The organism is Terrabacter sp. AAH1, from assembly GCF_054456855.1.
In genome coordinates, this window is record NZ_JBTJJV010000010.1 from 1 (window position 1) to 55,153 (window position 55,153).

Here is a 55,153-nt window from a genome sequence, read left to right on the forward strand (position 1 = left end):
GGTCCACCGACTCCAGCTCCTGCGTCGACCACCCCTCCCACGCCCCCTGCGGCTTCGAGGCGGGCCGCGACTCAGGCGCTACCCGCCATGCCCTGCCACGCCTACGCGATAGCGGCGCGCCTGGCGCGCCTGACCCACATGCCCCGGTCGCCGTAGCCGGTGTCGGCGCGCCCCGTCGGGAAGCCGCGGTCTGCTGGGACGAACCAGACGGCATACGCCCCGGGAACAGCTGCCGGAACCCGGCCTCGGCCACGCCACCCGCCGCACGCTGACGCTCCTCGAGGTCAGCCAGCCGGCTCCTCAGGAGCTCGAGCGTCGACGGTTCCGATGCCATGAGTCGAACATATGTGCTACCACCGACAGCGCTCCGCCGGCGAACGCAGCGCACGGACGCCGAATCCGTTCCGACCCGTGGCCGACCTACACTCGCGATCGTGTCGTGGTCACTCTGGTTCACCCTCGTCGCCGCCAGCGCGCTGATCTCGTTCACCCCGGGCGCCGGAGCCGTCAACACCATGGCCAACTCCCTCGGGTCGGGCTGGACCCGCTCGATCTGGGGCATCCTCGGGCAGCAGGTGGCACTGCTCGCCCACATCGCGATCGTCGCCGCGGGTGTCGGGGTGCTGGTGGCGGGCTCGTCCGTGCTCTTCAACGTCATCCGTTACGCCGGCGCCGCGTACCTCGTCTTCCTCGGCGTGCGGCAGTTCCGCTCACGCGCTGCTGCTGCCAGGGTCGGCGAGCTGCAGCACGAGCCCGCCTGGTCGATGTTCCGCCGCGGGCTGCTCGTCAACCTCACCAACCCGAAGGCCGTCGTCTTCTTCCTCGCCTTCACGCCGCAGTTCATCCGCCCCGAGCAGCCGTTGCTGATGCAGTACGCCGTGCTTGCCGCGACGGTGGTCGCCGTCGACGTGGTCGTCATGTGGTTCTTCTTCGCCGCGGCCGCGCGTGGCCTGGGCCGGCTGACCGAGCGCGAGTCGGGGCAGCGCACCCTCAACCGGGTCTTCGGCGGACTCTTCGTGGGTGTGGGAGTGCTCCTCGCGGCCGTCCACTAGCCCGCGGCGCACCGGCAGCCATGCCGATGGCGCCACCTGATCGGGCGGCGCCATCGACGAATCAGCCTGCCAGTCAGACCATCTCAGGCACGTCGAGGTGCGCGATGGCGAGCGAGAACTCGCCTACCTCCATGATGCGCAGCCCCGTCTCGGCCGCGAGGTCGGCGCGCATCCCCATGGCTGCGTTCCGGTTCGCCATCATCGCCTCCGTCGAGTCGTATGTCGCTGTCACGCAGGCCCGCCCGGAGGCACGGTCGACGAACATGCTGGCGCTGCAGAAGCCCTCCAGCTGCTCGACGCGGGGCATGATCCCCATCCGGAACGCATCCATGACGCGGTCGATCGAGCCGGGGTCGGCCTCGGTCCACGTGATGCGGGCGCAGCAACCGTCGGCGGCCCGGTGGTCGCGGTGCAGGTAGGCGATCTCCCACTCGTCGACGCTCGCCTCACCTCCGAGCATCTCCGCAGCCTGGGTGCGCAGCGGCTCGACCATGCTGGCCGTGGCCCGCATCGCATCCTCGTCACGCCAGGCGGTCGTCACGATGCAGCGGCCGCTCGTGCGGTCGGCCACCATGGACAGGCCGATGCACCCGTCCATCTCCCTGACCCGCGGCATCACCACGTCCTGCACGTGCGCGATTCCGGTCTCGATCATGCCGGGACGGCCCATGACCGTCGTGGAACGTGCGTGCACGGCCCACCTCCCTCGGTCGAGGCAGCGCCCGGACGGCGCCGCCGTCACCGTCCAGACTCCTCTCCCGGGCCCGCCCCGACAATGCCCTGCCGCTCCCGAGGGCGTATGCCGTCGGGCCGGCACCGCGGGGCCGCGCGGCCACGTCGTGGCTCAGTCGGCCGTGGCCGCGGCACGGGCTGCCGCGGGCAGCGCGCCGATGACGTGGTCGACCGCCTCGTCGTCGTGCGACGCGGACACGAACCACGACTCGAAGGCGCTCGGCGGCAGGTGCACGCCCTGGCTCAGCATCGAGTGGAAGAAGCGGCGGAAGGCCGCGGTGTCCTGGTCCTTGGCCTCGTCGTAGCCCATGACGGCGCCGTCGCGGAAGAAGACGGAGAACATCGAGCCCGCCCACTGGATGGTGTGGGGCACCGAGGCCGCCGTGAGCTCGCTCGCGACGGCGTCCGCGATGGCGTGCGCCACGGTGTCGAGCCGCTCGTAGACGGCGGGGGTGCAGCCCTGCAGGGTGGCGAGACCGGCCGCGGACGCGACGGGGTTACCGGACAGCGTGCCGGCCTGGTAGACAGGCCCCTGCGGAGCGAGCAGGGCCATGACATCTGCCCGCCCGCCGAACGCTGCAGTCGGGAACCCGCCACCCATCACCTTGCCGAACGTGAACAGGTCGGGGGCCCCGGCGGCATACGGCCCCTCGAGCCCGTAGAAACCCGAGGCGCTGCAACGGAACCCGGTCATCACCTCGTCGGAGACGAGCAGTGCGCCGTGCGCCTTGGTGATGCGCAACAGGCCCTCGGTGAAGCCGGGTGCGGGTGGCACGACCCCCATGTTTCCGGGGGCCGCCTCGGTGATGACGGCCGCGATCTCGTGGCCACGCTCCGCGAAGGCGGCCTCGACCGCGCCGAGGTCGTTGTAGGGCAGCACGATCGTCTCGCCGGCGCTGGAGCGCGGCACCCCGGCCGAGTCGGGAAGGGCGAAGGTCGCGACACCCGAGCCGGCCGAGGCGAGCAGCGCGTCGACGTGCCCGTGGTAGCAGCCCGCGAACTTCACGATGACGTCGCGACCGGTGAAGCCGCGCGCGAGGCGGATCGCCGACATCGTCGCCTCGGTGCCCGAGTTGACGAGGCGCACCTGGTCGACGGGCTCGACCCTCGCGACGATCTCCTCGGCGAGGCGGACCTCGTTCTCGGACGGCGTGCCGAACGAGAAGCCGCGTGCAGCAGCGCTGTTCACTGCAGCGAGGACGTCAGGGTGCGCGTGCCCGAGGATCATCGGACCCCAGGAGCAGATGAGGTCGACGTAGCGCTTGCCGTCGGCGTCGGTGAGCCACGGACCCGACCCGCTCGCCATGAAGCGCGGCGTGCCGCCGACGGCGCGGAAGGCACGGACCGGGGAGTTGACGCCGCCCGGGATCACCTCGCTCGCCCGCGCGAGGAGCGCGGCGGACGCCGGGGCGTCGGGGCTGGTCTGGACGGGGGCGGGCTGCGAGCTCATGGGTCCCATCCTCTCAACCCCCGGCGTACGCGTACGCCCTGGGCCCGTCGGGCCGTCAGCTCAGCGGCCGCTGACTCCCTCGGGGTCGAGGTGGTCGCGCACGATCGCCATCGCGTCGCCGATGGCGCTGAACTGCGCCGGCGTCATGATGTCGACGAGGTTGTCGCGCACGCTCTGCACGTGCACGCGCGCGATCTCGCGGACAGCCGTGAGTCCTCCCGTCGTCAGCACGAGCTCGACACCGCGGCGGTCGTCGGCGCACTGCTCGCGCGTCACCCAGCCCCGGTCCTCGAGGCGCTTCGCGGTGTGGGTCAGCCGGCTGCGCGACTGCACCACCATCGCGGCGAGCTCGGACATCCGCAGCCGGTGGTTCTGGCTCTCGGAGAGCATCGAGATGATCTCGTACTCGCTCAGCTGGAGCCCGGCGTCGCCCAGCGCGTCGTCGAGCGCGCGCTCGAGCAGACGGGTGCCGCGCAGGATGGCCCGCCACGACGCCTGCTCGGCGTCACTGAGCCACTGCACCCCGTCATCCCCCGTAATTGCCATGTCAACCTCCTGCGACGTACCAGATGGTAGTGGTCTCAGGCGATCCAGTCCGGCACGTCGAGGGCGAAGTACGTGAGGATGACCTGTGCGCCGGCCCGGCGGATCGACGTCAGCGACTCGACGGCGGTGGCGCGCAGGTCGATCCAGCCGTTGGCGGCAGCGGCCTGGATCATCGAGAACTCGCCCGACACCTGGTAGGCGGCGACCGGCACCGACGACCGCTCGGCGGCCGCCGCGACGACGTCGAGGTAGGACATCGCCGGCTTGACCATCACCAGATCGGCGCCCTCGGCGATGTCGAGGTCGATCTCGCGCAGCGACTCGACGATGTTGGCGGGGTCCTGCTGGTAGGTGCGGCGGTCGCCCTGCAGGCTCGACTGGACGGCCTCGCGGAACGGCCCGAAGAACGCAGACGCGTACTTCGCCGCGTAGGCGAGGATCACCGTGTCCATGAGGCCCTCCGCGTCGAGCGCCTCGCGGATGACGGCGACCTGGCCGTCCATCATCCCGCTCGGCGCGACGACGTGGGCGCCGGCGCGAGCCTGGGCGACGGCCATCCGGGCGTAGAGCTCGTTGGTGGCGTCGTTGTCGACCCGGCCCTGCTCGTCGAGCACCCCGCAGTGGCCGTGGTCGGTGAACTCGTCGAGGCACGTGTCGGCCATGACGATGAGGTCGTCGCCGACCGCGTCACGCACCGCGCGGAGCGCGACGTTGAGGATGCCGTCGGGGTCGATGGCGCCCGAGCCGGTGGCGTCCTTCTCCAGCGGCACGCCGAAGAGCATGATGCCGCCGAGGCCCTTCGCCACGCACTGGCGCGCGACGTCGACGACGCTCTCGAGCGTGTGCTGCTGGACGCCGGGCATGCTCTCGATCGGCCGGGGCTCGGTCAGGCCCTCCCCCACGAAAACGGGGAGCACGAGGTCGCGCGGGTGCAGCCGGGTCTCGGCGACGAGGGACCGCAGGACCGCGTTCTGGCGGAGCCGACGAGGACGCTCGATCACGGCGGGCCCGTCAGCGGGCGCGACGGCGCGAGGCCGGACGCTTGTCGCTGGGGCGCTGGACCGGCTGCCCCGCCTCGGCGGCCGCGACGGCGAGCCCGACTCCGTGCCCGGCCAGCGCGTCGACGAGGCTGACCGCCGACGCCTCGGGTGCGAGCACGTCGACCCGGAGACCGTGCTCCTGCGCCGTCTTTGCCGTGGCCGGACCGATGCAGGCGACCACCGTTGCGGCGTGGGGCTTTCCGGCGATGCCGACGAGGTTGCGCACCGTCGAGCTCGACGTGAAGACCACTGCGTCGTAGTCGCCGCCCTTGATCGCGTCTCGGATCGAGGCCGCAGGCGGGGCCGCGCGCACGGTGCGGTAGGCGGTGACGTCGTCGACCTCCCAGCCCATCTCGCGCAGACCCGCGACGAGCGTCTCGGTGGCGATGTCGGCGCGCGGCAGCAGCACGCGGTTGATCGGGTCGAGCACCTCGTCGAACTCGGGCCATACCTCGAGCAGGCCTGCGGCAGAGTGCTCCCCGCTCGGCACGAGATCGGGGTTGATGCCCCACTCGCGCAGCGCGTCGGCGGTGACACCACCGACGGCAGCCACCTTCAGACCGGCGAAGGCGCGCGCGTCGAGACCGAGCTCCTCGAAGCGCTCACGCACCGCTCGCACGGCGTTGACCGAGGTGAAGCCGATCCACTCGTAGCGACCGGTGACGAGGCCCTTGACGGCCTTCTCCATCTGCTGCGGGGTGCGCGGCGGCTCGACCGAGATGGTCGGGACGACGTCGGCGGTGGCCCCGTAGGCCGCGAGGCGCTCGACCATCGGGCCGGCCTGGGCCTGGGTGCGCGGCACGAGCACCTTCCACCCGAACAGCGGCTTGTTCTCGAACCACGCGAACTCGTCGCGCAGGCCGACGTTCGGCGACACGACGGCGAGCGAGACCTCGAGGGGCTCCTTGCCGGCGAACACGGAGTCGGCTTCGCCCAGCGTCGTCGCGACGGACGACTGGCGCACGGTGGTGCCGTTGGCCGAGAGCGCGACGAGAGCCTCCGCCGGTCGGCCGGCGGCGAGGAGCGCCGCGAGGGCGGTCCGGATCCCGTCGGTGCCGCCGAGCAGCACGAGCGTGTCGTCGTCGGCGGTGTAGGCCGACCAGTCGACGCTCGAGCGGTCGACGCCGACGACGTGGACGGCGCCGGTCGACTTCGAGGTCAGCGGCACACCGGCATACGTCGGGCCGGCCGTGAGCGCGGAGACGCCGGGCACGACGTCGAAGGTGATGCCGGCCTTGCGGCAGGCACGCACCTCCTCGACGAGGCCGTTGAAGGTCGCGGGGTCGCCGTCCATGAGGCGCACGACGAGCCCGTTGGGGCCCACCGACTTCGCGGCCTTGACGACGAGCTTGGCGCGCACGGCGTGGGTCAGCTCCTGACCCTGCTCGCCGTGTCCGGCGTCGACGATCTCGACGTCGGGCCGGGCGTGCTGGAGCACGACGTCGTCGCGGGCGATCCGGTCGGTGACGACGACGTCGGCAGCGGCGAGCAGGTCGCGGCCGCGCAGCGTCATCAGACCGGGGTCACCGGGTCCGGACCCGACGAAGGCGACGCGAGCAGGGGTCGTCGCGTGGGTGGGAGTCGAGACCGTCTGCTCTGACGGCTGGCGGGAAGGAGTCACGAAACTTGCTCCGGTTGGTGTGGGGCGTGGTCTGGTGCGGGTCCAGCTGACGGTGAGACCTGGAGGTCGGCGGCGCCGTCCTCCAGAAGGACGTGGGCGAGTCGGGCGCCGAGGGCCTCGGGCTCCTCGTACGGGCCGACGAGCGAGCGGCGCAGCTCGACGGATCCGTCCTCGCTGCCGGCGAAGGCGCGGAGCGACAGCTCCAGGCCGTCCTCGCCCTCGACGACCTCGGCGAGCGCACCCACCGGCGCGGTGCAGCCGGCCTCGAGGGTCGCGAGGAGCGACCGCTCGGCGAGGACGCAGGCGCGGGTGTCGGCGTCGTCGAGCACGGAGACCGCTGCGACGACGTCGGCCCGGTCGGACCGGCACTCGACGGCCAGGGCGCCCTGACCGGGCGCGGGAAGCACCTGGATCGGGTCGATGACCTCGGTCGCCTCGGTGAGGCGGTCGAGCCTGGAGAGGCCCGCGCGGGCGAGGACGACGGCGTCGAGCTTGCCCGACGTGACGAAACCGATTCTCGTGTCGACGTTTCCGCGAATGGGGCGGATGTCGAGGCCGAGACCGAGAGCCGCCAGCTGCGCGGTGCGCCGGGGGGACCCGGTGCCGACCACGGAGCCGGGAGGCAGCTCGCCCAGCGTGAGCCCGTCACGCGCCACGAGCACGTCGCGGCTGTCCTCGCGCACCGGCACTGCGGCGATGACGAGCCCCGGCTCGGGCGTCGTGGGGAGGTCCTTGAGCGAGTGCACGGCGACGTCGATGCGTCCGTCGAGCAGCGCGTGGCGGATCGCGGCAGCGAAGACGCCGGTGCCGCCGATGGCCGTGAGCAGCTCGCCCGAGACGTCGCCCTCGGTCGTGATCTCGACGATCTCGACGTCGTGGCCCGCGTCGCGCAGCCGGTCGGCCACCCAGGCGGACTGGGTGGTGGCGAGGGCGGAGCGGCGGGTGCCGAGACGCAGTGCGGTCATGACTGCCCTCGCTTCGGCGGGGTCGACACGTTGGCGACGTCCTTGGGCTCGAGGTCGAAGAGCTCGCGCAGCGCGGCGGCGTAGTCGTCGCCGCTGCCCTCCATCGCGAACTCCTTGACGCGCTTGGTCGGCGTGTGGAGGAGCTTCTCGACGATGCGGTGCACTGCGAGACCGACCTCCGCCCGGGTGGTCTCGTCGAGACCGGGCAGGCGCTGGTCGAGGCGGTCCATCTCGGTGGCGACGAGGTCGGCCGCCCGGGCCCGGAGCGCGGCCACCGTGGGCGCCACGGACTTCTCCATGCGGCGGGTGAGGTAGTCGGCGACCTCGCCGGTGACGAGGTCGCGCACGCGCACCACCTGCGTGGTGTCGGCGCGGCCCTCGAGGAGCAGCCCCAGAGCCTGCAGGTCGATGAGGGTCACGCCGGGCACGGGCCGTTGCCAGGTGTCTGCCGGCTCGACGTCGCGCGGCAGGGCCAGGTCGACGACGACCTGGGGCCGTGCGTCGCGCCGGGCAGCACCGTCGGCCAGCAGGTCAGCCGTGATCACGTGGCCCACCGCGCCGGTGCAGGTGATGACGAGGTCGCTCTCGGCGACGACGTCGCTGAGGTCGCTCCACGCGCGTGGCGTACCCGACGTGGCCTCGGCGAGACGCTCCGCGCGCTCGGGGGTGCGGTTGACGATGGTGAGCGACCGCACGCCCGCCCGGGACGTCGTTGCCGCCGCGAGCCCGCTCATGCCGCCGGCACCGATGACCGCGGCGGACACGCCCTCGAGCGGGCCGAGCACCTCGGCGGCCTCCTCGAGCGCGATCTGCACGAGCGAGACGCTGTGCTGGTCGATGTCGGTGTCGGTGTGGGCGCGCTTGCCCACCCGGAGCGCGCGCTGGAAGAGCGCGTTGAGGGTCTCTCCCACCTGGCCGCGCTCCTGGGCGCCGGCGAGCGCGTCGCGCATCTGGCCGAGCACCTGCGCCTCACCCACGGCCATCGAGTCGAGGCCGCAGGCGACGGTGAACGCGTGGGCGACGGCGGCGTCGTCGTAACGGACGTAGAGGTGGTCGGCGAGTGCCTCGGCGCGCGCGGCGAGGGCGTCGGCCGGGTCGCCCGGAGGCAGCTCGACGGGGTCGCGCACCCCCTCGGGCTCCTCGATGCCGGCGGCGAGGGCGAGGGCCTCTCCGATGGCGGCGACGGCGGGGTGGAAGGCGGGCACCGAGGCGTAGACCTCGAGCCGGTTGCACGTGGAGAGCACGACGGCCTCGGTGGCGGTGGCCGAACCGAGCACGGACGACGCGATGGCAGCGGCGCGGTCGGGACGCTCGGAGAGCGCCTCGAGCACCGACAGCGGCGCGGTGTGGTGGGACAGTCCGATGACGAGCAGGCTCACGGGGCGACCACCGCCGACCGGAGGTCGCCCGCCGCCAGCGACTTGCGCTGGGCGTGGAAGGCGAGGATCTGCAGCTCGGTGGACAGGTCGACGCGGCGCACGTCGACGCCCTCGGGCACCGAGAGCACGGCGGGGGCGAAGTTGAGGATCGAGCTGATGCCGGCGCCGACGAGCGCGTCGCAGACGGCCTGCGCGGCAGGCGCCGGCGTCGCGATGACACCGATGGCGATGGGGTCGACCTGGTGGTGGTCGACGATCTCGCGCAGCGGCCGGATGCGCACCCCGACGACGCGCTCGTCCACGAGCGCCGGGTCGTCGTCGTAGAGGCCGACGATGCGGAATCCCTTGGTGACGAAGCCGGAGTAGGAGGCGAGTGCGTGCCCGAGGTTGCCCATGCCGACGATCGCGACGGGCCAGTCCTCGGTGAGTCCGAGCGCCCGCGAGATCTCGAGGGCCAGCGTCTCGACGTCGTAGCCGACACCGCGCACCCCGTAGGAGCCGAGGTGGCTGAGGTCCTTGCGCAGCTGCGCGGAGCGCACTCCGACCTCGGCTGCGAGCTCTTCGGACGAGACGGACAGGACGCCGTCCTCAGCGAGGCGCGAGAGCGTCCGAAGGTACTCGGGAAGCCGCGCGACGGTCGCGTCGGGGATCTCTCGACGCAGTGCAGGGTCGGCGGACACTCTTGCTCACCGGCTCCTCTCAGCGAGGCGTTCGGGTCGGGACCGAGCCGAACGCGGAGCACGTGGGGACCTGTTCAGGCTAGACGTTTGTGAAGCCATGCACAAAGTTGACTTTCGGGGACTTACCACGGCATGGGACGCGCCCTCGAGGCAGGTCGCCGTCCGCGGGCCCGGCCGCCAGGCCGGCTCAGCGGAGGGCAGCGCGCAGGCGGGCCTCGTCGACCCGCCAGAACTCGTGACGTCGCCCGTCGACGAAGGTCACCGGGATCTGCTCGGCGTAGCGGCGCAGCAGGTCGGGGTCGTCGTCGATCGACTGCTCCGACCAGGCCACGCCGAGCTCGGAGGTGACGCGAGCCACGACCTCACGGGCCTCCTCGCACAGGTGACAGCCGGGGCGTCCGAGCAGGACCACCCGTGGCGCACCCCCGGCATCGGGCTGCTGGATCGTCATGCGCCCACTCTAGGCGCGCAATCTAGGCGCGCGCGGCGCGGACGGCCGTGCCGTCGACACCTGCTGGGACTGGTGGGGCGAACGCGTACCGGTGAGTAGGTCATGCGCCACAAATGCCGATCGATCTCCCAGATGGGGCCCGCTTCCGCCAGACTGTCTCCAATGCGCTCGAACAGGACGTCGGCCCGCCGACCTGCCCCTGTAACCGCGCCGCGGACGCTCCCGGCGATGGTGTCGGTGACGCCTGCCCTCACGCCCGCCCTCTCCCCTGCGCTCACGTCTGGCCTCACGCCGACGCTGCCCTCCTGGCGTTCCGCGCTCGACGCGCTGTGGGCCTCCCTCGCCAACGAGAGCGCCGCGCACGTCGACGTCGGGCCGACGCCCTCCGGATCGCTCGGTCCCCGACGCCCGCACCCCGAGCGCGACGCGGCCGAGCAGGCCCGGATCGCCGCACTCGTCGAGCTGGCCCAGGGCGGCGACAAGGAGGCCTTCGCCCAGCTCTACGACAGCTACGTCGACACCGTCTTCCGCTACGTGCTCGTACGCGTGGCCAACCGTTCGCTCGCCGAGGACCTCACCTCCGAGACCTTCCTGCGCGCCATGCGGCGCATCGACTCCTTCACGTGGCAGGGCAAGGACATCGCGGCGTGGTTCGTCACCATCGCCCGCAACCTCATCGCCGACCACGTGAAGTCGGCGAAGTTCCGCTTCGAGGTCGCGACGGCCGACATGCGCGACGCCGACGAGCGGGTCGATGCCCCCGACGCCGAGGTGCTCACCCGGCTGCGCGACGAGCGGCTCGTCGAGGCGATCAGGGGACTCGGCCCCGACCAGGCCGAGTGCATCACCCTGCGCTTCCTCCAGGGCCTCAGCCTCGCCGACACCGCCAAGGTCATCGGCAAGTCCGAAGGTGCCGTCAAGCAGCTCCAGCTGCGCGCCACGCGGGCTCTGCGCAAGGCGCTCGAGGGAGTCGAGCTGTGAACCCCGTAACCCCACTGCCACCCGCGTCGTTCTCACGGCGTAGGGACGGTGCGTGTGGGCCCGGACCGACGCTCGGCGCGCCGACCGGCGCGACCGCGGATCGCGTGAACGCAGGCGGCTCCATGACAGCGACGACGGTGCTGGAGTCCCTGACGAGCAACCTGCACCACCCACCCCTCGCCGTATGCCGTCCCGTGGCGCCCCGTCGGGCCACTGGGCGCCTGCCGGGACCCCCGACGCCCTGACGGGCGAGACCCGGCGCCCCAGCCAGACCAGCCAGACCAGCCAGAACGGCTGACCGACCAACGACCAGCAGACGACAGACGAAGGAGGGGACATGGACCTCGGCGCGAATGCCGACGGCGAGCTGCTGCAGCGCGCCCTCGACGGCGAGCGGATCTCCGACCCCGGCATCCTCGAGCTCGTCGCCGTGCTCCACGCCGTCCAGTCCGTCGACCAGGCCGGCCTCGCGCCGCGAGCCGAGTTCGTGACCGACCTGCGCGCCAGGCTCCTCGCCGACGACGCGACGACGGTCGTCCCGATCGTGCCTGAGGCCCCGGGCGATTCCGACACCGACGCCGAGCCCTCCTCCGCCGAGGGCACTCCGGATGCCCCCGGTGCCCCCGGTGCCCCCGGTGCCCCTGATGTCCCCGGGGCCACCGAGCGCTCCTCCGACCCCGCACGTCCAAGAACCGGCGGCACCGTCTCGGTGCTTCGGGTCGCGGCACGGCCGCTGAAGTTCCTGGCCGCCGCCGCCGCGGCGGTGCTGGTCATCGGCGGCGCGCTCGGGTTCGCCTCGAGGTCCGCGGTGCCCGGCGACGCGCTCTACGGCGTCAAGCAGCTCCTCGACCGGGCGGCCGTCCAGCTGGCCGGCTCGCGCTACGAGCAGGGGCTCACCTACCTCGCCCAGGCGCAGGAGCACATCGGCGACGCCCGCAGCCTCATCGACCGCGGCGAGCCCTCGACGCACGACCTCGACACGGCCTACGACTCCGCCGCCGACGCCACGCGGCGCGCGCAGACGATCCTGCTCGAGGCCTACCGCACCGATGGTCGGACCGACGCCCTCACGGAGCTGTCCGACTTCTACACCCGGGCGATCCCGCAGGTCGACGCGATGCGACCGCGCGTGCCGGCCGCCTCCCTGCCCGCCTGGCAGCGGCTGCGTGACCTGCTGGGTGCCAGCCAGGTGGCCACGCTCCGCGACCTCGCCTCGTGCACCGTGTGCAGCGACCGCGCCGACCAGGCGAAGCAGCTGCTCAGCGGCCTCGTGACGACCCGTCCGGGCGCCACGGCGACGCCGCGACCCTCGAGCACCGCGCCGCGGCCCTCGGTCTCGCTCCCCCGGCCGCAGCTGCCGTCCGCGACCCTCCCCGGGGGCGGCCTGCCGAGCGCTCCGCTTCCGTCCGTGCCGCTCCCGGGCGGCGGTGCCGGCGTCACCGGCGGCGTCACGCTGCCCGGCGGCACCATCAACCTGCCGGGCGCCGGCGTCAACAGCACGTCGGGCGGGCTCGGTGGTGGCGGCGTCACGCTGCCGGGCGCGACCGTGAGCATCCCCCGTGTGGGGGTCTCGAGCACGACCATCAGGGTCGGCGGGGGCGGCATCACGCTGCCCGGGGCGACGATCCCGGTGCCGACGGTCGTCGTCACGCCGCCCGCGCTGCCGCTGCTGCCGTCGACGACGCTCCCCCTCCAGCCGCTGCCCTAAGCGCCATCTCGGCTCCGCCCCGGGCGAGGGGTCGGGTGGGCCGGGTGGGCCGGGTCAGAGGAAGACGGACTTGCGCTGCATGAGCAGGCTGTAGAGCGTCTGCTGGATGGTCTCGCGCACCTGGTCGGTGAGGTCGAAGACGAGCATCGGGTCGTCGGCGGCCTCCGGCCCGAAGGCCGACGTGTCGATCGGCGGCCCGAACTCGATGAGCCACTTGCTCGGCAGCGGCACCATGCCGAGCGGGCCGAGAAGCGGGAACGTCGGCGTGATCGGCGCGTACGGCAGCCCCAGCAGCCGCGCGACGGCCGGCATGTTGCCGAGGATCGGGTAGATCTCCTCGGCACCGACGATCGACACCGGCACGATCGGCACGCCGGCGCGCAGGGCCGCCGACACGAAGCCACCGCGGCCGAAGCGCTGCAGCTTGTAGCGCTCGCTGAACGGCTTGCCGACCCCCTTGAACCCCTCGGGCCAGACGCCGACGAGCGAACCGCCCGCGAGCAGGCGCTCGGCGTCGGTGTTGGCCGCCAGGGTGGTTCCCGACCGGCGCGCCATGGTGCCGATGAAGGGCATCTGGAAGACGAGGTCGGCCCCCAGCATGCGCAGGTGTCGCTTCTTCGGGTGCTCGTCGTAGACGGCGACCTGCGTCATGAGCGAGTCCATGGCGACGGTGCCCGAGTGGTTGCCGACGACGAGCGCGCCGCCCTCGTCGGGGATGTTCTCGATGCCACGCACCTCAACCCGGAACCACCTCTTGTAGAGCGGTCGCAGCAGGGGCAGGTGGACGTTGATCGTGTAGTCCTCGTCGAAGCCGAACTCGTCGACGACGTAGTCGCCCGACAGCCGCCGCCTGAGGTAGGCCAGCGTCTCGGCGACCTGGCGCTCGACGTCCTCCGCCGGCACCCCGGCCGACGTCGCCGCGGCGCGCAGCACGTTGATGGCCAGCTCGACGAGCTCGGCGGGTCCGGGGCGGGACTCGGACGTGAACTCGGCACCCTCGAGCACCGCGCCCACGAGCTTCTCGGCCCGCGACTGCAGCCCCGAGGTCAGCGCGTGCTCCCAGCCGTCACCGCCTGCTTGCGTATGCCGCCCGGCTCCGGGGGCGCCCGCGTCGCCCGGGGTCGCGGCGGGCTCGGGCACGCGTGGCACGGCCCGCAACCGCGTCGGCTCACCGTTCGCGGTGCGCCGCGTCGAGCGCATCGAGGCCCGGCTCGGCCTGGCCCGAGTGGTCGGGGTGGTCGGGGTGGTCGGGGTGGTCGGGGCGGTCGGGGTGGTCGGCGTGTCGGCCGGCTCGCTCGTGCGCGGGCGACGGCCCGCACCGCTGGTCGGCGGACTGGCCGCTGCGGCGGCGGGGACGTCGCTGGTGGCGGTCGCGCCGAGCGACGAGTCGTCGGGCTGCTCGCCCGGAGCGTCGACGGAGACCGGGGTGTCGGCGACCTCGACCGGCTCGTCCGGAGGGGTCGTGCTGGCCGCACCGACGGACCGGTGCCGAGCGTGGCTCACCTCGACGGGCTGCGTCGGCAGCAGCGGCGTGCCGCTGCGACGTCGGCGCTCGCCCGAGGCCCGCGCTGCGCCCGCTGCGAACGCGCCGCCCGAGCGCGGCTGTGACGCCTCGCGCGCGGACGCCTTCGTGGCGGCCGTCGTAGGGGCCGAGACCTTCTCGGCGGGGGTGCTGCCCGCTGCCTTGACCGCAGCAGTACGCGTGGCCGTCGACGTCTTCGACGGGGGCTTCTTGGACGCAGACTTGGACGCGGACTTCGACGTTGCTTTCGACGCGGACTTCCGCGCAGCGGGCTGCTTGGCCGCAGCCTTCTTCACGGCAGCCTTCTTCACAGCAGCCTTCTTCACAGCAGCCTTCTTGACAGCGGCCTTCTTCGCAGCGGTGGGCTTGGCGGCGATGTTCGCCGGCGTCGCCGTCTCCGTCGCCTGCCCTTCGGGCGTGGCCGGCGCGGCGTTCCCCGCCTGCCGCGTCTGGTCGGTGGGCTCGGTGGTCACGGCTGGATCCTGTCGAAGACTCGGGCGATGGCGGCCGCGGTGCCGCCGGCGGCATCGCTGACGACGTCACCGACGCCCTCGACGCCGGGCACGGCGGGGCGCAGGTGGCTGGCGTAGTCCTCGAAGGCGGACCGGGTCGTGTAGTGCGGTTCGAAGCCGAAGACCGACCGCATCCGGTGGGTGTCGAGGCCCCGGCCGAAGGCGAGGAAGGTCAGCTGGTCCGACGAGAAGTCGGCGAGGCCGCTGCGCTTCACGAGGTTGCCGATGAGACCGGCAGCCGGGAGGGGCAGCGGCAGGATCGGGCGACGGGCGATGGCCGTGCACTGCGTCACCGTGAGGAAGCCGTCGCCGGCGACGTTGACGATGCCCACGGCGGGTCCGGTGGTGGCGAGGATCATGGCCGCGGTCGCGTCGTCCTCGTGGACGAACTGGAACCGGGCGTCGAAGCCGAGCGGCACGGGCACGACGGGCAGCGAGAAGTAGTCGGTGATGGCGGTGTGGATGCTCGGGCCGACGACATTGGCGAAGCGCAGCATGGTGATCTCGACGTCGGGCCGGCGGCGCGAGAACCCGCGCACGTAGCCCTCGACCTCGACGGAGTCCTTGCCGAACCCGGTGCGCGGCAGCGTCTTGGGGTTCATGTCCTCGCTGAACATGGCCGGGTCACGCGGCGAGGAGCCGTAGACGGCGGCGGACGACTTCACGACGAGGCGCGTCACCGACTCGGACTTCTGGCAGGCAGCGAGCAGCTGCATCGTGCCGATGACGTTGATCTCCTTCTGCGTCACCCGCCCGCCGGAGTCCTTGGGCGTCGCGATGACGTTCATGTGCACGACCGTGTCGACCGAGGCCTGGGCCATGATGCGCCCGATCATCGGGTTGCGGATGTCGGCCCGCACGAACTCGGCTCGTCCGATCGAGTGCTTCGGGGGCACGACGTCGACGCCGAGGATCCGCTCGATGGACGGGTCGGCCGACAACCGGCGGGCGTAGAGCCCGCCGAGGTAGCGGGACACCCCCGTCACGAGGACGACCTTTGCCATCACGTCCTCCTGTCGTCGGCCCCTACCGTCTGGTGCAGCCTACCGATGGGTTGTCGCCCAGACGGCTTGCGTACGGCCTCGGAGCGTGGATGTGGCGAGCGTCTCGCACCGGAAGCCGGGCCCGGACGCGTGGGCGCGCCCGCGGGACCGTCCCGGAAACGCGAACGACCCCCACCGTCGGTGAGGGTCGAGAGCGTGCGGGGCGATCCGCCGAGACCTGAGAACTCAGGTCACTTCTTGTTGCGGCGCTGGTGGCGCGTCTTGCGCAGCAGCTTGCGGTGCTTCTTCTTCGCCATCCGCTTGCGGCGCTTCTTGATGACAGAACCCATGTTTGTCCTTGTCGTGCGACTTGTCTCTGACTGAGCTGATGCCGACCTGCGTCGACACACCTCCGAGAGGCCGGTCGAACTTCACGAGCCGAACAGGCTCCACAGCGTAGCGCGTACGGGGCCTCTGACCCAAAAAGGAACGTCGACGTCGCAGCCTGCCCACCTGCGGGAACGCCGAGGGGGCGGCCCGACCGGGTGGTCGGGGCCGCCCCCTCGGGTGCGCCGTGACGCGGGTGTCACGCTGTGCTCACGCGGTGTCGATGTAGGACGTCTGCAGGTACTTGTGCACCGCGTCCTCCGGAACCCGGAAGGAGCGGCCGACGCGTACGGCCGGAAGGTCTCCGCCGTGGACGAGCCGGTAGACCGTCATCTTCGACACGCGCATGATCGAGGCGACCTCGGCGACGGTTAGGAACCGCACCTCGGCGAGCTGACGCTCATTCGACATGTGTTACCCCGATCTTCAGGTGGGTCGCACCCGCGCGTCGACGGCTTCCCCTCCGGCGAAACTTCACGCAGGTGCAAGAAGCAACACTAGGGGCAGATGTGACTGGAGGGGAAGCGAACCGTGTAACGAATCGTCGCGATGCAACTCGACACGCCGGTGGGACCCCTGTGGATCTCCCGGCTGTGCGGTCACCCGTCACGGCTCCAGGCGGTGCAGGTCACGCGGGAAGAGCGTCACCTCGCGCACGTTCTCGGCGCCCGTGAGGCGCGCGACCCACCTTTCCAGACCGATCGCGAAGCCGCCATGCGGAGGCATGCCGTGCGCGAAGGCGTCGAGGTAGCCGGCCAGCACCGCCGGGTCGGTGCCGGTGCGCGCCATGGCGGCGGCGTAGTCCGACGGCCGGTGCAGCCGCTGCCCGCCCGTCGTCAGCTCGAGGCCGCGGAAGAGCAGGTCGAAGCTGTTGCTCCACCGCTCGTCGCCCGGCTGCGGGTGGGTGTAGAACGGCCGCTTGCCCATCGGATAGCCCTCCACCGCAAGGAAGTCCGAGCCGTATGCCGCCCGGGCCCACTCCCCGAGGGCGCGCTCGTGCGCCGGGCTGAGGTCGGGCTCGTCGGGGTCGGCCCCGACCCTCGCGAGGGCATCGCTGAAGTGGATGACGGGGAACTCGTCGGGCACCTGCGGCAGCTCGACGCCCAGGAGCGCAGCGGCGTCACCGGCATACGTGGTGATGCCCTCGACCATGCCGGCGACCGCGGCGCGCAGGACGGCCAGCACGTCACGGTGGTCGCGGATGAACCCGAGCTCGGCGTCGAGCGAGGTGTACTGCGCGAGGTGGCGCACCGTGTCGTGCGGTTCGGCGCGGAAGACCGGGCCGACCTCGAAGACGCGCTCGAAGACCCCCACGAGCATCTGCTTGTAGAGCTGCGGGCTCTGCGCGAGGTAGGCGGTGCGGCCGAAGTAGTCGACGGTGAAGACGTTGGCGCCCGACTCGGTGGCCGTGCCGACGAGCTTCGGCGTGGCGATCTCCGTGAACTCGAGCGAGCCCAGCGCAGAACGGAATCCGCGCATCGAGGCGCTGGCGATCTGCCAGGCGGCGCGGTGCCTCGGGTGCCGCAGCGTGACGGCGGCGTGGTCGAGGTGGGTGGGCAGTCCGGCGCCGAAGGTCGGACGCCACAGCTCGACCGGTGGTGCGGCTGCCGGCTCGGTGAGGGGCGTGACGGTCGGTTCGACGAGCTCGGCGCCGCCGGGTGCGCTCGCGTTGGCCGACACGCTGCCGGTCACCTCGACGACCGTCTCCTCGGGCAGCCCGGCGAGCTGCGCGATGGTCTCCTCGTCCTTGACGACGACCTGCGCCAGGCCCGAGCGGTCGCGCAGCACGAGGAACGTGACGCTCGCGAGCACGCGCCGTCGGTGGACCCAGCCGGCGAGGGTGGCATGGCTGCCGGGCTCGACGGAGCCCAGGTCCCGCGCGAGCACGCGCGGAGCAAGGGTCGTGGGTTGGGTTGGTTGCATTCCGTTCACCTCCAGAGGGTTGATGCCCCGGAGGTGTGGGCGATGGGGAATGTCGCTGTGCCACCACACCTTCGCCGCCGCGGATCGCGGGCGGCCTCTGGTCGTGCTCGGCTCAGGATCGTCAGGCCCGTCATCGCCGTGGGACAAGGCTAGGCGCTCACACTGCTGTCGACCAAACAGTTATCGCCGCGGCGCCGGCGTCGCCTGGACGCAGCGAAGCGAGTCGCAGTTTCAACCCGCAGGCCGCCGCGGCGCCGGCGTCGTCTGGACGAAGCGGAGCGAGCGAGGAACGAGCGAGCGGAGCGGAGGAAGACGACGGCTCAGGGGCGAAGCGGCACGCGCCGGGCGAAGCAGGCGCCAACAATTCAGTCGAAGTGGATGTCGAGTCCGTGGAGGGGGAAGACGGCGGTGCGGGTGGCCATGACGGCGCGGTCGACCTCGCTGCCGGGGTCGTAGCCCATCTCCCAGGAGCGCCACCAGAGGGGGCCGTCCTCGGCGGTGAGGTCGCCCATGCGGCGTGGTCCGGGGCGTCCGAAGACGTGCTCGACGTGGGCGCGCCAGTCCTCGGGGATCGGGGTGGTGGTCTTGATGGGGGCGTGGGCGGCGATCGCGGTGAGGTGGGTCCAGGTGCGGGGCACGACGCCGACGACCTCGTAGCCGCCTCCACCGAGCGCGACCCAGCGCCCGTCGCACACCTCGTGGGCGAGGCGGTGCATGGCGTCGGCGGCGGCTCGTTGGGCGTCGACGGTGACGGCGAAGTGGGCGAGGGGGTCTTCGGTGTGGGTGTCGCAGCCGTGCTGGGTGACGAGGACGTCGGGTTTGAAGGCGCGGACGACGGGGACGGCGACGGCATGGATGGCGCGGAGCCACCCAGCGTCGGAGAGCCCGGGCGGGAGTGCGACGTTCACTGCGGTGCCTTCGGCGTCCTTGCCGCCGACGTCGCCGGGCCACCCGGTGCCGGGGAAGAGCGCGCGGCCGGTCTCGTGGACGGAGATGGTCAGCACGCGCGGGTCGTCCCAGAAGATGCGTTCGACGCCGTCGCCGTGGTGGACGTCGACGTCGACGTAGGCGACGCGTTCGGCGCCGTGGTCGAGCAGCCACTGGATGCCGACGGCGATGTCGTTGTAGACGCAGAAGCCGCTGGCGGCTCCTCGCATGGCGTGGTGCAGGCCGCCGGTGAAGTTCACGGCGTGGGCGGCGGTGCCTTCCCAGACGGCGCGACAGCTGTCGACGGTGCCCTGGACCACGCGTGAGCTCGCCTCGTGCATGCCCTCGAAGGCAGGGTCGTCGTCGGTGCCGAGACCATAGGCCTCGTCGGCCGAACGGGGGTCGGCGGACGCGGCCTTGACCGCGGCGAGGTAGTCGCGGTCGTGGATCGTGGCCAGCAGATCGTCGGTGGCCTCGTCGGCGCCGACGACCTCGACGCCGTCGACGTCGAAGACACCGAGTGCGTCGCAGAGCCGTGCCGTCAGGTCGAGGCGCACCGGTGCCATCGGGTGCGTGGGGCCGAAGTTGTACCTCGTGAAGGAGGAGTCCCAGACGACCCTGGCCTGAGTTGGCATGATTGAGACGCTATCGCGGAAACGCGCCACCGACGACGGAGGTACAACCCATGGGCCGCAACCGGCTCTTCGACGACGACGTGATCGTCATCGGGCTGGGACGCTTCGGCTCTGCCGTCGCGCTCGAGCTGACCCGTCTCGGGCACCGGGTCATCGCCGTCGAGCGCGACAACGCGATCGCCGAGAGCTACGTCAACAAGGTGGCGAAGGTCGTGCACGCGGACCTGTCGCACGCCTCGGGCCTCGACATGATCCGCGACGCCGAGCCGAAGATCGCGATCGTCGGCATCGGCTCGTCGGTGGAGTCGTCGGTGCTCGCCGCCGCAAACCTCGTCGACGCCGGGGTGCCGTCGATCTGGGCCAAGGCGATGTCGCCGGAGCACAAGCGCATCCTCGACCGCATCGGCGTGCACCACGTCATCTCTCCCGAGGCCGACTCGGGTCGCCGGGTGGCCCACCTCGTCAACGGCAAGATGCTCGACTACATCGAGTTCGACGACGGCTTCGCCATCGTCAAGCTCAAGCCGCCGAGCGAGACCATCGGTTTCACGCTCGAACAGAGCCAGGTGCGCCGCAAGTACGGCGTCACGATCGTGGGCGTCAAGGCTCCCGGCGAGGACTTCACGTATGCCGTCCCGCAGACGAAGATCTCGGCGCACCACATGCTCATCGTGAGCGGACCCACCGAGCTGATCGAGCGGTTCGCCGCTCGACCGTGAGCGGAACCGCCTGTCGCACGGATGAACCCACCCTCCCGGCATACGGGAGGGTGGGTTCGCGGGTGGCTGGATGGCCCGCTGTCAGAGGCGGGGGTGGGGGCCGGGGTCGTCGCCGAGGGGCAGCACCATGGCGACCTCCTCGTCGCCGTCCTCCTCGCTGACGACGCCCATCGGCCGGCGGTAGTCGGTGGGCCGGAAGCCCATGCCGCTCGCGAAGGCGACGGCGCGCCCGTTGTCGGTGCCGACCCAGTAGACGAGGTGCGAGTTGCCGCGCTTGGCGGCGAGCGCCGCCCCGTGCTTGACGAGGCGGGTGGCGACGCCGAGGCCGCGGGCCTCGGGGCGCACCCACAGGCCGAAGAGCTCCCCGGCCGCCCCGTCCGTCGCCTTGGCGGTGCCGACGCTGACGACGCCCACGGCGTTGCCGTCGCTCTCGGCGACGAGGCGCGCCGACCGCTGCATGCGTTCACGCCAGAAGGCCTCGTCGTAGGCCTCCTCCTCGTCGGCGGTGGCCACGAACGCCTCGGGCGACTCTCGGAGGGCGGAGAGACGGACGGAGCGGTAGTCCTCCCAGTCGTCCTCGCCGAGGGGACGCACGGTGATGTCGGTCATGTGGTCCACCATCGCACGACCCAGCACGCGAGCGCACCAGCAGGTCGGTGAACGTTCGGCGACCGCGGCACCCGGCGACGAACCGCACTGCCCGCCAGTGCCGCTCAGAGCCGGTGCGTCATCTCGATCTCGCTCAGGTCGGGGCGCCGAGGGTGGTCGTGGACGGCTCCCGTCCGCTCGAACCCGCAGCGGGTGTAGAGGGCCTCGGCTGCCGTGTTGGAGCTGGTCACCTCGAGGACGACCTCCGACTTGCCCAGCCGCCTCGCCTCGTCGAGCACCGCGTGGACCAAGGCCTCACCCACACCCCTCCCGCGTGCCCGCGGCGCCACGTACATGCCGAAGAGCGTTGCCGTCGTTGCCCGTTCGGGCTCCCAGTGGGATCCGAGCCCCGCACTCCCGATGACGCCGTCGGCGTCGCGCGCCTGCACGAGCCAGGCTCCCTCGATCCGCTCTCGCCAGTCGGCCTCGTCGTAGACGGCTTCGTCGGCGTAGGTGAACCAGAAGGCGTCGGGGGCGTCATCGAGCATCGCGAGCCGCACGTCGCGATGGGACTCCCAGTCGTCGGGCGTGACCGCGTGCAGGTGCATCCGGGGACCGGGGGCGGCTGCCGGGTCCGACCCGCTGGCAGCACGGGCTGCGGTCGGCGCAGGGGCGGGGACGTCGTCGTCGGGTGCGCTCACGTCTCCACTGTGCCCGCACGCGCCCCTGACGTCACCTGCGATCGGCTCGGTCGTGGACCCCCCCGAGGTGTCCTACACCGACCACCTCGGGGTGTGGACCTGGCGCCCGCTGAGCGCGCGGGCACCCCTGACGACAGCCTCGCTCAACACGACGACGTCGGACCTGGCGACCGCTCACGTAGACCTGTCCGTCGAGCACCGGGCGCTACACCTACACGTACACGACGGCCCAGCACCGCAGCTACCGCGTCGTCATGCCCGACCAGCGCTACGTCTGGGGCTCCGTCAGCACGCCCACACCCGCGACCTGACGAGCCGAGGGGTCGGCGTGCTGCCGGCCGCTCAGGCCTGCCCGGACGCCAGCTGCTTGGAGCGAGCCGCCGCGGCCTCCATGGCCGTGACGAAGGCGGCACGCACCTTGTGGTCGTCGAGCTGGCGCAGGGCGGCGACGGTCGTGCCACCCGGCGAGCTCACCTGCTCACGGAGCACCGTCGGGTGCTCGTGGGTCTCGCGCAGCATCGTCGCCGCGCCGTAGAGGGTCTGGACCACGAGCTCGGTCGACGTCGCACGCGGCAGGCCGAGCACGACACCGGCCTCGATCATCGCCTCGACGACGTAGAAGATGTACGCCGGGCCGGAGCCGGAGATCGCGGTGACCGCGTCGAGGTGCTTCTCGGCCAGTCGCACGACGCGACCGCACGAGCTGAGCAGCGCCTCGGCCTCGGCGAGGTGGTCGTCGGTGCAGTGGCTTCCCGGCGCGATGCCCGCCATCCCCTCGTCGACGAGCGCCGGGGTGTTCGGCATGACGCGCACGACCGAGGTGCCCTCGGGCAGGCGCGACTCCAGGTACTCGGTCGTGATGCCGGCCGCGAGCGACACGACGACGTTCCCGGGAGCCACGTGGTCGCGGATCTCGTCGAGCAGCCCGGCCATGTCCTGCGGCTTGACGCACAGCACGAGGGTGTCGGCGACGTCGGCGGCCTCGGAGTTCGGCAGGACGCGTACGCCATGGCGCTCGGCGAGCGCGTTGACCTTGTCGGGGCTGCGCCCGGTGACGACGAGGTCGCCGGGCGTGCGCCCCGAGCGGATGAGGCCGGAGACGAGGGTCTCGCCCATGACCCCCGCGCCGAAGATGGCCGTCGTCGTCATCGTGGCCCCCACTCAGCTCTTGGTCGCGACGCCGCGCAGGAAGAACATGACGTTGGCCGGCTTCTCGGCCATGCGGCGCATGAGGTAGCCGTACCACTCCTGGCCGTACGGGATGTAGACACGCATCTGGTCACCGCGGTCGGCGATGCGCTTCTGCTCCTCGGGCCGGATGCCGTAGAGCATCTGGTACTCGAACGACTTCGGGTCGCGGCCGGCCTGGCCCGCGAGCGCCCCGGCGATCTCGATGAGGCGCGGGTCGTGCGAGGCGACCATCGGGTAGCCCTCGCCCTGCATGAGGATCTTGAGGCATCGCACGTAGGACTTGTCGACCTCGGCGCCGGCCTGGAAGGCGACCGACTCGGGTTCCTTGTAGGCGCCCTTGCACAGGCGTACGCGTGAGCCGGCGTGCGCGAGGTCACGGCAGTCCGCCTCGGTGCGGTAGAGGTAGGCCTGCAGCACGGCGCCCACCGTCGGGAAGTCGGCACGCAGCTCACGGAGGGCATCGAGCGTGAGGTCGGTGGTCGTGTGGTCCTCCATGTCGAGGGTGACCGTGGTGCCCGACTGCTGCGCGAGGTCGCAGATCTCGCGGGCGTGGTCGAGGGCGATGGCGTTGCCGTCGCCCGGCAGCGCCTGGCCGAGCGCGCTCAGCTTGAGCGACACCTCGACCGTGCCGCCCTCGGTGAGTCCCTGGTCGCGCAGGGCCGTGAGGAGCGAGAGGTAGGCGTCGCGGGTGTGGCGCGCCTGCGCGATGTCGGTGGTGTCCTCGCCGAGGTAGTCGATGGTCGACAGCCGGCCGGAGGCCGCGATCTCCGCGGCGGCGCCGACGACGTCGGCGCGCTCCGCGCCCGGGACGAAGCGCTTGACGACCGAGCGCGACACGGGCGCCTTCTCGATGACGTCTCGGATCTTCTCCTGCTTGGACAGCTGCAGGAGCGAGTTGCGCAGCAGGTCGCTGGCGTCCACGGGGGCCTCCGGGTGGTGCTCGGGTGGTGACGGGCGGTCGGGTCCGGGGTGCCGGGCCCGCAGGTCGGGGGTGCGCGGGCCGGCGGTGGCCGCCCCGCCCGGCAAATCTACCGCCGCCGTGCCCGCCCGCCCTCCGTGCCCGCCCGCTCCCCGGCCGTCGGGGCGCCATGGGGCAGACTCGCTGCCATGCGTCGACCGACCGCCCGAGCCCTCCTCGCCGCCGTGACGCCGCTCGTCGTCGTGCCGCTGCTGGCCGCGTGCTCCGATGCCGCGGCCACGATGCCGGTCGTCACCCCGTCCACGCGGGGCATCGCCACGACTCCGGCGGCGACCGCCACCACGGACGACCCGCTCGCTCCCCCGTCGAGCCTGACCCCGCCCCGGGTGCACCCGGCCGACGCCGTGGCGGCATACCTCGAGGGCTACGACGTGTCCGGGCTGACCCGCGCGCCCTCCGGCGACACCGCCGACGTCGCGGCGTGCCCCGGGACGCCGCGGCTGACGAGGACGAGCGGGCCGGACGCGTACGCCCGCTCCTGGACGGGAGCGACGGGCACCCGCGCCGACGTCGCCGCGATCACGTACCCCGACCTCGCCGCCGCCGCGAGGGCCGTCGAGCCGGTGCTGGCCGCCGCCGCGTCGTGTCGGGCACCCGAGGCGGCCAACGGCGTGACGACGGCGGTCGCCAACGAGCGACGTGACGTCGCCGAAGGTATGCCGCTGGGCCGGGTCGACCTGACCCGCACGTCCGCCGCCGGCACGGTGCACGACTACATCGGGGTGGTGCAGGTCGGCAACGTGCTGCTGCGGCTGACCTACTCCTCGCCCGACGGCAAGGTCGCCAACGAGAAGGGTTCGAACGCCCTCGCCCTGCTGGCCCGACACGTCCAGGGTCTGTGATGGTCTCGCTCGCCGACGACGCGCTGCAGTCGCCGGGACCGCTCGGGCTCACCCTGGACGTCCTGGGCGACGGGCTCGGTTCGGCGTCGACGGTGCTGCGGGCCAACGCGATGGCTGCAGGCCTCGACGCGCCGGTGCCGACCTGCCCGGACTGGACGGTGCTCGACCTCGTCGCCCACCAGGGCATGGTGCACCGTTGGGCCGCGAGCCAGCTCCGGGGAGCCCCCATCGACCCACCGGAGCCGCTCGAGGCCGAGGGCCGCGCGTCGGCCGACGTGCTCGGGTGGTTCGACGAGGGCGCCACCGACCTGCTGCAGGCGATCGTCGACGCGCCCGACGACCTCGAGGCGCTGGTCTTCCTCGAGCACGCGCCTCCCGCCCGCCTGTTCTGGACCCGCCGGCAGTGCCACGAGACGACGATCCACGCGGTCGACGCCCTCGGCGCCCGGCTGCGCCGGCCCGCGCGCGCCGACGAGACGTGGATCTCGCCGGAGGTCGCCGTCGACGGCATCGACGAGCTGCTGGTCGGGTTCATCACCCGCAGTCGCAAGGGCGCCTCCCCCGACAGGTCCACCGACCCGACGCGCCTGCTCGTGGCCCCCGACGGTTGCGACGTGGCGTGGCTCGTCGACCTTGCAGCCGGCCGGCCGATCGAGACGAGGCGGGTGCGACCCGACGCGGTGGACGTGTCGGAGCGCGACCACGAGTGGCGGGGCGGACCCGTCGACCTCTACCTGCGCCTCTGGAGCCGGGGCGCCTCCGACCCCGTCAACGACCTGGAGCGCTGGTGGCGCGAGACCATCTCGGTCACCTGGTGACCCGCCCGCGCAGGCGCCGCCCGTAGCAGGATGGGCCGGACGTGACGAGGCGCCGGACCGCGACGTGAGGAGCAGGTATGCCGCCTGAGGGGTTCGGCCGGGCCGTGCAGTCCGCCATCTACCGCGCGGGCGCCTTCGGCCACCGTCCGGAGGTGCCGACCGATGGCACGCGACTCGAGGAAGCCGCTCGAAAGGTGATGTCCCGCAGGGGTTTTGCCTACGTGGCCGGTTCTGCAGGGTCCGAGGCGAGCGCCTCGGCCAACGCGCAGGCCTTTGCCCACTGGCGGGTCGCGCCGCGGATGCTCGTCGACACGACGGAGCGCGACCTCGGGGTCGAGCTCTTCGGTCGGCGCCACGAGAGCCCGTTTCTCGTCGCACCGATCGGGGTGCTGTCGATGGCCCACGACGAGGCCGACCTCGCCGTCGCCCGCGGGGCGCGTGAGCAGGGCGTCACCCAGATCATCAGCACGCAGGCATCGGTGCCGATGGAGGACATCGCGCGGACGCTCGCCGGCTCCGGCCACTGGTACCAGCTCTACTGGAGCAGCGACGACGAGCTCGTCGAGAGCCTCGTGTCGCGCGCCGAGGCCTGCGGCAGCGAGGCGCTCGTCGTCACGCTCGACACGGCATACCTCGGCTGGCGGCCCCGCGACCTCGACCTCGGGCACCTTCCGTTCGCGCGCGGCGAGGGCATCGCGCAGTACACGTCGGACACCGTGTTCCGTCGGCTCGTCGCCGAGCGGGTCGCTGCGGCGACGCCCCAGCCGCGGCCCCGGCCCACGCCCGCTGCCGTCGCGACGCTGCTCTCGATGTCGCGCAACCACCCCGGCGACACGCGGCACAACCTGACCGCCCCCGAGCCCCGTGCCGCCGTCGAGACCTTCCTCGACGTCTTCAGCCGACCGTCGTTGACGTGGGACGACCTGCCGCGACTGCGTTCGCTGACGTCGCTGCCGATCGTGCTCAAGGGGATCCTGCACCCGGACGACGCGCTGCGGGCCGTGGACGCAGGCGTCGACGGCGTCTACGTCTCCAACCACGGGGGGCGCCAGGTCGACCGGTCGGTCGCGGCGCTCGACGCGCTGCCACGTGTGGTCACCGCGGTGCGCGGTGCCGGCTCACAGATGCCCGTCATCTTCGACAGCGGGATCCGTTGCGGTGCAGATGCTTTCATTGCCCTCGCACTCGGAGCCACTGCCGTCGCAGTGGGTCGCCCGCACGTCTACGGGCTCGCCCTCGCAGGCGCCGACGGTGTCTCGCAGGTGCTGCGCAACCTGCGCGCGGAGCTCGACCTGCAGCTCGCCCTCTCGGGCCAGACCTCGGTCGCCGGGCTGACCCCCGACGTGCTCGTTCGCGTCCGGGACGACGGCTAGCAGCCCGACCAGCCCGCGACGCAAGGCAACTCGACCCGTGGAACTCGCTCGACGGCATACGTTCTCGTCACGGAGGATCGACCCATGCCCGCCCTCGACCACCTGACCCGAGCCGCCTACCCCAGGTCGGCGAAGTACGACGCGAAGTGGCTCGTCGACCTCGACATGGGGCCGCACCCGCTGTGGCTGCTCGAGGACCTCGCGGCCGACCTCGCCCTGCGGCCCGACATGCGCGTGCTCGACCTCGGCTCGGGCCTCGGAGCGACGTCGGTCTTCCTCGCGAAGGAGTACGGCGTGCAGGTCGTCGCGGCCGACCTCTGGGTCGACCCGAGCGAGGCCGGCGCCGTGTTCCGGAAGGAGGGCGTGGACGACCGGGTGCTCCCCATGCGCGTCGACGCGCACGCGCTGCCGTTCGGTCGCGGCTCGTTCGACGCCATCGTCAGCATCGACGCGTGGGAGTACTTCGGCACCGGGGACCACTACCCGCCCTACCTCGCGAAGTTCCTCAAGCCCGGCGGCCAGCTCGGCGTCGCCACCCCCGCCCTCACCACCGAGGTGCGCGAGCTCGGCGAGATCCCCGAGCACATCGACCGCGTCGTCGGCGCCGAGACCGCTGCCTGGCACACCGCCGACTGGCTGCGGAGCCAGTGGGAGTTCAGCCGCGCGTTCACCCGCGTCACGGCGCGCACGCAGGAGGACGCGTGCGCGAACTGGCTCCTGTGGGAGCGTGCCGTCATGGAGCTCAAGGGCACAGTGACCTCGGCCGTCCAGGGGATGCTCGAGGCGGACGGCGGCGCCTTCGTGACCTTCGCGCTCGTGACGGGGAGGGTCGCATGAGCCTCTCGGCCACGGACCTCGAGCACCTGCGGCGGGCCGTCGCGCTCGCCCGGCTGGCCCTCGAGCGCGGCGACGAACCGTTCGGCTCGGTGCTCGTCTCCGGCTCCGGAGAGGTGCTCTTCGAGGACCACAACCACGTCGTCGCGCTCGAGGCGACCCAGCACCCCGAGTTCGCCATCGCGCGGTGGGCGGGCGCGCACCTGACGCCCGCCGAGCGGGCTGCGGCGACCGTCTACACGTCGGGAGAGCACTGCCCGATGTGCTCGGCCGCGCACGCCTGGGTGGGGCTGGGGCGCATCGCGTATGCCGTCAGCTCGGCCCGGCTGGGCGAGTGGCGGTCGGCGTGGGGCTCGCCCGCGTCGCCCGTGGCGGCTCTGTCGATCCGCGACGTGGTGCCCGGTGCCGTGGTCGACGGGCCGGCCCCCGAGCTCGAGGACGAGGTGAAGGCCCTCCACGCCGAGTTCGCGAGCAGCGCCCCCACCCCCTGACGGCCCCGCCGGTTCCAGCGCCACGGCCCCCGAACCGTCGGGCTGTGGAGGACCGGGACGCGGGCGGCCCGGTCTGCTGGATCGTCTGGGCATGACATCGGACCCCGAGCCGGGGAGCTACGTCTCCCACCGCACGGCGGCGACCCGAACGGGGTAGGGGTGCGCCGTCCACAGAGGTAGGTGCGGCCACATCTGTCCGCCCACGGCGAACAGATGCGGAACCTGAGCCGATCACGCTCAGGATGGGAACAGGACGCGGCCGGCTCGCGTTGGTCGGGTTGTGCTCGCTGACAGCGGGCACGGATAGCATCGAGATGTCTCTCGATCAGTCAGGAGAAGAACATGTTCGAACGGTTCACCGACAGGGCCCGAAGGGTGGTTGTCCTCGCGCAAGAGGAAGCTCGCCTGCTCAACCACAACTACATCGGGACCGAGCACATCCTCCTGGGTCTGATCCACGAAGGCGAAGGCGTCGCCGCGAAGGCCCTCGAATCGCTCGACATCTCGCTCGAAGCGGTCCGGGCCCAGGTCCAGGAGATCATCGGCCAGGGGCAGCAGGCCCCGACCGGCCACATCCCCTTCACGCCCCGCGCGAAGAAGGTTCTCGAGTACTCGCTGCGCGAGGCACTCCAGCTCGGCCACAGCTACATCGGCACCGAGCACATCCTGCTCGGTCTGATCCGCGAGGGTGAGGGCGTTGCTGCCCAGGTCCTCGTCAAGCTCGGCGCGGAGCTCAACAAGGTGCGCCAGCAGGTCATCCAGCTGCTCTCCGGCTACCAGGGTGGCCAGAGCGGCGAGAAGGCCGGCGCCGGCGTCGGCCAGGGCCAGGCCGAGGGAACGCCCGCGGGCTCCCTCGTGCTCGACCAGTTCGGTCGCAACCTCACGCAGGCGGCCCGCGAGGGCAAGCTCGACCCGGTCATCGGGCGTGAGAAGGAGATCGAGCGGGTCATGCAGGTGCTGTCCCGCCGCACGAAGAACAACCCGGTCCTCATCGGCGAGCCCGGCGTCGGCAAGACCGCCGTCGTCGAGGGTCTCGCCCAGGACATCGTCAAGGGCGAGGTGCCCGAGACGCTCAAGGACAAGCAGCTCTACACCCTCGACCTCGGCTCGCTCGTGGCCGGCAGCCGCTACCGCGGTGACTTCGAGGAGCGGCTGAAGAAGGTCCTCAAGGAGATCCGCACCCGCGGCGACATCATCATCTTCATCGACGAGATCCACACGCTCGTCGGTGCCGGTGCGGCCGAGGGCGCCATCGACGCCGCCAGCATCCTCAAGCCGATGCTGGCCCGCGGCGAGCTGCAGACGATCGGCGCGACGACGCTCGACGAGTACCGCAAGCACATCGAGAAGGACTCGGCCCTCGAGCGGCGCTTCCAGCCGATCCAGGTGCAGGAGCCGACGCTGCCGCACGCCATCGAGATCCTCAAGGGCCTGCGTGACCGCTACGAGGCACACCACCGCGTGACGATCACCGACGGCGCGCTCGTCGCGGCGGCCAACATGGCCGACCGCTACGTCAACGACCGCTTCCTGCCCGACAAGGCGATCGACCTCATCGACGAGGCGGGCGCGCGACTGCGCATCCGCCGGATGACGGCTCCGCCGGACCTGCGCGAGTTCGACGAGAAGATCGCCGCGCTGGTGCGTGAGAAGGAGTCGGCCATCGACGGCCAGGACTTCGAGCGCGCGGCGCGCGTCCGCGACGACGAGAAGCGCCTCCGTCAGGAGAAGGCTGCCCGTGAGGCCCAGTGGAAGTCGGGCGACATGGACGTCGTGGCCGAGGTCGACGAGGAGCTCATCGCCGAGGTCCTGGCTGCCAGCACCGGCATCCCGGTGTTCAAGCTGACCGAGGAGGAGTCCAGTCGACTGCTCCACATGGAGGACGAGCTGCACAAGCGCATCGTCGGCATGGACGACGCCGTCAAGGCGCTGTCCCAGGCGATCCGCCGCACCCGTGCCGGCCTGAAGGACCCGCGCCGCCCCGGTGGCTCGTTCATCTTCGCCGGCCCCACCGGTGTCGGTAAGACCGAGCTGGCCAAGACGCTCGCCGAGTTCCTCTTCGGCAGCGAGGACGCGCTGATCCAGCTCGACATGTCCGAGTACTCCGAGAAGCACACGGTGAGCCGGCTCTTCGGTTCGCCTCCCGGCTACGTCGGCTACGAGGAGGGCGGCCAGCTCACCGAGAAGGTGCGCCGCAAGCCGTTCTCCGTCGTGCTCTTCGACGAGGTCGAGAAGGCCCACCCGGAGATCTTCAACTCGCTGCTGCAGGTTCTCGAGGACGGCCGCCTCACCGACTCGCAGGGTCGGATGGTCGACTTCAAGAACACCGTCATCATCATGACGACCAACCTCGGCACGAGGGACATCTCCAAGGCCAACATGGGCTTCTCGTCCGGGCCCGACAGCCGCACCGACTACGAGCGGATGAAGGCCAAGGTCACCGACGAGCTCAAGCAGCACTTCCGGCCCGAGTTCCTCAACCGCGTCGACGACACCATCGTGTTCCCGCACCTCAACAAGGCGGAGATCACGCAGATCGTCGACCTCGAGATCGCCAAGCTCGACAAGCGGCTCAAGGACAAGGACATGGGCATCGAGCTCACGCCCGCGGCCAAGGACCTGCTCGCCAAGAAGGGCTACGACCCCGTGCTCGGTGCGCGCCCGCTGCGCCGCACCATCCAGCGCGAGATCGAGGACGCCCTGTCGGAGAAGATCCTCTTCGCCGAGTTCACCTCGGGCCAGTACATCAAGGTCGACACCGAGGGCGAGGGCAAGGAGGAGAAGTTCACCTTCTCCAACATGGCCCACCCCGACGCGCACCGACCGGCAGACGACCTGCCGGAGCTGCCGGAGGGCGCTGCCCTCGACGAGGCGCTCGGTGTCAACGTCACCGCCGGCCCGTCGACGGTGCCCGACGACCAGGTCTACCCGGACTCGGGGATGACCGGCACCGGCACCGAGCGCTGAACCCAGCGCTGGGGCGGCCCGCACCGCCCTGACCGACCGGAGGGGTCGGGGACCACGGTCCCCGGCCCCTTCGCCGTGCCGGCCGTCGTCCCGGGGCCGTATGCCGTCGCGCGGGTCGTCGTCGCCGGGGTCGTCGTCGCCGGGGTCGTGGGCCGCCGGGTGGGCCGTCATACCGGAGTCGTACACGCTCGGCCGGCAGAGCCGACCGCGGTCCGATGTGGGCAGGCAGGCCTCCCGGCGAGGGTTGCCCCCATGAGCCACAACGACCTCGACAACGCATCGGGCCACCCCGACAGGGACCTCGTCGCCCGCGACCTCGTGATGACCTACGGCAAGGGCCGCTCGAGCGGGCAGTCCGGCCCGCCCGCTCTCGGCGGGGTGGACCTCATCATCCGCGCGGGCCAGAGTCTCGCCGTGATGGGCCCGTCCGGCTCGGGCAAGACGACGCTGCTGCACGTGCTGGCCGGCATCCTGCGCCCGACCGGCGGCCAGGTGCTGTGGCGCGGTCGCGACATCGCGCGCATGTCGGATCGCGAGCGGACCGTGCTGCGCCGCAAGGACTTCGGTTTCGTCTTCCAGCAGGGCATGCTCCTGCCCGAGCTCCCCGCGATCGAGAACGTCGCCCTGCCCCTCATGCTCGACGGCACGTCACGTTCGCAGGCCACCGCCCGGGCAGCGACCCTGTTCGCACCGCTCGGCCTCTCCGGCTTCGAGAAGCGGCGTCCCGGCGAGCTGTCGGGCGGGCAGGCGCAGCGGGTCGCGATCGCCAGGGCGCTCGTGGCGCGCCCCGGCGTGGTGTTCGCCGACGAGCCGACGGGTGCGCTCGACCAGACCACGAGCGGCGAGGTCATGCGCCACCTGACCGAGCTGACCGCCCACACGGGCGCCTCGCTCGTCGTCGTGACGCACGACGAGAACGTCGCCGCGTGGTGCCACGGCGTGGTGCGCGTGCGCGACGGACGGGTCGTCGAGCACAGCGCGCAGGCCGCCCGATGAACGCCGCGGTCTCGCTCTGGTGGCGGCTGCGTCGCGCCGCTGCGGCCGACGACCGGGTGCCGGGTGTGCTCGCCGTCGTCTCGTTCGCGGTGGCGACGGCGGCCCTGCTCGTCTGCGTGGCCGGACTGTCGGCCTTCGAGGCGCGCAACCCGGTGCCGCCGGGGCACAGCACCGGCCTGTCCATCGACGAGGCCATGATCGGCGACCTCTACGTGACCCTCGCGTGGATCGCGACCACCTGCATGGTCATCCCCATCCTCACGCTGGGTGGCGTCGCGGCCCGCCTCGCCATCGCCCGGCGTGACCAGCGCCTGGCTGCTCTGCGGCTGGCCGGAGCGACCTCGGCCCAGGTGACCGTCATGACGCTGGCCGAGGCGGCGGCCCAGGCACTCGTCGGGGCGCTGACCGGGGTCGTGCTCTACCTCGCCGTTCTGCCGATCGTGGCTCGGCTGACGTTCCAGGGCCGCACGTTCGACCTGAGCGAGCTCGTGCTGCCGCTCGGCCAGACGGCGGCCGTCGTCGGTGCCGTCGTCGTGGTCGCGATCGTCTCGGGCGCGTCGAGCCTCGCGAGGGTCGCGATCAGCCCCCTCGGCGTCGCGGCCCGCACGAGCCCGAAGCGGCTCAGCATCCTGCGCGTGCTCGTGGCCGCGGCCGCCGGTGCGGCCTGGGTGCTCGCCATCACCCCGATGAAGGAGCCGGAGCGCCTCACGATCGTGCTCGTGCTGGGCGCGGTGATCCTGGCGGTCAACGCGGTCGGTCCGTGGGTCGTCATGGTGGCCGGCAGGGTCGCCGCCCGCATCGCCCCGACGGCGGCGACGCTGCTCGCCGCCCGCCGCATCGCGGACGACCCGAAGAGCACGTGGCGGGCCGTCGGCGCGCTCGGCCTGGCTGTCGTCGTCGTCGGTTTCACGAGCCTGGCCCAGGTCGACGACCCCGGCACGCCGCTGGAGGCCTACCTCTCCGCGGACCTCGGCACCGGAGCCCTGGTGACGCTCGTCATCATCACGATCGTCGGTGCGACGTCGACCGGTGTCGTGCAGGCCGCCCGGGTGCTCGACCAGCGCGAGCAGTACCGCGCCCTGGCCCTCGCCGGCACCGGAGAGCGGTCGCTGCACCGGGCGCGGGCACTGGAGGTCGCCCTGCCCCTGGCCATGACGATCGCGTTGTCGGCCGGCTTCGTCCTCGTCCTGATGCTGCCCTTCCTGAGCAGGCTCGACGGCGGCCTCGTGGTGCGGTTCGTCGTGACGTCGGCGATCGCCGGCGCAGTGGTGCTCGCTTCGGTGCTGGCCTCCCGCTCGCTGGTCCGGACGGCGTCCCGCGTCGCGTGAACCGGTCGTCTACGGTGGGGCGGTGACCTCTGAGCACCGCCCCACCGATCGCCGGCGCACCGACCCCGTATGCCGTCCGGCGCGCTCACGTCGTCCGCTCGCCCTGCGCGTGGCCGGCGTCACGGCGGTCGCCGCGCTCGCTCTCGGCGCGTGCTCGTCCGACCCGGCCGCACCGCGCGGCGCGTCGCCGGCATCGTCGGCAGCCACCGGCTCCCCCGACGGCTCGACCTCCGGCACCACCTCGACCACGGCAGGTGGCGCCCGGGTCGAGGGAGCGCCGGCGCCACTGGCCGCGCTGGTGCGCAGCCTGTACGCCGGAGGCGACCTCACGCGTACGGCCTCCCCCACGGCGGCCGCCGCGCTCAAGGCGCGCCGGGCCGCAACCGGCTCGCTGGACGCGACCGCGAAGGTCGGCTCGTGGATGGGCACCCCCGTTGCAGTGGTGACCTCGGGCGACGACGTCACGCTCGCCGTCGGTCCGACGTGGAAGGTCGTCGGCGGCTGGTGGCCCTCACTGGGCGTCTCGAAGCCGAGCCTCGGCGCGGGCCCCCGCTTCGTCCTGGCGATCGGGTCCGACGCCCGACCGGGGCAGCCCCTCGAGCGCACCCGGGCCGACGTGCTCCAGGTCATCGGGATCGACGGCAAGGGCGGCGGCGGCGTGATGGGCATGGCCCGCGACCTCTACGTCCCGCTGTCGACCGGGGGACGGGGGAAGATCAACTCCGCCATGGTGTTCGGTGGCCCCGAGGCGCAGGTGAGCACCGTGCGCAAGGTGACTGGCCTGCCGATCCAGGGCTACGTCGTGCTCGGCTTCACCGGCTTCACGAAGATCGTGGACGACCAGGGCGGCATCCCCATCGTCGTGCCGAAGACCGTCGTCGCCTCGCACGCCCGCAACATGGTCATCAAGGCCGGCCCCCAGACTCTCACCGGCAAGCAGGCTCTGGCGTACGCGCGTGAGCGAAAGACGTTGCCCGACGGGGACTTCGGCCGATCTCGTCACCAGGGCGAGGTGATCCTCGCGTCCGCCGTCAAGGCCAAGCTCGCCGGTCCGATCGCGATCCCGTCGGCGCTCACGAGCTTCAGCAAGGTCGGCAAGAGCAACCTCACCGCCGAGCAGATCCTCACGTTCACGGCCGGGCTCCACCAGCTGAGCCCGCTCAAGGTCGGCAGGGGCGTGGCCAAGGGGGCGTTCGGCACGGCCGGAGGGCAGTCGATCGTGGTGCTCGGCAACGAGGCCCGTCGCCTGTTCGCGCAGTTCCGTGACGGGAACCTGGCATGAGCACCGTGACGCACGAGGCGGGTTCGGGCCCGCAGCCCGTCATCCGGCGGGCGCGCACCGCCGACGTTCGCGGCATACGGGCTCTCGTGGCCCCGCTCGCCGAACGCCGGGTGCTCGTGAGCAAGGAGGCGGTCACGTACTTCGAGAGCCTCCAGGAGTTCCGGGTCGCCGAGCTCGACGGTCGCGTCGTCGGCTGCGGCGCCTTGCACGTCATGTGGGAGGACCTCGCCGAGGTCCGCACCCTCGCGGTCGCGCCCGAGATGCTCGGCACCGGCCTCGGCGGTCGGCTGCTCGAGGCCCTCGTGGACGACGCGCGCGAGATCGGGGTCGAGCGGCTCTTCTGCCTCACCTTCGAGACGGACTTCTTCGTGCGGCACGGGTTCGAGGTCATCGAGGGTCAGGCCGTGCCGATGGACGTCTATGCCGAGCTGCTGCGGTCCTACGACGAGGGCGTGGCCGAGTTCCTCGACCTCGAGCGGGTCAAGCCCAACACCCTCGGCAACACCCGGATGCTCCGCACCCTCTGAACCGTCGGCCACAGAGACGGCCACCTCTGGCCTCTCGACGGTTGAAGGTGCTGACGGGTAGGGCTCGGGTCAGGCGCGGGTCATTCGCGGGTCAGGCTCGGCCCGAGGCGGCGTAGATGCGCCGCACGACGTCCTCGATGTCGGGCTCCTCGATGGTGAGGTCGCGCACCTCGTGCCGCGCCGAGACGTGCGCCAGCACCGCTGCCGCGGTGGTCGCCTCGGAGTCGAACGCGAGCCGCTGCCGCAGCCCGTCGGACTCGCTGCCGAGCAGCCGGGTGCGCGGGATGTCGTCGAGGTCCGGCGTGGGCTGTGCGAGGTCGATGACGAGGACGCGCTGGGCCCCGACCGTCGCGGCGAGCCCCGTCAACGTGCCGTCGAAGGCGAGCCGGCCGTGGTCGACGACGAGCACGCGGTCGCAGAGTCGCTCGATGTCGCCCATGTCGTGCGTCGTCAGCAGCAGGGTCGTGCCGCGCTCGCGCCGCTCGGCGACGAGGAACTCACGCAGGCGCTGCTTCGACAGCACGTCCAGGCCGATCGTCGGCTCGTCGAGGATGAGCAGGTCTGGCGAGTGGAGCAGCGCGGCCGCGATCTCGGCGCGCATGCGTTGCCCCAGCGACAGGGAGCGCACGGGGGTCGCGAGCTGCGGACCCATCTCGAGCTGCTCGACGAGCACGTCGGTGCGCGACCGGGCCTCCTTCTCGCCGAGGCTGTGGATGGCGGCGAGGATCGCGAACGAGTCGCGCAGGAGCAGGTCCCACCAGAGCTGAGACCGCTGGCCGAAGACGACGCCGACCCGACGGGCGACGCCGATGCGCTCACGCATCGGGTCGAGGTCGCACGTGCGCACGTGCCCCGAGGTCGGCTTGAGGATGCCGGTCAGCATCTTGATCGTCGTCGACTTGCCGGCGCCGTTCGCACCGATGTAGCCGACCGACTCTCCCGGCTCGACGGAGAAGGTCATCCGGTCGACGGCGCGGGTCTTCTTGAAGTCGCGCACGAGGTCGCGGGTCTCGATGATGCTCATCCACCGGCTCCTTGGTAGTGGCGGGTCCCGAGTCTCCAGCAGAGGCCGGCGATGCCCCAGGCGAGCAGGGCCGCGAGGGGGGTGCACCAGGCGAGCCACGGGGGCGCGAGGCTGTCGCCGGGCAGGTCGAGGATGGCGACGGCCGGCACGTAGGCGACGAAGGCCGTCGGCACGACGAACGTCCAGAAGATGCGCAGCGGACCGGGGAAGACCTGCTGGCTCTGCTGGGCGGCATACTGCCCGCCGTACGTGAACGAGTTGGTGAACTCCGAGCCGTCCACGAGGAAGAACTGCAGCCCGCCCGCAGCGGTGAACAGGGCCGCGAAGATCGCGGTGCCGCTCACGACGGTCAGCACGATGAGCACGACCGTGGCGGGCGACCAGGCGACGGCGCCCGTCGTCAGGGCCACGACGAGCGCGACGACGGCGACCGAGAGGCGCCCGATCCGGCGCATCGACAGCTCGCTCGTCATGAGCTGCGCCAGCAGTGGCAGCGGCCGCACGTAGAAGGCGTCGACCTGGCCGGCGCGGATGTAGACGGGCAGCTGGTCGAGGTGGCCGACGAACATGTCGGCCAGCGAGAAGGCGAGGTTCGACAGGGCGAAGACGAGCAGCGCCGCCTTGAAGTCGAGCCCGCCGAGGAGCTCGACGTTGTGGAAGATGACCCACACCTCCGCGAACTCGGCCAGCCCCACCCCGACCGTGCCGAGGATGTCGGTGACGAACGAGGCGCGGTACTGCATCTGCGCGCGGGCGCGCGAGGCGAGCAGCACCCGGTACGGGCGCAGCCGCTGCGACAGCGAGACCCTGGCGTCAGCCACCCTGCACCTCCAGACGACGCCGGCCGGCGCGCAGCACGACCTGGCCGAGAACGATGAGCAGGGTCGCCCAGAAGAGCTGCACCGCAACGGCCGACGCGATGTCCGCGCCGACCACGCGTCCGGCGAGGATGTCGATCGGGTTCTGCAGCATCGACGGGAACGGCGACCACTGCGCGATGGTGCGCAGCCAGTCGGGAAACCAGGGCACGGGGAGGTAGAGCCCGCACAGCAGACCGCCCGTGATCATCCAGAGCAGCGTGATGCCGCGGATCTCGACCAGCCAGAACGCGAGCAGGTTGATGACGAAGTTGCCCGAGAAGGCGACGACGACAGCCAGCCCCACCGACACGGCCCCCACCACCCAGCTCGCTGCCGACGGCGGCCATGCCATGTCGAAGAGCAGCGCGCCGAGCAGCAGCGCCGGCAGGCCACGGCCGAGGAGGTTGATGGCGGCACGACCGAGATCACCTGCCAGATAGGCGAACTGGGGGTTGATGGGGCGCAGGAAGTCGACCGCGATGTCTCCGGACCGCACCCGGTCCTTGACCTCGGAGAAGCCCCAGAGGTTGACCGTGCCGAGCAACGCCTGGCCCCACCACACGAAGGCGATCGTCGTCGGCTTGTCGTAGCCACCGATGGCGGCGTTCGCGGAGGTCAGCGCCGCGAGCAGGATCGAGGCCCGGATGAATCCGAAGACGGAGTTCGTCGTCATGCCTGCCAACAGGGCCAGGCGGTAGGTCGAGTGCCTCCGGAAGCCGGCCCGCACGAGCACCCAGAAGGTCCTCACGACGGTCGGGGGGCGGCAGGCACAAAGGGCGACACTACTCACGCGACGGCCGGCGGGCAACGCCCTCCGCGACCGACGCCGCCGCGCCTGAGAGACTCGCGCCATGGCCACCCGACCAGACGACCTCTCCCCCGAGGCCCTCGAGTTCCTCACCGTCCGGCACCTCGCGACCCTGACGACGCTGCGCCCCGACGGCCGCCCGCACGTCACCCCGGTGGGCTTCACCTGGGACGCAGCCACGGCGACCGCCCGCGTCATCACGAGCCGCGGCAGCCGCAAGGCGCGCAACGCCCTCGCGGGCGGCCCGGCGGTGCTCTGCCAGGTCGACGGCAGGTACTGGCTCTCGCTCGAAGGGACGGCCCGCGTTCTCGACGACGCGGCCGCCGTCACCGATGCCGAGCAGCGGTATGCCGCCCGCTACCGCCAGCCGCGCCCCAACCCCGAGCGTGTGGTGATCGCCGTCGACGTGAAGGCCATCCTCGGAAACCTCTGACGCGTCAGGCGACCGAGCACTCGACGCGCAGGTGACCGGAGTCAGGCGGGGAGGCGGTAGCGGCTTCGTGGCATGGGCTCGACGAGTCCGTCGGCGACGAGGGAGTCGAGGCAGCGCATGACCTGCAGGCGGTCGTCCGCGGAGTCCTCGAGCCCCGAGAGCGGCACGGCCTCGTGCGCCTCACGCAACCGGCGCAGCAGCTCGCCGCGGACCTGGCGGTCGGTGCCGTGCCAGGCCTGGCCGCGGCGGGGTGGCCCGTCGTACGCCGGTCGGCCCGACACGTTCCACGCGCACAGGTCGGCGACCGGACACTCGTCGCAGCGAGGACCGCGGGCGACGCAGACGAGCGCGCCCAGCTCCATGACGGCGACGTTCCACGTGTTCGCGGTGTCGAGGTCGGACGGCATCGACTCGGCCGCGAGCCGCATCTCGGCGCGGTTGAGCGTCGGGTTCGAGAACGCCTTGCCTTCGAGGGTGCGTGCCAGCACGCGCCGCACATTGGTGTCGACGACCACCTCCGGGATGCCGAACGCGAAGCACGACACGGCTGCCGCGGTGTAGGCGCCGACGCCCGGGAGCGCGAGCAGCTCCTCGGGCGTGCCGGGCACCTCCCCGCCGTGGCGCGCGACCATCACGGTCGCCGCCTCGTGGAGCCGCAGCGCGCGCCGCGGGTAGCCGAGCCGGCCCCAAGCCCGCACTGCCTCACCGGGAGGTGCGGCGGCGAGATCGGACGGGGTCGGCCACCGCCGCATCCACTCTCGCCACGCCGGCTCGACCCTCGACAGTGGAGTCTGCTGCGACATCACCTCGGAGAGGAACACGCCCCACGGGCTGCAGTCCGGCTCGCGCCACGGCAGGTGCGTTCGACCGGACTCGGCGTACCAGCCGTTGACCCGCTCGTGCAGCAGAGGGAGCGGGGACAGCGGGACCTGGCCGGACGGCATACGCGAGAAGGGTGGGACGGTCAGACGTAGCGTTCGAGAATGCTGGACTCGGCGAGGCGCGACAGGCCCTCGCGCACGGCGCGGGCACGGCCCTCGCCGACGCCCTCGACGAGCATGAGGTCCTCGATGCCGGCCGCGAGCAGGCGCTGCAGCGACTCGAAGTGGTTGACGAGCCGGTCGACGATGGCGGTGGGCAGCCGCGGCACCTTGGTGAGCAGCCGGTAGCCCTGCGGCGACACCGGGGCGTCGAGGCTGTCGCCGACCACCGAGAAGCCCACCGCCCGGGCGCCGGCCGCGAGGTCGAGCAGCTCGACCGCATTCAGGGTCTGGAGGTTGTCGAGGGCCTCGGGCAGGTCGAGGCCGGACTTCGTGGCTGGGAGGTAGTCGCGGATGACGAGCTCGCGGTCGTTGCCGAGCCCGCCGACGAGCTCCTCGAGCTGGAGGCTGAGCAGTCGGCCGTCGGTGCCGAGCTCGACGACGTAGTCCTGGATCTCGGCGGAGATGCGGCGCACCATCTCGAGGCGCTGCAGGACGGCGGTGACGTCGCGGATCGTGACGAGGTCCTCGATCTCGAGCGCCGACAGGGTGCCGGTGACCTCGTCGAGGCGGGCCTTGTAGCGCTCGAGGGTCTGCAGCGCCTGGTCGGCACGCGACAGCGTGGTCGGGGAGCCCTCGATGACGTGGCGCAGGTCGCCGACGTAGAGCGCGACGACGCCCATCGACTGGCTCACCGAGATCACCGGGAAACCGGTCTGCTTCGCCACGCGCTCGGCCGTGCGGTGCCGGGTGCCGGACTCGGTGGTCTCGATGCGGGAGTCGGGGACGAGCTGGGTCGCGGCGCGGAGGATGCGGGTGCCCTCGCGGTCGAGCACGACGGCGCCGTCCATCTTGCACAGCTCGCGCAGGCGGGTCGCCGAGAACTCGACGTCGAGGGCGAACCCACCCGTGCAGAGAGACTCGACGATGCGGTCGAAGCCGAGCACGATGAGTGCACCGGTGCGGCCACGCAGGATGCGTTCGAGACTGTCGCGCAGCTCCGTTCCCGGGGCTACCGCGGCGAGGGCCGCGCGCAGCAGCAGCTCGTCGTTCCGGTCCATCACTTCCCTGTTCGCAATGGGGGCGCCGAGCGCGTCCACCCCGGTCGGTCGCAGTCTAGACGGTGCCGACGGCCGGCGCGGTCGATGGCCGGCCTCCGGCGAGGCGGCCCATGGCCGCGATGGCCCGCGGGACGTCCGACACCTCGACGGCCCGGATGCCCTCGGGCACCGACGAGTCGGCGAGGCTGCCGACCGGCACGAGGGCGTGGCGGAAGCCCAGGCGGGCGGCCTCGGCCAGCCGCCGGTCGAGGCCGGTGACCCGTCGCACCTCGCCCGCGAGGCCGACCTCGCCGAAGGCGACGACGTCGGTGGCGAGTGGCTGGTCGACGACCGACGACGCGAGCGCGCAGACGATGGCGAGGTCGGCCGCCGGCTCGGTGATGCGCACCCCGCCGACGGTGGCCGCGAAGATGTCGCGGGAGCCGACGGGCGCGCCGGCGCGCTTGTCGAGGACGGCGATGATCATCGCGAGGCGCGACGAGTCGAGACCGCTCGAGGTGCGCCGCGGGGAGGGCAGCGTCGACTGGGCCACGAGCGCCTGCACCTCCGCGACGAGGGGGCGCCGCCCCTCGAGGGTGACGGTCACGCACGTGCCCGGGACGGCGTGGTCGCGGCTGGAGAGGAACAGGCCGCTGGGGTCGGGCAGCCCGGTGATGCCGACGTCGGAGAGGTCGAAGCAGCCCACCTCGTCGGTGGGACCGAAGCGGTTCTTCACGGCGCGCACGAGCCGCAGCCGAGAGTGGCGGTCGCCCTCGAACTGGATGACGACGTCGACGAGGTGCTCGAGCACGCGCGGCCCGGCGATCGAGCCGTCCTTGGTGACGTGACCGACGAGCAGCACCGCCACCCCGCGGGCCTTCGCGGCCTGGATGAGACTCCCGGCCACCTCGCGCACCTGCGAGACGTTGCCGGCCTGCCCCTCGACGTCGCCGCTGGCGATGGTCTGGACCGAGTCGACGACGAGCAGTGCGGGCGACCGGGACTCGATGTGGCCGAGCACCGTGGCGAGGTCGGTCTCGGCGGCGAGGTAGAGCGAGTCGGCCATCGCCGAGATGCGCTCGGCCCGGGTGCGCACCTGCGCCGCCGACTCCTCGCCGCTCACGTAGAGGACGTCGGCGCCGGAGCGGGCGGTGCGCGCGGCGACGTCGAGCAGCAGCGTCGACTTGCCGACACCCGGCTCGCCGGCGACGAGCACGACACCCCCCGGCACGAGGCCACCGCCGAGGACCCGGTCGAACTCGGCCACCCCGGTCGGGCGGGCAGCGGCGCGCGTGACGTCGACGTCGGCGATGCGCTGCGCGGGGGTGACCACGGGAGCCGCCGTGGTGCGCGTCGCCGTGGCCGCGCCGGTCTCGGCGACGGAGCCCCAGGCCTGGCACTCGCCGCACCGCCCGACCCACTTGACGGTGGTCCAGCCGCACTCACCGCAGCGGAATCCGGGGGCACGCCGGGTCGTCGTCCTCGTAGCCATGGCATGACCGTACGGGCCGGTCCCGACAGCGCCCGGGAGGGCCTGCCGCGCGACGTGAGAAAATGGCGCGCATGGAATCGGTTCTGCCCTACGTGCTGGCCATCGTCCCGACCATCGGGGTGGGCACGCTCTTCTACTTCGTCATCAAGAGCATCCTCGAGGGCGACCGACGCGAGCGGCTGGCGCAGGCCCGGTGGGAAGCAGCGAACGACAGCGCGGCGAATGCGGCCGAGGGTGTGGACACCCCTGCGGACAAATCCGCCGACCGCCGCTGAAAGACGCAGGTATTGACCGGGAGCTGTTCCCCGAGGCAATTCACCACAGTCCGGTCGTGCGGAGATCGATAATCACGGTCGCGCAAAGAATGTTTTCGGACGAAATGCATTCCGGCGCGTCTGCCTGTAAATTGATCCTGCCGCGGAACCTGAATTCGCGGCTTTCCCCTCCCAGACCGACAACTTCAGATGGAGAAACATGGCCCAGCGTGTCGAAGTGGTGTTGATCGACGACATCGACGGCGGAGACGCCGAAGAGACCGTCACCTTCGCCCTTGATGGTGTGACCTACGAGATCGACCTGTCCGACAAGAATGCCAAGAAGCTGCGTGACGACTTCGCGAACTGGACGGGTCACGCCCGTCGCGCCGGAGCCGCCAAGGGCCCCTCGCGCCGCCGTGCTGCCGGTTCCGCGAAGCGCACCGACCTGACCGCGGTCCGCGAGTGGGCGCGCGCCAACGGCCACGCCGTCTCCGACCGCGGCCGCATCTCGGCAGAGATCCAGTCCGCCTACGACAAGGCGCACTGACCGACGGTCCCGAACCAGAGGGCCCGGCATCCACTCGGATGCCGGGCCCTCTCGTCGTGCACGGCCCGACCGGCCGCGCCGGCTCTCACACCGTGATGTCGGCGGCAAGGTCTCCGTCGCGCTCGACGCGCTCGAGCACCTCGTCGGCCGTCAGCTGGACGAGCTCCTCGTCGCCCGAGGCGCCCGCCTCGATCTCGTCCCACGACCTCGGCGCGGCCACGGTCGGCCGGTCGCGACCGCGCAACGAGTAGGGGCACACCGTCGTCTTCGCCGCGACGTTCTGGCTCCAGTCGAGGAAGATCTTGCCGGGTCGCAGGTCCTTGGCCATCTTCCAGACGATGAGGTCGGGGTGCTGCTTCGTCAGCTCCTGCGCGAGCTGCTGCACGGTGTCGCGGATCTGGTCGCTCGTGTGAGTGCCCGGCAGGACGGCATACAGCTGGAGTCCCTTGCTGCCGCTGGTGACCGGGACCGTGTCGAGCCCGATGCCGCCCAGGCGCTCACGGACGATGAGGGCGACGCGAGCGCACTCGTGCAGCCCCGTTCCCGGGCCGGGGTCGAGGTCGATGACGAGCCGGTCGGGGTCGAGCTGCACCGCGTCCCGCCCTTCCCCTTCGTAGCGCCACTGCGGCACGTGCAGCTCGAGCGAGTTGAGGTTGACGAAGAAGGTGAGTCCCGCGAGGTCGTCGATGAAGGGGAAGACGGGGTCGCGACCCGCGCGTCGGATCCACGCGGGCGTGCCTGCCGGGATGTTCTTCTCGAAGAACTGCATGTCACCGACGCCGTGCGGGAAGCGGATTCGCGTGACGGCGCGGTCGCGCAGGTGCGGCAGGATGACGGGCGCGATGCGCGCGTAGTAGTCGATGACCTGTGCCTTGGTGGTGCCTGTCCTGGGGTACATGACCTTCTCCAGGCTCGAGAGCTTCATCCGTCGCCCGTCGACCTCGACGGTCACCTTCGGCGCCTCGTAGGGCATCACTCACCGTCCCCGTGGTCGTCGACGTCACCGGGGGTGAGGTCGCTGCGCAGGCCCTTGTATGCCGGCTGGCGCAGCCTGCCCTGACCGCTCAGTCCCAGCGACTGCACGTCGGCGACGAGAACGGGGTGCACCCAGGTCGCACCGCTCGAGTCCTCCGCGGGAACATCTGCGGCAAAAGGGGATTCGACGGACGTGAGCGCCTCGAGGTCGCGCATGAGGGCCTGCCCGGCCTTGCCCGCGAGGCCGGATCCGACGCGTCCCAGGTAGCGCAGCCCGCCCGGCCCGGGCACTCCGACGAGCACCGCACCGAGCCGGCGCGAGACCGTGCCGGTGGACTCGGGGCGCCACCCGCCGATGACGACCGAGACGGTGCCCCGGTGCGGGGACTTGAGCCAGTAGGGCGACCGCAGCCCGGGGACGTAGACGGAGTCGACCCGCTTCGAGACGATGCCCTCGAGGCCCTGCTCCTTCGTCGCGGCGTGCAGGGTCGCGCCGTCGGAGAAGGTCGGCGGCGTCTGCCAGCGCGGCCCGGCGAGCTCGAGTCGTTCGAGCGTGGACCGGCGGTCGGTCCACGTGCGCCCGAGCAGCTCCACCCCGTAGAGGCGCAGCAGGTCGAACGTCATGAGCGTCACCGGTGCCTGCTCTGCGAGCAGCGCGGCCCGCCGGGCGTCGGTGACGTGGAAGCGCTCGGCCATCGCGGCGAAGGACGGCACGCCGTCGCGCATCGACACGATCTCGCCGTCGAGCAGCATGTCGGCGTACTCGTCGGCGAGGCCGCGCAGCTCCGGGAACGCCACCGTGACGTCGCGCTCCGTGCGCGAGAAGAGGCGCATCCCGCCGTCGCGCACGTCGGCCAGCACGCGCATCCCGTCCCATTTGACCTCGTGCTGCCAGCGGTCGCCGGCCGGAATGGTCGACGTCGGCGTCGCGAGCATGGGGCGCATGGGTGCATTCTTGTTCTCATGCGAGCCATCTGGAAAGGCGCCGTGTCGTTCGGCCTGGTGAATGTGCCGGTCCGACTCTTTTCGGCCACCGAGAACCACGACGTGCAGTTCCGCCAGGTCCACGAGAAGGACGGGGGCCGCATCAAGTACCAACGCGTCTGCTCGATCGACGGCGAGGAGGTGCCCTACTCCGACATCGCCAAGGGATATGAGGCGGCCGACGGGCAGATGGTCGTGCTCACCGACGAGGACCTCAAGAGCCTGCCCTCGCGCTCGTCGAAGGAGATCTCGATCGAGAAGTTCGTGCCGTCGGAGCAGATCGACCCGCTCCTGTTCGACAAGAGCTACTACCTCGAGCCCGACAAGACCGGCCTCAAGCCGTACGTGCTGCTGCGCGACGCGCTCGAGAAGGCCGACCGGATGGCGCTCGTCACCGTGTCGGTGCGCACTCGCATGACGCTGGCCGTGCTCCGCGTCCGTGACGGCGTCATCGTGCTGCAGACGCTGCTGTGGGCCGACGAGGTGCGCACCCCCGAGTTCGAGTCGCTGTCGGAGGACACCCACGCGACGGCCAAGGAACTGGCGATGGCGGCCTCCCTCGTCGACTCGCTGTCGGGCGACTACGAGCCCGACGAGTTCGAGGACGACTACTCCGAGGCCGTGACGAAGCTCGTCGCGACGAAGATCGAGGGCGGCGACATCACCGAGACGCCCGAGGCGAAGGGCGAGGAGACCGAGGTCGTCGACCTGCTGGCGGCCCTGCAGCGCAGCGTCGACAAGGCCAAGGCGGCGAAGTCCGGAGGTGCCTCCGCAGGCGCCTCAGACGCCTCCGACGACGCGGCGGCGGACGAGACGAAGAAGCCGGCCAAGAAGACCACGGAAAAGGCGGCGGCGAAGAAGACGTCGCCCAAGAAGACGGCGACGAAGAAGGCGACGGCAAAGAAGGCGACGACGAAGAAGGCGGCTACGAAGAAGGCCAGCTGAACGATTCTCGTCACGTCGGCGGCATACGCGAGCCGGCCTCGCGCTGCTGCGCGAGGATGAGAACGTGCGAACGGCGACGATCGACGAGCTCACCCGACGGCTCGAGACCCTGCCCAGCGGCTCTCGGGTCGTCGTCAGCGGCAACATGGCGGTGCCCTGGGAGGCGGTGAAAGCCCTCGACGCCGCACAGGAGACCTACGTGCTCCACGCCCTCAACGCCCCGGCCGGGCTGCCCGAGCGTGACGGCGTGACGGTGGAGACGTGCTTCGTCGGTCCCGGCATGCGCCGCCACCACGGCCTGCGCTACGTGCCGTCGCGCCTGTCGCTCGTGCCCCTGCTCTACGGCGGGGCACTGCCGCCCGACGCGGTGCTGCTGCACTGCTCGCCGCCGCGCGACGGACAGGTGAGCCTCGGGCTCGAGGTCAACGTGCTGCCGGCCGCGATCGAGGCCTGCCGGGCCCGGGGCGGTCTCGTCGTGGCGGTCGTCAACCAGCGGATGCCGTTCACCTTCGGTGACGCGCAGGTGCCGCTCGAGCACGTCGACCTGCTCGTCGAGGTCGACGCCGAGCTGGCCTCGCACGCCGCCGTCGAGCCCGACCCCGAGAGCCGGCTCATCGGCGAGCGCGTGGCCGCCCGCGTGGCCGACGGGGCGACGATGCAGCTCGGCATCGGCGCCGTGCCCGACGCGACGCTGGCCGGCCTGACCGCGCGCCGCGGCATACGGGTGTGGACCGAGATGTTCTCCGACGGCGTGCTCGCCCTCGACGCGGCGGGCGCGCTCGACCCCGACCACCCGCTCGTCACCTCGTTCGCGTTCGGGTCGCCCGAGCTCTACGCGTGGCTCGACGGCAACGAGCGCGTGCGCATGCTGCGCACCGAGAAGACGAACGACCCCGGCCTCATCGCGCAGCAGCGCCAGATGACGTCGGTCAACACGGCGCTCGAGGTCGACCTCTTCGGACAGGCCAACGCCTCGCGCATCAACGCGCGCATCCACTCGGGCTTCGGCGGCCAGACCGACTTCATCGTCGGTGCGCTGCACTCGCCGGGCGGGCAGTCGTTCATCGCGCTGCGGTCGTGGCACCCGAAGGCCGACGTCTCGACAATCGTGCCGCTGCTCGACGAGCCGGTGACGAGCTTCCAGCAGAGCGCCATCGTCACCGAGCACGGCTGCGCGCCGCTCTGGGGTCGCAGCGAGCGCGAGCAGTGCCACGACATCATCGAGGAGTGCGCGCACCCGCGGGTTCGCGAGGACCTGTGGGAGGAGGCCGCCGGACTCGGCCTCGCCTGAGCGCCCGGGCTCTCCGCGGGCGTATGCCGTCGGGTGCGTCGATCGCGTCCCGTGGCCGCTCGTAGGGTGGCCGGCATGAGCGAACACCACTCCCGAGACTCGCGTCCCGTGGCCGTCGTGACCGGTGGCACGCGAGGCATCGGCCTCGCCCTCGTCGAGGACCTCGCCGACACGCACCACGTCGTGGTCGGCGGCCGCAGTGCGGAGTCGGTCGCCTCGGTGGTGGACCGGCTGCCGTCGGCCGAGGGCTTCGTCGCCGACCTCGCCGACTGCTCCCCGGGCGGTTCCCTCGAGGCGGCTCTGGAGTCGCTCGTGACGCAGCTGCCGCGGGTCGACGTGCTCGTCCACTCGGCCGGGGTGCTGCGCAACGGCACCGTCGCCGACGCGCCGGTCGCCGACTGGACCGAGTCGCTGACGGTCAACGTCACCGCCGTCGCCGCCGTGACCAAGGCGCTGCTGCCGGCGCTGCGGCGGGCCCACGGCCTGGTGGTCACCGTGAACTCCGGGTCCGGGCTCACCGCCTCGCCGTCGTCCGGCGCCTACTGCGCGTCGAAGTTCGCCCTGCGGGCGCTCACCGACACGCTGCGCCAGGAGGAGCGGGAGCACGGCGTGCGCGTCACGTCGCTGCACCCGGGACGCGTCGACACCGACATGCAGCACGAGCTCGTCGCGTTCGAGGGCGGCGAGTACGACGCTACGGCCTACCTCGACGTGCAGTCGGTCGTGCGGGCCGCCCGGCTCGCCGTCGACGCCGGCGAGGACGCGAGCATCGACATGGTGTCGGTGCGACCCCGCGGCTGGCGCCCCACCACCCCCTGACCGCAACACACCCGGTAGCGAGCAACCCACGGTGGTTGCAGCCCGAATCGGTTGCCCGTTACCGGGTGTGTTGCGGGTCAGATGCGGCTGGAGCCGCGCGTGGGCATGAGCGCGAACCGGGCGAACGCGAGCGAGGCGGCGAGGTCGACCTCGCGCTGCTCCCGGTCGCCCTTCCTCGTCGACACCTCCACGACGACGTCGCCCGCCCAGTCGCTGTCGGCGAGGTGCTCGAGCACCTCCGCGCACGGCTGCGTGCCGCGCCCCGGCACGAGGTGCTCGTCGAGGAACGACCCGGCGCCGTCGGCGAGGTGCAGGTGGGCGAGCCGTGACCCCAGCTGCTGCGCCATTCCGAGGGCGTCGGAGCCCGCGGTCGCCGTGTGCGACAGGTCGAGCGTCACGTTGTCGTAGGCCTGGTCGACGGGGTCCCAGTGCGGCAGGTAGGCCATGACCTCACGGCGCGCCGTCCGCCACGGGTACATGTTCTCGACGGCCAGCCGGATGCCGTGGTCGTGCTCGCGCAGCGCGATGCCGTCGACGAACCCAGCCGCATACTCCCTCTGCCAGCGGAACGGCGGGTGCAGCACGACCGTGCTCGCCCCCACCTCGAGCGCGAGCTCGATCGACCGGTCGACCTTGCCCCACGGGTCGGTGCCCCAGACGCGCTGGGTGAGCAGCAGGGTCGGCGCGTGGACCGACGCGATCGGCAGCCCGTGCAGCTCGGACAGGGAGCGCAGGGCCCCGGCCTCCTGGGTGACCGGGTCGGTCCAGACCATGACCTCGATCGCGTCGTAGCCCAGCCGCGCGGCGGTCGCGAAGGCGGTCGCCGCGTTGTCGGGGTAGAGCGAGGCGGTCGACAGGCCGACCCGGATCGTCATGCGGCCATTGTCCGGCACGGCGCATCGGCAGGTGCGAGGTGGTCACCGCCGGCGTCAGGAGACCAGGTGGTCGAGCCTCCGGAGGATGAGCCCCTCGCGCAGCGCCCAGGGGCAGATGTCGAGACGCTCGACCTGGAGCAGGTCGAGCGCGGCCTCGGCGACGAGCGCACCGGCATACAGCTGGAGCGCGCGCCCCTCGGAGACACCCGGCAGCTGCGCGCGGGCCGACGAGTCGAGCGTCGCGAGCCGTTGCACGATCCCGCGAAGGTCGCCCCGCGACAGGGTGCGCGGCACGAACGGACCGTCGTCGCGCGGGGCCGCGCCGGCGATGCGCGCGAGCGAGCGCATGGTCTTCGACGTCCCGACCGCCCGGTCAGGTGCACCGGAGGCCAGCAGGGGGCGTACGTGCTCGGCGAGAGTGGCGCGCACGTGGGCGCGCAGGTCACGCGCGTCGGACTCGGTCGGCGGGTCTCCGGGCAGCCGCTCACGGGTCAGGCGGCCGGCGCCCAGGGGCAGGCTGAAGGCGACGTCGGGCTCCTCGTCGAGACCGCCGGCGAGCTCGAGCGAGCCGCCCCCGATGTCGACGACGAGCAGGCGCCCGCTCGACCAGCCGAACCAGCGGCGCACCGCGAGGAACGTCATGCGCGCTTCGTCGGTGCCGCTGAGCGCCTCGAGCTCGACCCCGGTCTCGCGGCGCACCCGGTCGATGACGGCGTCGCCGTTGGGCGACTCGCGCAGGGCCGACGTCGCGAAGGCGAACAGGTCGCTGACGCCCTGGTCCTCGGCGACGACGAGGCACTCGCGCACGAACGCGACGAGGCGGTCGGCCGTGGCCTCGCCGACGCGGCCGTCGCGGTCGAGGCTCTCGGCGAGGCGCAGCTCGGTCTTGTGCGAGAACGCCGGCAGCGGCTGGGCGCCGGGGTGTGCGTCGACGACGAGGAGGTGGACCGTGTTGGACCCGATGTCGATGACGCCAAGGCGCATGCCCTGACCCTATCGCCCGCGCGCCCGCGCCTCCCCCGGCTCCAACGCCGCGTTCGGCGGAGTGAAGTGGGGTGAAGGCGGGGGCGTATGCCGTCAGGCGGAGCGGCGACTGAGGGTGAGCGAGCCGAGCGCGAGGGCTCCCGCGATGAAGGCCGCGATGATGCCGAGGTCGGTGAGCACCGTGGTGACCGGGTCGGGGTTGCGGGCGATCTCCTTCATGGCGTCCACGGCGTACGACAGCGGCAGCACGTCGGAGACCCACTCGAGCACGGTGGGCAGCTGGTCGCGCGCGATGAGCAGCCCGCAGAGCAGGAACTGCGGCAGCACGAAGGCCGGCATGAACTGCACGGCCTGGAACTCGGTGCGGGCGAAGCCGCTGGCGAGCAGGCCCAGAGCGGTGCCGAGCACGGCGTCGAAGACGGCCACGACGATGAGCAGCCAGAGCGGGCCCGCGACGTCGAGGTCGCACACCCAGACGGCGAATCCCGTTGCCACAAGAGCCTGCACGACGGCCAGCGCACCGAACGCGGCGGCATACCCGAGCATGAAGTCGCCCTTGCCCATGGGGGTCGTGAGCAGCCGCTCGAGGGTGCCCGACTGGCGTTCGCGCAGGGTGGCGACCGAGGTGACGATGAACATGACGATCATCGGGAAGACGCCGAGCAGGGCCGGGCCGATGGCGTCGAAGACCGGCGTGCCGTCGTAGATCCAGGCGAGCAGCCCGAGCAGGACGCACGGCACGACGATGATGAGCGCGATGGTGCGGTGGTCGGTGCGGACCTGGCGCAGCACGCGTCCCGAGGTGGCGGTGGCGAGACCGGCGTTCACGATGCGCTCCTGTCGGAGGGGGCCGGGGAGGCAGCGGCGCGGGCGGCCTCGGCGTCGATGAGGGCGAGGAAGGCGGCGTCGGCGTCGGGCGCACCGGTGCGGGCGAGCAGCTCGTCCGGGGTGAGGTCGGCGAGCACCTCACCCTCGCGGAGCAGCACGAGCCGGTCGCAGCGGGTGGCCTCGTCCATGACGTGGCTCGAGACGACGAGGGAGTGCCCGCGCTCGGCGAGGCGGCGGAAGAGGGCCCACAGGTCGCGGCGCAGCACGGGGTCGAGCCCGACGGTCGGCTCGTCGAGGACGAGGAGCGTCGGGCGACCGACGAGTGCGGCGGCGAGGGAGACCCGCGACTCCTGGCCCCCGGAGAGGTCCTGCACGAGCTGGTCGGCGTGCGACACGAGGTCGACCTCGGCGAGCGTGCGGTCGACGGCGTCGCGCAGGTCCTGGCCGCGCAGACCGACGGCGCGGCCGAAGTAGGCCACGTTGTCGCGGACGGTGAGGTCGGCGTACACGCTGGGACTCTGGGTGACGTAGCCGACCTCGTCGCGCAGGACGGGAGATCCGGCGGGGTGGCCGAGCACGGTGACGCTGCCGGCCTCGATGATCTGGACGCCGACGATGCACCGCATGAGCGTGGACTTGCCCGAACCGGAGGGGCCCAGCAACCCGACGACCTGGCCGGACGGGATCACGAGGTCCAGCTTGGGGATGACGCGCCGCTTGCCGCGGACGACCTGCAGACCGCTCACGGCCACTGCCGGTCCACTGTTATTCATCATGTGATGAAATATACTCCGGTCGGGCGATCCTGTCCACGAGATGCTGCTGCAGGACGGGACCTATGCGCTCGACCAGCTGCTCGCGGGTGGCCTCGGCCAGGGCCGGCACCTTGATGACGTAGCGCGCGACGACCAGTCCGATCATCTGCGAGGCCGCGAGCGCGCCGCGCAGCATCGGGTCGGGCGCCCCGGTCGACGCGGCGATGCGCCCGAACACCTCACGCCCGAGGAACTCGCGCAGCATCCGGGCTGCCTCCTCGCTCGACATGCTCGAGCGCACGAGCGCGACCAGCGCGTCCCGCCGCTCGGGCGGCTCCCACACGCCGAGGAACGTCTCGACGATGCGCCAGCCCAGCCGGTCGACGTCGCCCGCCGTGATGCGGTCGATGAGCTCGGCCGGGTTGACAGGAACGTCGAGGGTCTCGGCGAAGAGCGCTGCCTTGCCGTCGAAGTAGTGGTGCACGAGAGCCGGGTCGACACCGGCCTCACGGGCGATGCCGCGCAGGCTCGTCTTGTCATACCCCTTGGCAGCAAAGGACTTTCGTGCCGCATGGATGATCGCCGAACGGGTGTCCTCGCCGCCCGGTCGCCTCCCCCGCGCCTTCACCGCATCGGGCGTCGTCATGGGGACACCGTATGCCGCTCCTGCCCGTCGGCGCGTGCGCCTCGCACCCGTTGACCCGCCGTTCACGGCGTCCGACAATCGAGGTGTCCGGTCCGCCAACAAGGATCGACGGACCCGCACGAAAGAGGGTCGATGCGACCATGAAGCGATGGACGCATCCGCAGGATGCCCTGCCACTCATTGCCGGCATCTATGCAGCGTTGTCACCCATCTGGACGACAACCACCACCCGGGCCACCACGACGATGATCATCCTCGGCGCCATCGCGGCGGTCGCGGCGGTCGCCGAGCTGGTGCGTCCCGACATCCTCCCCCTCGAGGGGCTCACCGCCCTCATCGGCGTGGCGTTCATCGTCGCGCCGTGGGTCATGGGGTTCAGCGACACCCGCCCGATGGCGTGGACCGCGTGGATCGTCGGCGCCGTCACGTTCCTCGTCGGCGCCGCCGACCTCCAGGTGACCCGCATGCATCACCGCGAGGGCACCGCCACGTCGCACTGAGCCACGTGCGCCGCCCGGGCCGGTGGGAGAGCACCGGCCCGGGCGGTCCTCAGCCATCGAGGCCGGCGTCGGTTCTCGTCACGCGTCGCAGCAGGGCCTCGGCCGACGCCGCGCGCGCCCAGCGTGCCCACTCGAGCGGCCGGGTGCCATGGCTGTCGTCGCGCGCCTCCGGGTCGGCGCCGGCATCGAGGAGCGCCTGCACGAGCTCGACGTCGTCCATGTAGGCGGCCTGGTGCAGGGCCGTGCGCCCGTCGCGCCGGGCGTCGAGGTCGGCACCGGCAGCCACGGCAGCGCGCACGGCTTCGGGCGATGCGGCCAAGCGGACGTCGGCGGCCGCCTCGGCGGCCGCGTCGGCGACCGCGTCGCCTGCCGCCCGCTCGACGTGCCCTCCGGTGTCCACCACCTGGTCGGGCAGGAGGCCGTGCGCGGCCAGGAGGGCGAGCCGCTGGTGAAAGCCGTGCCGCCGTGCCCAGTGGACCTGCCGCGCGACCATCTCGTCGACGGTCTCGGCAGGCTCGCCGGTGCGCCGGGCCCACACCTCCGAGGTCGGCCGCCCGAGCCCGTGGGCGAGGAGCAGCTCGAGGTGGCTGTCGTCCCGGTTGAACATGCGGTTGTAGAGGGCCTGCCGGTCGTTCGGGTGGGCGCCACGCGCCAGCAACAGCTGCGCCAGCGGCCGCCACTGCGGGTGCCGGGGCTGTCGCGCCGGACCCTGCTCGCCCTCGCCGAAGACGCCGGTCAGGGCCGTGAAAGGGGTCGGCAGCCCCTGCCACAGGTAGCCCGCGTCCGGGTCGGCACCGGCGTCGAGCAGCAGCCGCGCGGTCTCGACCGGTCGCGCTGCGGCATCCGGGAGTAGACGACGTGGAGCAACGGGGCCCAGCGGAAGGGCCCGCCCTCCCGGCTCGCCGCCGACGGGTCCGCGGCGAGGTGACGGGCCACTGCCTCCGCGTCGCCCGCCACCGCGGCGACGAAGATGCTCCGGTCGACGAGGTGCGGCTCCTTCGCGAGCAGCTGTGCCGCCCGCGCCCACCTCGCGGGCTCGTCCCGCTCGGTGTACGTCAGGCACGCGAGCGCCAGCACGGCAGACGCGGACCCCTCCTCCGGGTGCGCGGTGGGAGGCTTTGCGCCGTCGGTGGCAGACGGGTCGAGGGCCGCCGGGTCACGGGTCAGCGGTGCGGCCGCCCGAAGGTACGCGCGCAGTCTCGGCCAGCTCGGCAGCCCGTACGCCCGCGCCACGACGAGCTGCGCGTCCGCGAGGGCGAAGGTGGTGGGGTCGGAGGGCACACCCTCGGGATGGTGGCGGCCGGCATGCGCGAGCGCCTCGGGCTCGGCCAGGCGGACGGCACGCTGCAGCCGTCTCGCATCACGGCGGAACCGCTCGAGGTCGGGGTTGGCGGGCAGGGACAGGGCCATGACGGCCTCCTCTCGTCGTGCCCGCTGTGCGCTGGTCGGGCCGAAAGGAGGTCGGACCGCATACGTCGTGCCACCAGGGAGGCTGAGCCCCTTCCCGCGCACCGGTGGCGCCCTGGACGCCACCCCCAGCGTACGCGGCTTCCATTACGTGGGCGCCTTTCACGCGTCGCGAACCTCTGCGACATAAGGTGTTCCGGTGGCTGAAGCACCTCTGGACCTCCCGCGCGTCTGGGTCGAGTTCACCGACCCCGCCGACGCGAACCAGCGCTACCGCTGCGACCTCACCTGGCTGACGAGCAGCTGGACGTGCATCTTCGGCAGCGGCTGCCAGGGCATCTACGCCGGACGGCCCGACGACGGGTGCTGCACGCTCGGCGCGCACTTCACCGAGAAGGACGACTGGAAGCGCGTCGCCAAGGCGGTCGAGGAGCTCGGCGAGGACGAGTGGGAGTACCACTCGGTCGGCACCGCCACCGGCAGCAAGGACGACTGGACCGAGAAGGAGGACGGCGCCCGCAAGACGAAGGTCGTCGACGGCGCCTGCATCTTCCTCAACCGCCCCGGCTTCCCCGCGGGCGCCGGCTGCGCGCTGCACCAGCACGCCGTCCTCACCGGTGTCGAGCCGCACACCCTCAAGCCCGACGTCTGCTGGCAGCTGCCGATCCGACGTACCTTCCGCACGGTCGAGCTGCCCGACGACTCGAGCTACCTCGAGGTGACGATCACCGAGTACGACCGCCGCGGGTGGGGGCCGGGAGGCCACGACCTCGACTGGTACTGCTCGGGCAACCCCGAGGCGCACGTCGGGCGCGAGCCCGTCTACCGTTCCAACGCGCCCGAGCTGACCGAGCTGATGGGGCCACTCGCGTACGCCGAGCTGGCGATCCGGGCCGAGGCGCACCTCGCCCAGGTCAAGGCGGTCCGCGCCCGCGGCGTGCGCAAGCTGCTGCCGCTGCTCGTGCACCCGGCCACCATCGAGGCCCAGCGGGAGAAGTGAGGTCGGCATGAGCGGTTCCACGGGCGAGCGGCCCGAGATCATCCCGTCGCCCAACATCTGGGAGACACCCGACGTCTACGAGGTCGAGAACCGCGGCGTCGACCGCGACCACGTCATCGAGTCGGCCATGCGCTCGGTGCTCGACTGGGCCGGGCTCGACGTCGTCGACATCGGCTGTGGCACCGGCTTCCACCTCCCCTACTTCGCCTCGACGGCCCGGTCCGTCACGGGGGTCGAGCCGCACCCACCGCTGGCCGCCCTTGCAGCACAACGTGTCTCGGGTATGCCGTCCGTGACCGTGCGCGAGGAGGGCGCCGCCGCGATCGGGGTGCCCGACTCGTCGTTCGACGTCGCGCACGCCCGCTGGGCCTACTTCTTCGGGCCGGGTTCGGAGCCGGGCCTCGCCGAGCTCGACCGTGTCATGCGGCCGGGCGGGGCGGCGTTCGTCGTCGACAACGACGCGACCCGCTCGACGTTCGGCACGTGGTTCCGGCGTGCCCTGCCGTCCTACGACCCGCGTGCCGTCGAGCGGTTCTGGGAGCGGCAGGGCTGGCAGCGCGAGCGGCTCGACAT

The 55,153-nt window shown here is 72.0% G+C and carries 57 protein-coding genes (1 of these 57 cut by a window edge); 23 read left to right on the forward strand and 34 right to left on the reverse strand.

Going from position 1 to position 55,153, the window contains the following annotated elements:
- The first annotated feature begins 434 nt into the window (after positions 1-434).
- Complete coding sequence (locus tag ACXR8F_RS15015) at positions 435-1,052, forward strand: LysE family transporter (RefSeq protein ID WP_458801626.1); 618 nt, start codon at positions 435-437, stop codon at positions 1,050-1,052.
- Positions 1,053-1,125: 73 nt separating this feature from the next.
- On the opposite strand, the gene ACXR8F_RS15020 is transcribed toward ACXR8F_RS15015, so the two are convergent.
- From ACXR8F_RS15020 to ACXR8F_RS15060, 9 genes are all read right to left on the reverse strand, one after another.
- Positions 1,126-1,746, reverse strand: a complete 621-nt coding sequence (locus ACXR8F_RS15020) for an antibiotic biosynthesis monooxygenase (protein WP_082080644.1) — start codon at positions 1,744-1,746, stop codon at positions 1,126-1,128.
- A gap of 150 nt (positions 1,747-1,896) precedes the next feature.
- Positions 1,897-3,234, reverse strand: coding sequence for a glutamate-1-semialdehyde 2,1-aminomutase (gene hemL / locus ACXR8F_RS15025; protein WP_458801628.1), 1,338 nt, complete (start codon positions 3,232-3,234; stop codon positions 1,897-1,899).
- Between the two features lie 60 nt (positions 3,235-3,294).
- On the reverse strand, positions 3,295-3,780 hold the full coding sequence (locus ACXR8F_RS15030; protein ID WP_045187045.1) for a MarR family winged helix-turn-helix transcriptional regulator: 486 nt from the start codon (positions 3,778-3,780) through the stop codon (positions 3,295-3,297).
- A gap of 35 nt (positions 3,781-3,815) precedes the next feature.
- Entirely contained in the window at positions 3,816-4,781 is a 966-nt protein-coding gene (hemB, locus tag ACXR8F_RS15035) for a porphobilinogen synthase (RefSeq protein ID WP_458801630.1), read from the reverse strand.
- Positions 4,782-4,791: 10 nt separating this feature from the next.
- On the reverse strand, positions 4,792-6,441 hold the full coding sequence (locus ACXR8F_RS15040; RefSeq protein WP_458801632.1) for a bifunctional uroporphyrinogen-III C-methyltransferase/uroporphyrinogen-III synthase: 1,650 nt from the start codon (positions 6,439-6,441) through the stop codon (positions 4,792-4,794).
- Positions 6,438-7,406, reverse strand: a complete 969-nt coding sequence (gene hemC, locus ACXR8F_RS15045) for a hydroxymethylbilane synthase (protein WP_458801634.1) — start codon at positions 7,404-7,406, stop codon at positions 6,438-6,440. Before hemC ends, ACXR8F_RS15040 begins: the two co-directional genes overlap by 4 nt.
- A complete protein-coding gene (gene hemA / locus ACXR8F_RS15050) occupies positions 7,403-8,785 on the reverse strand; it encodes a glutamyl-tRNA reductase (RefSeq protein ID WP_045187057.1) in 1,383 nt (460 codons plus the stop codon). Before hemA ends, hemC begins: the two co-directional genes overlap by 4 nt.
- The gene (locus ACXR8F_RS15055) at positions 8,782-9,465 is read right to left on the reverse strand and encodes a redox-sensing transcriptional repressor Rex (protein ID WP_045187060.1); all 684 of its coding nucleotides are present in this window, start codon (positions 9,463-9,465) and stop codon (positions 8,782-8,784) included. The genes hemA and ACXR8F_RS15055 overlap by 4 nt, the downstream gene beginning before the upstream one ends.
- A gap of 187 nt (positions 9,466-9,652) precedes the next feature.
- Complete coding sequence (locus ACXR8F_RS15060; protein ID WP_045187063.1) at positions 9,653-9,916, reverse strand: glutaredoxin family protein; 264 nt, start codon at positions 9,914-9,916, stop codon at positions 9,653-9,655.
- Positions 9,917-10,144: 228 nt separating this feature from the next.
- Between ACXR8F_RS15060 and ACXR8F_RS15065 the strand changes: the two genes are divergently transcribed.
- Positions 10,145-10,897: a sigma-70 family RNA polymerase sigma factor gene (locus tag ACXR8F_RS15065; protein ID WP_082080639.1), complete on the forward strand. Its 753-nt coding sequence runs from the start codon at positions 10,145-10,147 to the stop codon at positions 10,895-10,897.
- Between the two features lie 337 nt (positions 10,898-11,234).
- Positions 11,235-12,605, forward strand: coding sequence for a DUF5667 domain-containing protein (locus tag ACXR8F_RS15070; RefSeq protein WP_458801637.1), 1,371 nt, complete (start codon positions 11,235-11,237; stop codon positions 12,603-12,605).
- Positions 12,606-12,659: 54 nt separating this feature from the next.
- On the opposite strand, the gene ACXR8F_RS15075 is transcribed toward ACXR8F_RS15070, so the two are convergent.
- The 6 genes from ACXR8F_RS15075 to ACXR8F_RS15100 form a co-directional block, all read right to left on the reverse strand.
- Complete coding sequence (locus ACXR8F_RS15075; protein WP_458801639.1) at positions 12,660-14,600, reverse strand: lysophospholipid acyltransferase family protein; 1,941 nt, start codon at positions 14,598-14,600, stop codon at positions 12,660-12,662.
- Positions 14,597-15,643 (reverse strand): NAD-dependent epimerase/dehydratase family protein, encoded by a 1,047-nt coding sequence (locus ACXR8F_RS15080; RefSeq protein ID WP_045187071.1) that lies wholly within the window; start codon positions 15,641-15,643, stop codon positions 14,597-14,599. The genes ACXR8F_RS15075 and ACXR8F_RS15080 overlap by 4 nt, the downstream gene beginning before the upstream one ends.
- Positions 15,644-15,873: 230 nt before the next feature.
- Positions 15,874-15,972, reverse strand: coding sequence for a 30S ribosomal protein bS22 (locus ACXR8F_RS15085; protein WP_003792170.1), 99 nt, complete (start codon positions 15,970-15,972; stop codon positions 15,874-15,876).
- A 247-nt stretch (positions 15,973-16,219) separates the two neighbouring features.
- On the reverse strand, positions 16,220-16,420 hold the full coding sequence (locus tag ACXR8F_RS15090; RefSeq protein ID WP_020145054.1) for a helix-turn-helix domain-containing protein: 201 nt from the start codon (positions 16,418-16,420) through the stop codon (positions 16,220-16,222).
- 195 nt (positions 16,421-16,615) lie between these two features.
- Positions 16,616-17,932 (reverse strand): aspartate--tRNA(Asn) ligase, encoded by a 1,317-nt coding sequence (aspS, locus tag ACXR8F_RS15095; protein ID WP_458801666.1) that lies wholly within the window; start codon positions 17,930-17,932, stop codon positions 16,616-16,618.
- 365 nt (positions 17,933-18,297) lie between these two features.
- Positions 18,298-19,494, reverse strand: a complete 1,197-nt coding sequence (locus ACXR8F_RS15100) for an acetoin utilization protein AcuC (RefSeq protein ID WP_045187079.1) — start codon at positions 19,492-19,494, stop codon at positions 18,298-18,300.
- 50 nt (positions 19,495-19,544) lie between these two features.
- On the opposite strand from ACXR8F_RS15100, the gene ACXR8F_RS15105 reads away from it, so the two are divergent.
- Positions 19,545-20,213: a potassium channel family protein gene (locus ACXR8F_RS15105; protein WP_045187082.1), complete on the forward strand. Its 669-nt coding sequence runs from the start codon at positions 19,545-19,547 to the stop codon at positions 20,211-20,213.
- Positions 20,214-20,294: 81 nt separating this feature from the next.
- On the opposite strand, the gene ACXR8F_RS15110 is transcribed toward ACXR8F_RS15105, so the two are convergent.
- From ACXR8F_RS15110 to ACXR8F_RS15125, 4 genes are all read right to left on the reverse strand, one after another.
- Positions 20,295-20,822, reverse strand: a complete 528-nt coding sequence (locus tag ACXR8F_RS15110) for a GNAT family N-acetyltransferase (protein ID WP_045187346.1) — start codon at positions 20,820-20,822, stop codon at positions 20,295-20,297.
- A 104-nt stretch (positions 20,823-20,926) separates the two neighbouring features.
- Complete coding sequence (locus ACXR8F_RS15115; RefSeq protein ID WP_458801669.1) at positions 20,927-21,502, reverse strand: N-acetyltransferase family protein; 576 nt, start codon at positions 21,500-21,502, stop codon at positions 20,927-20,929.
- Between the two features lie 342 nt (positions 21,503-21,844).
- The gene (proC, locus tag ACXR8F_RS15120) at positions 21,845-22,651 is read right to left on the reverse strand and encodes a pyrroline-5-carboxylate reductase (protein WP_458801671.1); all 807 of its coding nucleotides are present in this window, start codon (positions 22,649-22,651) and stop codon (positions 21,845-21,847) included.
- A gap of 12 nt (positions 22,652-22,663) precedes the next feature.
- Entirely contained in the window at positions 22,664-23,614 is a 951-nt protein-coding gene (locus ACXR8F_RS15125) for a proline dehydrogenase family protein (RefSeq protein ID WP_458801673.1), read from the reverse strand.
- 186 nt (positions 23,615-23,800) lie between these two features.
- On the opposite strand from ACXR8F_RS15125, the gene ACXR8F_RS15130 reads away from it, so the two are divergent.
- The 10 genes from ACXR8F_RS15130 (at position 23,801) to ACXR8F_RS15175 (ending at position 35,130) form a co-directional block, all read left to right on the forward strand.
- Positions 23,801-24,514, forward strand: coding sequence for a hypothetical protein (locus ACXR8F_RS15130; protein ID WP_458801675.1), 714 nt, complete (start codon positions 23,801-23,803; stop codon positions 24,512-24,514).
- A complete protein-coding gene (locus ACXR8F_RS15135; protein WP_458801677.1) occupies positions 24,514-25,332 on the forward strand; it encodes a maleylpyruvate isomerase N-terminal domain-containing protein in 819 nt (272 codons plus the stop codon). The genes ACXR8F_RS15130 and ACXR8F_RS15135 overlap by 1 nt, the downstream gene beginning before the upstream one ends.
- A gap of 77 nt (positions 25,333-25,409) precedes the next feature.
- On the forward strand, positions 25,410-26,705 hold the full coding sequence (locus ACXR8F_RS15140; RefSeq protein WP_458801679.1) for an alpha-hydroxy-acid oxidizing protein: 1,296 nt from the start codon (positions 25,410-25,412) through the stop codon (positions 26,703-26,705).
- A gap of 84 nt (positions 26,706-26,789) precedes the next feature.
- Positions 26,790-27,542, forward strand: coding sequence for an SAM-dependent methyltransferase (locus tag ACXR8F_RS15145; protein ID WP_458801680.1), 753 nt, complete (start codon positions 26,790-26,792; stop codon positions 27,540-27,542).
- Positions 27,539-28,030, forward strand: coding sequence for a nucleoside deaminase (locus ACXR8F_RS15150; RefSeq protein WP_045187089.1), 492 nt, complete (start codon positions 27,539-27,541; stop codon positions 28,028-28,030). Before ACXR8F_RS15145 ends, ACXR8F_RS15150 begins: the two co-directional genes overlap by 4 nt.
- Before the next feature lie 342 nt (positions 28,031-28,372).
- Entirely contained in the window at positions 28,373-30,997 is a 2,625-nt protein-coding gene (locus tag ACXR8F_RS15155; protein ID WP_045187092.1) for an ATP-dependent Clp protease ATP-binding subunit, read from the forward strand.
- 252 nt (positions 30,998-31,249) lie between these two features.
- Positions 31,250-31,993 carry an ABC transporter ATP-binding protein gene (locus ACXR8F_RS15160; protein ID WP_458801682.1) on the forward strand — a complete coding sequence of 248 codons (744 nt, stop codon included), beginning with the start codon at positions 31,250-31,252 and terminating at the stop codon, positions 31,991-31,993.
- Positions 31,990-33,321, forward strand: coding sequence for an FtsX-like permease family protein (locus ACXR8F_RS15165; RefSeq protein ID WP_458801684.1), 1,332 nt, complete (start codon positions 31,990-31,992; stop codon positions 33,319-33,321). Before ACXR8F_RS15160 ends, ACXR8F_RS15165 begins: the two co-directional genes overlap by 4 nt.
- A gap of 22 nt (positions 33,322-33,343) precedes the next feature.
- Positions 33,344-34,603 carry an LCP family protein gene (locus tag ACXR8F_RS15170; protein ID WP_458801686.1) on the forward strand — a complete coding sequence of 420 codons (1,260 nt, stop codon included), beginning with the start codon at positions 33,344-33,346 and terminating at the stop codon, positions 34,601-34,603.
- Positions 34,600-35,130, forward strand: a complete 531-nt coding sequence (locus ACXR8F_RS15175; RefSeq protein WP_458801687.1) for an amino-acid N-acetyltransferase — start codon at positions 34,600-34,602, stop codon at positions 35,128-35,130. Before ACXR8F_RS15170 ends, ACXR8F_RS15175 begins: the two co-directional genes overlap by 4 nt.
- A 91-nt stretch (positions 35,131-35,221) precedes the next feature.
- On the opposite strand, the gene ACXR8F_RS15180 is transcribed toward ACXR8F_RS15175, so the two are convergent.
- The 3 genes from ACXR8F_RS15180 to ACXR8F_RS15190 are packed head-to-tail and all read right to left on the reverse strand — an operon-like array spanning position 35,222 to position 37,762.
- Positions 35,222-36,154, reverse strand: coding sequence for an ABC transporter ATP-binding protein (locus tag ACXR8F_RS15180; protein WP_458801689.1), 933 nt, complete (start codon positions 36,152-36,154; stop codon positions 35,222-35,224).
- The gene (locus ACXR8F_RS15185; RefSeq protein ID WP_458801691.1) at positions 36,151-36,975 is read right to left on the reverse strand and encodes an ABC transporter permease; all 825 of its coding nucleotides are present in this window, start codon (positions 36,973-36,975) and stop codon (positions 36,151-36,153) included. Before ACXR8F_RS15185 ends, ACXR8F_RS15180 begins: the two co-directional genes overlap by 4 nt.
- Positions 36,968-37,762, reverse strand: a complete 795-nt coding sequence (locus ACXR8F_RS15190) for an ABC transporter permease (RefSeq protein WP_458801693.1) — start codon at positions 37,760-37,762, stop codon at positions 36,968-36,970. The genes ACXR8F_RS15185 and ACXR8F_RS15190 overlap by 8 nt, the downstream gene beginning before the upstream one ends.
- Positions 37,763-37,865: 103 nt before the next feature.
- On the opposite strand from ACXR8F_RS15190, the gene ACXR8F_RS15195 reads away from it, so the two are divergent.
- Positions 37,866-38,255: a PPOX class F420-dependent oxidoreductase gene (locus ACXR8F_RS15195; protein ID WP_458801695.1), complete on the forward strand. Its 390-nt coding sequence runs from the start codon at positions 37,866-37,868 to the stop codon at positions 38,253-38,255.
- Between the two features lie 41 nt (positions 38,256-38,296).
- On the opposite strand, the gene ACXR8F_RS15200 is transcribed toward ACXR8F_RS15195, so the two are convergent.
- The 3 genes from ACXR8F_RS15200 to radA are packed head-to-tail and all read right to left on the reverse strand — an operon-like array spanning position 38,297 to position 41,767.
- Positions 38,297-39,199 (reverse strand): HhH-GPD family protein, encoded by a 903-nt coding sequence (locus ACXR8F_RS15200; RefSeq protein ID WP_458801697.1) that lies wholly within the window; start codon positions 39,197-39,199, stop codon positions 38,297-38,299.
- 20 nt (positions 39,200-39,219) lie between these two features.
- The gene (gene disA / locus ACXR8F_RS15205) at positions 39,220-40,296 is read right to left on the reverse strand and encodes a DNA integrity scanning diadenylate cyclase DisA (RefSeq protein WP_045187116.1); all 1,077 of its coding nucleotides are present in this window, start codon (positions 40,294-40,296) and stop codon (positions 39,220-39,222) included.
- 55 nt (positions 40,297-40,351) lie between these two features.
- Positions 40,352-41,767, reverse strand: coding sequence for a DNA repair protein RadA (gene radA, locus ACXR8F_RS15210; protein WP_458801700.1), 1,416 nt, complete (start codon positions 41,765-41,767; stop codon positions 40,352-40,354).
- Between the two features lie 71 nt (positions 41,768-41,838).
- Between radA and ACXR8F_RS15215 the strand changes: the two genes are divergently transcribed.
- Together ACXR8F_RS15215 and ACXR8F_RS15220 are read left to right on the forward strand one after the other, a co-directional pair.
- Positions 41,839-42,042, forward strand: a complete 204-nt coding sequence (locus tag ACXR8F_RS15215) for a hypothetical protein (protein WP_045187351.1) — start codon at positions 41,839-41,841, stop codon at positions 42,040-42,042.
- A gap of 199 nt (positions 42,043-42,241) precedes the next feature.
- Positions 42,242-42,571: a histone-like nucleoid-structuring protein Lsr2 gene (locus ACXR8F_RS15220; protein WP_045187121.1), complete on the forward strand. Its 330-nt coding sequence runs from the start codon at positions 42,242-42,244 to the stop codon at positions 42,569-42,571.
- An 85-nt stretch (positions 42,572-42,656) separates the two neighbouring features.
- On the opposite strand, the gene ligD (ACXR8F_RS15225) is transcribed toward ACXR8F_RS15220, so the two are convergent.
- Together ligD (ACXR8F_RS15225) and ligD (ACXR8F_RS15230) are read right to left on the reverse strand one after the other, a co-directional pair.
- A complete protein-coding gene (ligD, locus tag ACXR8F_RS15225; protein WP_458801702.1) occupies positions 42,657-43,544 on the reverse strand; it encodes a non-homologous end-joining DNA ligase in 888 nt (295 codons plus the stop codon).
- The gene (ligD, locus tag ACXR8F_RS15230) at positions 43,544-44,491 is read right to left on the reverse strand and encodes a non-homologous end-joining DNA ligase (RefSeq protein WP_458801704.1); all 948 of its coding nucleotides are present in this window, start codon (positions 44,489-44,491) and stop codon (positions 43,544-43,546) included. The genes ligD (ACXR8F_RS15225) and ligD (ACXR8F_RS15230) overlap by 1 nt, the downstream gene beginning before the upstream one ends.
- Positions 44,492-44,509: 18 nt before the next feature.
- Between ligD (ACXR8F_RS15230) and ku the strand changes: the two genes are divergently transcribed.
- The 3 genes from ku (at position 44,510) to ACXR8F_RS15245 (ending at position 47,585) form a co-directional block, all read left to right on the forward strand.
- On the forward strand, positions 44,510-45,475 hold the full coding sequence (gene ku / locus ACXR8F_RS15235) for a non-homologous end joining protein Ku (RefSeq protein WP_458801706.1): 966 nt from the start codon (positions 44,510-44,512) through the stop codon (positions 45,473-45,475).
- A 64-nt stretch (positions 45,476-45,539) separates the two neighbouring features.
- A complete protein-coding gene (locus ACXR8F_RS15240; RefSeq protein ID WP_458801708.1) occupies positions 45,540-46,766 on the forward strand; it encodes an acetyl-CoA hydrolase/transferase family protein in 1,227 nt (408 codons plus the stop codon).
- A gap of 75 nt (positions 46,767-46,841) precedes the next feature.
- Positions 46,842-47,585: an SDR family oxidoreductase gene (locus tag ACXR8F_RS15245; RefSeq protein WP_458801710.1), complete on the forward strand. Its 744-nt coding sequence runs from the start codon at positions 46,842-46,844 to the stop codon at positions 47,583-47,585.
- Between the two features lie 77 nt (positions 47,586-47,662).
- On the opposite strand, the gene ACXR8F_RS15250 is transcribed toward ACXR8F_RS15245, so the two are convergent.
- From ACXR8F_RS15250 to ACXR8F_RS15270, 5 genes are all read right to left on the reverse strand, one after another.
- Positions 47,663-48,460 (reverse strand): sugar phosphate isomerase/epimerase family protein, encoded by a 798-nt coding sequence (locus tag ACXR8F_RS15250; protein ID WP_458801712.1) that lies wholly within the window; start codon positions 48,458-48,460, stop codon positions 47,663-47,665.
- Positions 48,461-48,514: 54 nt separating this feature from the next.
- Entirely contained in the window at positions 48,515-49,444 is a 930-nt protein-coding gene (locus tag ACXR8F_RS15255; protein ID WP_458801714.1) for a Ppx/GppA phosphatase family protein, read from the reverse strand.
- 93 nt (positions 49,445-49,537) lie between these two features.
- A complete protein-coding gene (locus ACXR8F_RS15260) occupies positions 49,538-50,272 on the reverse strand; it encodes an ABC transporter permease (RefSeq protein WP_458801716.1) in 735 nt (244 codons plus the stop codon).
- Positions 50,269-51,048: an ABC transporter ATP-binding protein gene (locus tag ACXR8F_RS15265; protein WP_045187140.1), complete on the reverse strand. Its 780-nt coding sequence runs from the start codon at positions 51,046-51,048 to the stop codon at positions 50,269-50,271. Before ACXR8F_RS15265 ends, ACXR8F_RS15260 begins: the two co-directional genes overlap by 4 nt.
- The gene (locus ACXR8F_RS15270) at positions 51,038-51,673 is read right to left on the reverse strand and encodes a TetR/AcrR family transcriptional regulator (RefSeq protein ID WP_458801718.1); all 636 of its coding nucleotides are present in this window, start codon (positions 51,671-51,673) and stop codon (positions 51,038-51,040) included. The genes ACXR8F_RS15265 and ACXR8F_RS15270 overlap by 11 nt, the downstream gene beginning before the upstream one ends.
- Positions 51,674-51,813: 140 nt before the next feature.
- On the opposite strand from ACXR8F_RS15270, the gene ACXR8F_RS15275 reads away from it, so the two are divergent.
- Complete coding sequence (locus tag ACXR8F_RS15275; protein ID WP_045187144.1) at positions 51,814-52,173, forward strand: SPW repeat protein; 360 nt, start codon at positions 51,814-51,816, stop codon at positions 52,171-52,173.
- Positions 52,174-52,222: 49 nt separating this feature from the next.
- Here ACXR8F_RS15275 and ACXR8F_RS15280 read toward each other — a convergent pair whose 3' ends face one another.
- Together ACXR8F_RS15280 and ACXR8F_RS15285 are read right to left on the reverse strand one after the other, a co-directional pair.
- Positions 52,223-52,831, reverse strand: a complete 609-nt coding sequence (locus ACXR8F_RS15280) for an ankyrin repeat domain-containing protein (protein ID WP_458801721.1) — start codon at positions 52,829-52,831, stop codon at positions 52,223-52,225.
- A 77-nt stretch (positions 52,832-52,908) separates the two neighbouring features.
- The gene (locus ACXR8F_RS15285; protein ID WP_458801723.1) at positions 52,909-53,583 is read right to left on the reverse strand and encodes a hypothetical protein; all 675 of its coding nucleotides are present in this window, start codon (positions 53,581-53,583) and stop codon (positions 52,909-52,911) included.
- A 196-nt stretch (positions 53,584-53,779) separates the two neighbouring features.
- Here ACXR8F_RS15285 and ACXR8F_RS15290 point away from each other — a divergent pair, with 196 nt between their 5' ends.
- Positions 53,780-54,580, forward strand: coding sequence for a hypothetical protein (locus ACXR8F_RS15290; protein ID WP_458801725.1), 801 nt, complete (start codon positions 53,780-53,782; stop codon positions 54,578-54,580).
- A 7-nt stretch (positions 54,581-54,587) separates the two neighbouring features.
- Positions 54,588-55,153, forward strand: partial view of a class I SAM-dependent methyltransferase gene (locus ACXR8F_RS15295; RefSeq protein WP_458801727.1) — the 5' portion only. The gene runs 145 nt beyond the window's last position; only the first 566 of its 711 coding nucleotides appear in the window; the start codon lies at positions 54,588-54,590; its stop codon lies beyond the right edge, outside the window.

Coding starts and splice junctions, on each gene's coding strand:
- hemL (WP_458801628.1), bottom strand. CDS start 3,234: ATGAGCTCGCAGCCCGCCCCCGTCCAGACCAGCCCCGACGCCCCGGCG.
- ACXR8F_RS15030 (WP_045187045.1), bottom strand. CDS start 3,780: ATGGCAATTACGGGGGATGACGGGGTGCAGTGGCTCAGTGACGCCGAG.
- hemC (WP_458801634.1), bottom strand. CDS start 7,406: ATGACCGCACTGCGTCTCGGCACCCGCCGCTCCGCCCTCGCCACCACC.
- ACXR8F_RS15060 (WP_045187063.1), bottom strand. CDS start 9,916: ATGACGATCCAGCAGCCCGATGCCGGGGGTGCGCCACGGGTGGTCCTG.
- ACXR8F_RS15065 (WP_082080639.1), top strand. CDS start 10,145: ATGGTGTCGGTGACGCCTGCCCTCACGCCCGCCCTCTCCCCTGCGCTC.
- ACXR8F_RS15070 (WP_458801637.1), top strand. CDS start 11,235: ATGGACCTCGGCGCGAATGCCGACGGCGAGCTGCTGCAGCGCGCCCTC.
- ACXR8F_RS15080 (WP_045187071.1), bottom strand. CDS start 15,643: ATGGCAAAGGTCGTCCTCGTGACGGGGGTGTCCCGCTACCTCGGCGGG.
- ACXR8F_RS15085 (WP_003792170.1), bottom strand. CDS start 15,972: ATGGGTTCTGTCATCAAGAAGCGCCGCAAGCGGATGGCGAAGAAGAAG.
- ACXR8F_RS15090 (WP_020145054.1), bottom strand. CDS start 16,420: ATGTCGAATGAGCGTCAGCTCGCCGAGGTGCGGTTCCTAACCGTCGCC.
- aspS (WP_458801666.1), bottom strand. CDS start 17,932: ATGCAACCAACCCAACCCACGACCCTTGCTCCGCGCGTGCTCGCGCGG.
- ACXR8F_RS15100 (WP_045187079.1), bottom strand. CDS start 19,494: ATGCCAACTCAGGCCAGGGTCGTCTGGGACTCCTCCTTCACGAGGTAC.
- ACXR8F_RS15105 (WP_045187082.1), top strand. CDS start 19,545: ATGGGCCGCAACCGGCTCTTCGACGACGACGTGATCGTCATCGGGCTG.
- ACXR8F_RS15110 (WP_045187346.1), bottom strand. CDS start 20,822: ATGACCGACATCACCGTGCGTCCCCTCGGCGAGGACGACTGGGAGGAC.
- proC (WP_458801671.1), bottom strand. CDS start 22,651: ATGACGACGACGGCCATCTTCGGCGCGGGGGTCATGGGCGAGACCCTC.
- ACXR8F_RS15130 (WP_458801675.1), top strand. CDS start 23,801: ATGCGTCGACCGACCGCCCGAGCCCTCCTCGCCGCCGTGACGCCGCTC.
- ACXR8F_RS15135 (WP_458801677.1), top strand. CDS start 24,514: ATGGTCTCGCTCGCCGACGACGCGCTGCAGTCGCCGGGACCGCTCGGG.
- ACXR8F_RS15140 (WP_458801679.1), top strand. CDS start 25,410: ATGCCGCCTGAGGGGTTCGGCCGGGCCGTGCAGTCCGCCATCTACCGC.
- ACXR8F_RS15145 (WP_458801680.1), top strand. CDS start 26,790: ATGCCCGCCCTCGACCACCTGACCCGAGCCGCCTACCCCAGGTCGGCG.
- ACXR8F_RS15150 (WP_045187089.1), top strand. CDS start 27,539: ATGAGCCTCTCGGCCACGGACCTCGAGCACCTGCGGCGGGCCGTCGCG.
- ACXR8F_RS15155 (WP_045187092.1), top strand. CDS start 28,373: ATGTTCGAACGGTTCACCGACAGGGCCCGAAGGGTGGTTGTCCTCGCG.
- ACXR8F_RS15160 (WP_458801682.1), top strand. CDS start 31,250: ATGAGCCACAACGACCTCGACAACGCATCGGGCCACCCCGACAGGGAC.
- ACXR8F_RS15165 (WP_458801684.1), top strand. CDS start 31,990: ATGAACGCCGCGGTCTCGCTCTGGTGGCGGCTGCGTCGCGCCGCTGCG.
- ACXR8F_RS15175 (WP_458801687.1), top strand. CDS start 34,600: ATGAGCACCGTGACGCACGAGGCGGGTTCGGGCCCGCAGCCCGTCATC.
- ACXR8F_RS15180 (WP_458801689.1), bottom strand. CDS start 36,154: ATGAGCATCATCGAGACCCGCGACCTCGTGCGCGACTTCAAGAAGACC.
- ACXR8F_RS15195 (WP_458801695.1), top strand. CDS start 37,866: ATGGCCACCCGACCAGACGACCTCTCCCCCGAGGCCCTCGAGTTCCTC.
- ACXR8F_RS15200 (WP_458801697.1), bottom strand. CDS start 39,199: ATGCCGTCCGGCCAGGTCCCGCTGTCCCCGCTCCCTCTGCTGCACGAG.
- disA (WP_045187116.1), bottom strand. CDS start 40,296: ATGGACCGGAACGACGAGCTGCTGCTGCGCGCGGCCCTCGCCGCGGTA.
- radA (WP_458801700.1), bottom strand. CDS start 41,767: ATGGCTACGAGGACGACGACCCGGCGTGCCCCCGGATTCCGCTGCGGT.
- ACXR8F_RS15215 (WP_045187351.1), top strand. CDS start 41,839: ATGGAATCGGTTCTGCCCTACGTGCTGGCCATCGTCCCGACCATCGGG.
- ACXR8F_RS15220 (WP_045187121.1), top strand. CDS start 42,242: ATGGCCCAGCGTGTCGAAGTGGTGTTGATCGACGACATCGACGGCGGA.
- ligD (WP_458801702.1), bottom strand. CDS start 43,544: ATGCCCTACGAGGCGCCGAAGGTGACCGTCGAGGTCGACGGGCGACGG.
- ligD (WP_458801704.1), bottom strand. CDS start 44,491: ATGCGCCCCATGCTCGCGACGCCGACGTCGACCATTCCGGCCGGCGAC.
- ku (WP_458801706.1), top strand. CDS start 44,510: ATGCGAGCCATCTGGAAAGGCGCCGTGTCGTTCGGCCTGGTGAATGTG.
- ACXR8F_RS15245 (WP_458801710.1), top strand. CDS start 46,842: ATGAGCGAACACCACTCCCGAGACTCGCGTCCCGTGGCCGTCGTGACC.
- ACXR8F_RS15250 (WP_458801712.1), bottom strand. CDS start 48,460: ATGACGATCCGGGTCGGCCTGTCGACCGCCTCGCTCTACCCCGACAAC.
- ACXR8F_RS15255 (WP_458801714.1), bottom strand. CDS start 49,444: ATGCGCCTTGGCGTCATCGACATCGGGTCCAACACGGTCCACCTCCTC.
- ACXR8F_RS15265 (WP_045187140.1), bottom strand. CDS start 51,048: ATGATGAATAACAGTGGACCGGCAGTGGCCGTGAGCGGTCTGCAGGTC.
- ACXR8F_RS15270 (WP_458801718.1), bottom strand. CDS start 51,673: ATGACGACGCCCGATGCGGTGAAGGCGCGGGGGAGGCGACCGGGCGGC.
- ACXR8F_RS15275 (WP_045187144.1), top strand. CDS start 51,814: ATGAAGCGATGGACGCATCCGCAGGATGCCCTGCCACTCATTGCCGGC.
- ACXR8F_RS15285 (WP_458801723.1), bottom strand. CDS start 53,583: ATGGCCCTGTCCCTGCCCGCCAACCCCGACCTCGAGCGGTTCCGCCGT.